This window comes from Citrobacter sp. Cpo030 (assembly GCF_030333005.1).
GTDB lineage: Bacteria > Pseudomonadota > Gammaproteobacteria > Enterobacterales > Enterobacteriaceae > Citrobacter > Citrobacter portucalensis.
The window spans coordinates 111,983-158,853 of the sequence record NZ_JAOWGT010000066.1; the positions used below are offsets into that span (position 1 = coordinate 111,983).

43 protein-coding genes and 4 tRNA genes (1 of these 47 cut by a window edge) are annotated in these 46,871 nt (G+C 52.3%); 22 read left to right on the forward strand and 25 right to left on the reverse strand.

Annotation, left to right across the window (positions count from 1 at the left end; all coding sequences use genetic code 11):
- From hflC to nnr, 9 genes are all read right to left on the reverse strand, one after another.
- A protein-coding gene (gene hflC, locus OGY37_RS12710) for a protease modulator HflC (RefSeq protein ID WP_003830491.1) crosses the window boundary here: on the reverse strand, positions 1-472 show its 5' portion. Its footprint begins 533 nt before the window's first position; 472 of the gene's 1,005 nt are visible here — the first part of the coding sequence; the start codon lies at positions 470-472; its stop codon lies off the left edge, out of view.
- A 2-nt stretch (positions 473-474) separates the two neighbouring features.
- The gene (hflK, locus tag OGY37_RS12715; protein WP_063941660.1) at positions 475-1,728 is read right to left on the reverse strand and encodes an FtsH protease activity modulator HflK; all 1,254 of its coding nucleotides are present in this window, start codon (positions 1,726-1,728) and stop codon (positions 475-477) included.
- A 189-nt stretch (positions 1,729-1,917) separates the two neighbouring features.
- Positions 1,918-3,198 carry a ribosome rescue GTPase HflX gene (gene hflX, locus OGY37_RS12720; protein WP_003830495.1) on the reverse strand — a complete coding sequence of 427 codons (1,281 nt, stop codon included), beginning with the start codon at positions 3,196-3,198 and terminating at the stop codon, positions 1,918-1,920.
- Between the two features lie 74 nt (positions 3,199-3,272).
- On the reverse strand, positions 3,273-3,581 hold the full coding sequence (hfq, locus tag OGY37_RS12725; protein WP_003025584.1) for an RNA chaperone Hfq: 309 nt from the start codon (positions 3,579-3,581) through the stop codon (positions 3,273-3,275).
- A gap of 84 nt (positions 3,582-3,665) precedes the next feature.
- Positions 3,666-4,616 carry a tRNA (adenosine(37)-N6)-dimethylallyltransferase MiaA gene (miaA, locus tag OGY37_RS12730; protein ID WP_003830497.1) on the reverse strand — a complete coding sequence of 317 codons (951 nt, stop codon included), beginning with the start codon at positions 4,614-4,616 and terminating at the stop codon, positions 3,666-3,668.
- Positions 4,609-6,495, reverse strand: a complete 1,887-nt coding sequence (gene mutL / locus OGY37_RS12735) for a DNA mismatch repair endonuclease MutL (protein WP_126319455.1) — start codon at positions 6,493-6,495, stop codon at positions 4,609-4,611. Before mutL ends, miaA begins: the two co-directional genes overlap by 8 nt.
- Positions 6,496-6,504: 9 nt before the next feature.
- Complete coding sequence (gene amiB, locus OGY37_RS12740) at positions 6,505-7,836, reverse strand: N-acetylmuramoyl-L-alanine amidase AmiB (protein ID WP_286620962.1); 1,332 nt, start codon at positions 7,834-7,836, stop codon at positions 6,505-6,507.
- 16 nt (positions 7,837-7,852) lie between these two features.
- Positions 7,853-8,314, reverse strand: coding sequence for a tRNA (adenosine(37)-N6)-threonylcarbamoyltransferase complex ATPase subunit type 1 TsaE (gene tsaE / locus OGY37_RS12745; protein WP_003830502.1), 462 nt, complete (start codon positions 8,312-8,314; stop codon positions 7,853-7,855).
- The gene (gene nnr, locus OGY37_RS12750) at positions 8,286-9,833 is read right to left on the reverse strand and encodes a bifunctional ADP-dependent NAD(P)H-hydrate dehydratase/NAD(P)H-hydrate epimerase (RefSeq protein WP_286620963.1); all 1,548 of its coding nucleotides are present in this window, start codon (positions 9,831-9,833) and stop codon (positions 8,286-8,288) included. Before nnr ends, tsaE begins: the two co-directional genes overlap by 29 nt.
- Here nnr and queG point away from each other — a divergent pair.
- On the forward strand, positions 9,832-10,971 hold the full coding sequence (gene queG, locus OGY37_RS12755) for a tRNA epoxyqueuosine(34) reductase QueG (protein WP_126319459.1): 1,140 nt from the start codon (positions 9,832-9,834) through the stop codon (positions 10,969-10,971). The two genes, nnr and queG, sit on opposite strands and share 2 nt — an antisense overlap.
- Positions 10,972-11,240: 269 nt before the next feature.
- Here the strand turns inward: queG and OGY37_RS12760 are convergent.
- The 4 genes from OGY37_RS12760 to orn form a co-directional block, all read right to left on the reverse strand.
- Positions 11,241-11,316: transfer RNA gene (locus OGY37_RS12760), tRNA-Gly, on the reverse strand.
- A 37-nt stretch (positions 11,317-11,353) separates the two neighbouring features.
- Positions 11,354-11,429, reverse strand: a tRNA-Gly gene (locus tag OGY37_RS12765).
- 156 nt (positions 11,430-11,585) lie between these two features.
- Positions 11,586-11,661, reverse strand: a tRNA-Gly gene (locus OGY37_RS12770).
- A gap of 196 nt (positions 11,662-11,857) precedes the next feature.
- Positions 11,858-12,403 (reverse strand): oligoribonuclease, encoded by a 546-nt coding sequence (gene orn, locus OGY37_RS12775; RefSeq protein WP_003830507.1) that lies wholly within the window; start codon positions 12,401-12,403, stop codon positions 11,858-11,860.
- A gap of 105 nt (positions 12,404-12,508) precedes the next feature.
- Between orn and rsgA the strand changes: the two genes are divergently transcribed.
- The 3 genes from rsgA to mscM all read left to right on the forward strand — a co-directional run bounded on the left by rsgA (position 12,509) and on the right by mscM (position 17,954).
- Positions 12,509-13,561 (forward strand): small ribosomal subunit biogenesis GTPase RsgA, encoded by a 1,053-nt coding sequence (gene rsgA / locus OGY37_RS12780; protein WP_170974257.1) that lies wholly within the window; start codon positions 12,509-12,511, stop codon positions 13,559-13,561.
- 92 nt (positions 13,562-13,653) lie between these two features.
- A complete protein-coding gene (asd, locus tag OGY37_RS12785; RefSeq protein ID WP_003830511.1) occupies positions 13,654-14,622 on the forward strand; it encodes an archaetidylserine decarboxylase in 969 nt (322 codons plus the stop codon).
- Between the two features lie 17 nt (positions 14,623-14,639).
- Positions 14,640-17,954 (forward strand): miniconductance mechanosensitive channel MscM, encoded by a 3,315-nt coding sequence (gene mscM, locus OGY37_RS12790; RefSeq protein WP_286620964.1) that lies wholly within the window; start codon positions 14,640-14,642, stop codon positions 17,952-17,954.
- A gap of 94 nt (positions 17,955-18,048) precedes the next feature.
- On the opposite strand, the gene yjeM is transcribed toward mscM, so the two are convergent.
- Positions 18,049-19,551: a glutamate/gamma-aminobutyrate family transporter YjeM gene (yjeM, locus tag OGY37_RS12795; protein ID WP_286554296.1), complete on the reverse strand. Its 1,503-nt coding sequence runs from the start codon at positions 19,549-19,551 to the stop codon at positions 18,049-18,051.
- 214 nt (positions 19,552-19,765) lie between these two features.
- On the reverse strand, positions 19,766-20,743 hold the full coding sequence (epmA, locus tag OGY37_RS12800; RefSeq protein WP_079939036.1) for an elongation factor P--(R)-beta-lysine ligase: 978 nt from the start codon (positions 20,741-20,743) through the stop codon (positions 19,766-19,768).
- A gap of 323 nt (positions 20,744-21,066) precedes the next feature.
- On the opposite strand from epmA, the gene frdA reads away from it, so the two are divergent.
- The 4 genes from frdA to frdD are packed head-to-tail and all read left to right on the forward strand — an operon-like array spanning position 21,067 to position 24,357.
- Positions 21,067-22,857 (forward strand): fumarate reductase (quinol) flavoprotein subunit, encoded by a 1,791-nt coding sequence (gene frdA, locus OGY37_RS12805; protein ID WP_003830519.1) that lies wholly within the window; start codon positions 21,067-21,069, stop codon positions 22,855-22,857.
- A complete protein-coding gene (gene frdB, locus OGY37_RS12810; protein WP_003025540.1) occupies positions 22,850-23,584 on the forward strand; it encodes a fumarate reductase iron-sulfur protein in 735 nt (244 codons plus the stop codon). The genes frdA and frdB overlap by 8 nt, the downstream gene beginning before the upstream one ends.
- A gap of 10 nt (positions 23,585-23,594) precedes the next feature.
- Positions 23,595-23,990, forward strand: a complete 396-nt coding sequence (frdC, locus tag OGY37_RS12815) for a fumarate reductase subunit FrdC (protein ID WP_003025537.1) — start codon at positions 23,595-23,597, stop codon at positions 23,988-23,990.
- Between the two features lie 10 nt (positions 23,991-24,000).
- The gene (frdD, locus tag OGY37_RS12820) at positions 24,001-24,357 is read left to right on the forward strand and encodes a fumarate reductase subunit FrdD (protein WP_003025535.1); all 357 of its coding nucleotides are present in this window, start codon (positions 24,001-24,003) and stop codon (positions 24,355-24,357) included.
- Between the two features lie 41 nt (positions 24,358-24,398).
- Here the strand turns inward: frdD and ampR are convergent, their stop codons facing one another.
- A complete protein-coding gene (gene ampR, locus OGY37_RS12825; protein WP_126319885.1) occupies positions 24,399-25,274 on the reverse strand; it encodes a LysR family transcriptional regulator AmpR in 876 nt (291 codons plus the stop codon).
- Positions 25,275-25,405: 131 nt separating this feature from the next.
- Between ampR and blaCMY the strand changes: the two genes are divergently transcribed.
- Both blaCMY and OGY37_RS12835 read left to right on the forward strand, forming a co-directional pair.
- Positions 25,406-26,551: a CMY-2 family class C beta-lactamase gene (gene blaCMY / locus OGY37_RS12830; RefSeq protein ID WP_286620965.1), complete on the forward strand. Its 1,146-nt coding sequence runs from the start codon at positions 25,406-25,408 to the stop codon at positions 26,549-26,551.
- Positions 26,552-26,644: 93 nt separating this feature from the next.
- Positions 26,645-27,178 (forward strand): lipocalin family protein, encoded by a 534-nt coding sequence (locus tag OGY37_RS12835; protein WP_001221666.1) that lies wholly within the window; start codon positions 26,645-26,647, stop codon positions 27,176-27,178.
- Here the strand turns inward: OGY37_RS12835 and sugE are convergent.
- The gene (gene sugE / locus OGY37_RS12840) at positions 27,175-27,492 is read right to left on the reverse strand and encodes a quaternary ammonium compound efflux SMR transporter SugE (RefSeq protein ID WP_000118520.1); all 318 of its coding nucleotides are present in this window, start codon (positions 27,490-27,492) and stop codon (positions 27,175-27,177) included. The genes OGY37_RS12835 and sugE overlap by 4 nt on opposite strands.
- Positions 27,493-27,747: 255 nt before the next feature.
- On the opposite strand from sugE, the gene OGY37_RS12845 reads away from it, so the two are divergent.
- The gene (locus OGY37_RS12845; protein WP_003830562.1) at positions 27,748-28,347 is read left to right on the forward strand and encodes a LuxR C-terminal-related transcriptional regulator; all 600 of its coding nucleotides are present in this window, start codon (positions 27,748-27,750) and stop codon (positions 28,345-28,347) included.
- A 30-nt stretch (positions 28,348-28,377) separates the two neighbouring features.
- Here the strand turns inward: OGY37_RS12845 and ecnB are convergent, their stop codons facing one another.
- The 3 genes from ecnB to efp all read right to left on the reverse strand — a co-directional run bounded on the left by ecnB (position 28,378) and on the right by efp (position 29,390).
- Complete coding sequence (gene ecnB / locus OGY37_RS12850; RefSeq protein WP_003025482.1) at positions 28,378-28,524, reverse strand: lipoprotein toxin entericidin B; 147 nt, start codon at positions 28,522-28,524, stop codon at positions 28,378-28,380.
- A 107-nt stretch (positions 28,525-28,631) separates the two neighbouring features.
- Positions 28,632-28,766: a lipoprotein antitoxin entericidin A gene (gene ecnA / locus OGY37_RS12855; RefSeq protein ID WP_003830568.1), complete on the reverse strand. Its 135-nt coding sequence runs from the start codon at positions 28,764-28,766 to the stop codon at positions 28,632-28,634.
- 57 nt (positions 28,767-28,823) lie between these two features.
- Positions 28,824-29,390, reverse strand: coding sequence for an elongation factor P (gene efp / locus OGY37_RS12860; RefSeq protein ID WP_003025478.1), 567 nt, complete (start codon positions 29,388-29,390; stop codon positions 28,824-28,826).
- A 41-nt stretch (positions 29,391-29,431) separates the two neighbouring features.
- Here efp and epmB point away from each other — a divergent pair, with 41 nt between their 5' ends.
- Positions 29,432-30,460, forward strand: a complete 1,029-nt coding sequence (epmB, locus tag OGY37_RS12865; protein WP_063941665.1) for an EF-P beta-lysylation protein EpmB — start codon at positions 29,432-29,434, stop codon at positions 30,458-30,460.
- Between the two features lie 183 nt (positions 30,461-30,643).
- Positions 30,644-31,507 (forward strand): YjeJ family protein, encoded by an 864-nt coding sequence (gene yjeJ / locus OGY37_RS12870; protein ID WP_286620966.1) that lies wholly within the window; start codon positions 30,644-30,646, stop codon positions 31,505-31,507.
- 178 nt (positions 31,508-31,685) lie between these two features.
- Here yjeJ and OGY37_RS12875 read toward each other — a convergent pair whose 3' ends face one another.
- The 3 genes from OGY37_RS12875 to OGY37_RS12885 all read right to left on the reverse strand — a co-directional run bounded on the left by OGY37_RS12875 (position 31,686) and on the right by OGY37_RS12885 (position 34,272).
- Entirely contained in the window at positions 31,686-32,039 is a 354-nt protein-coding gene (locus OGY37_RS12875) for a DUF4156 domain-containing protein (protein WP_003025468.1), read from the reverse strand.
- A gap of 252 nt (positions 32,040-32,291) precedes the next feature.
- Positions 32,292-33,935, reverse strand: a complete 1,644-nt coding sequence (groL, locus tag OGY37_RS12880; RefSeq protein WP_003830576.1) for a chaperonin GroEL — start codon at positions 33,933-33,935, stop codon at positions 32,292-32,294.
- A 43-nt stretch (positions 33,936-33,978) separates the two neighbouring features.
- Entirely contained in the window at positions 33,979-34,272 is a 294-nt protein-coding gene (locus OGY37_RS12885) for a co-chaperone GroES (protein ID WP_000027827.1), read from the reverse strand.
- 275 nt (positions 34,273-34,547) lie between these two features.
- Between OGY37_RS12885 and yjeH the strand changes: the two genes are divergently transcribed.
- Complete coding sequence (gene yjeH, locus OGY37_RS12890; RefSeq protein ID WP_286620967.1) at positions 34,548-35,813, forward strand: L-methionine/branched-chain amino acid transporter; 1,266 nt, start codon at positions 34,548-34,550, stop codon at positions 35,811-35,813.
- A gap of 49 nt (positions 35,814-35,862) precedes the next feature.
- Here yjeH and OGY37_RS12895 read toward each other — a convergent pair whose 3' ends face one another.
- Positions 35,863-36,339: an FxsA family protein gene (locus tag OGY37_RS12895; protein ID WP_003025457.1), complete on the reverse strand. Its 477-nt coding sequence runs from the start codon at positions 36,337-36,339 to the stop codon at positions 35,863-35,865.
- Positions 36,340-36,677: 338 nt separating this feature from the next.
- On the opposite strand from OGY37_RS12895, the gene aspA reads away from it, so the two are divergent.
- The 8 genes from aspA (at position 36,678) to OGY37_RS12935 (ending at position 44,645) form a co-directional block, all read left to right on the forward strand.
- Positions 36,678-38,114 (forward strand): aspartate ammonia-lyase, encoded by a 1,437-nt coding sequence (aspA, locus tag OGY37_RS12900; RefSeq protein WP_003830668.1) that lies wholly within the window; start codon positions 36,678-36,680, stop codon positions 38,112-38,114.
- 115 nt (positions 38,115-38,229) lie between these two features.
- Positions 38,230-39,531: an anaerobic C4-dicarboxylate transporter DcuA gene (dcuA, locus tag OGY37_RS12905; RefSeq protein WP_003830670.1), complete on the forward strand. Its 1,302-nt coding sequence runs from the start codon at positions 38,230-38,232 to the stop codon at positions 39,529-39,531.
- 128 nt (positions 39,532-39,659) lie between these two features.
- Positions 39,660-40,007, forward strand: a complete 348-nt coding sequence (gene cutA / locus OGY37_RS12910; RefSeq protein WP_003025447.1) for a divalent cation tolerance protein CutA — start codon at positions 39,660-39,662, stop codon at positions 40,005-40,007.
- Positions 39,983-41,692, forward strand: coding sequence for a protein-disulfide reductase DsbD (locus OGY37_RS12915; protein ID WP_286620968.1), 1,710 nt, complete (start codon positions 39,983-39,985; stop codon positions 41,690-41,692). Before cutA ends, OGY37_RS12915 begins: the two co-directional genes overlap by 25 nt.
- 36 nt (positions 41,693-41,728) lie before the next feature.
- On the forward strand, positions 41,729-42,304 hold the full coding sequence (locus tag OGY37_RS12920) for a transcriptional regulator (protein ID WP_008785982.1): 576 nt from the start codon (positions 41,729-41,731) through the stop codon (positions 42,302-42,304).
- Positions 42,305-42,456: 152 nt separating this feature from the next.
- Positions 42,457-42,532, forward strand: a tRNA-Phe gene (locus OGY37_RS12925).
- A gap of 219 nt (positions 42,533-42,751) precedes the next feature.
- Complete coding sequence (locus OGY37_RS12930) at positions 42,752-42,901, forward strand: hypothetical protein (protein ID WP_166465262.1); 150 nt, start codon at positions 42,752-42,754, stop codon at positions 42,899-42,901.
- A gap of 82 nt (positions 42,902-42,983) precedes the next feature.
- Positions 42,984-44,645, forward strand: a complete 1,662-nt coding sequence (locus OGY37_RS12935; protein ID WP_286620969.1) for a fatty acid--CoA ligase — start codon at positions 42,984-42,986, stop codon at positions 44,643-44,645.
- A 200-nt stretch (positions 44,646-44,845) separates the two neighbouring features.
- On the opposite strand, the gene OGY37_RS12940 is transcribed toward OGY37_RS12935, so the two are convergent.
- Complete coding sequence (locus OGY37_RS12940; RefSeq protein WP_286620970.1) at positions 44,846-46,567, reverse strand: SulP family inorganic anion transporter; 1,722 nt, start codon at positions 46,565-46,567, stop codon at positions 44,846-44,848.
- Between the last annotated feature and the right edge of the window lie 304 nt (positions 46,568-46,871).

Here is a 46,871-nt window from a genome sequence, read left to right on the forward strand (position 1 = left end):
CGGAGTTCAGCGCGTCACGCACTTCCAGGGTCAGACGACCGCGGGAATCGGTAACGATGTCCTTCACGTCCAGACGACCAATTTCAGAACGCAGACGGTCAGAGAACTTACGTTTCAGCAGGACTTCCGCCTGAGAAACATCGCCACCGCCCGTTGCCAGGTAGTAACGGCTAAAGTCACTGATGCGCCACTTGATGTAGGAGTCAACGATCAGGTCTTTCTTCTCTTTGGTAACAAAGCGATCGGCCTGGTTGTCCATGGTCTGAATACGCGCATCCAGCATCTTCACAGATTCAATAAACGGAATCTTGAAGTGCAGGCCTGGTGCAACAACCAGCGGCTTGTTTTCATCGTCACGCAGAACTTTACCAAAGCGCAGAGTAATACCGCGCTCGCCTTCTTTGACCACAAAGACAGACATGAACAGAACTACCAGAACGATGATGATAATCGCAATAACTGACTTACGCATCGTTATTCCCCCTGACGCTGGTAGTCGTTACGCTGCGCATTCGCGCGGCGTTGGTCCATAATATCGCCCTGACTGGTGGACGAAGTGTTGCTTGCTCCAGTGCTGGAAGTCGTTGCTGGCGGAAGACGCAGCAGGTTTGAACTGCTGTCAGTCTTTGTTGCTGGCGCACTACCACCTTTCAGCATTTGATCCAGCGGCAGAACCATAAGATTGCTACCTTTATCGTTAACCAGGACTTTGCGGGTATTGCTCAGCACTTTTTCCATGGTTTCGATATACAGACGCTCGCGGGTAATTTGCGGTGCGGCTTTATATTCCGGCAGAATTTTTGCGAAGCGAGCCACTTCACCCTGTGCTTCCAGGATGGTCTGAGTCTTATACGCACGTGCTTCTTCCAGAATACGCTGCGCCTGACCGTTTGCACGCGGCTGAACTTCGTTGGTGTACGCTTCCGCTTCACGGATGTACTGCTGTTCGTTTTCACGTGCTGCGATAGCATCGTCAAACGCGGCTTTTACTTCTTCCGGCGGACGTGCAGCCTGGAAGTTGACGTCCAGCAGGGTGATACCCATGTTGTACGGACGGATCGTTTCTTCCAGTTCACGTTGGGTGTCGCTACGAATAACGGTACGCCCTTCGGTCAGGATACGGTCCATGGTGTATTTACCGATAACCCCACGCAGGGCGCTGTCAGTAGCCTGACGCAGACTGTCATCCGCGCTGGTTACGCTAAACAGGTAACGCTGCGGATCGGTCACGCGGTACTGTACGTTCATTTCGACGCGCACGACGTTTTCGTCAGAAGTCAGCATGACGCCGGATGCGGCAAGTTCACGCACGGCTTCAACGTTGACCGGTGTCACTTCGTCGACAAAGGTCGGTTTCCAGTTCAGACCCGGTTCAACCAAATGGCTGAATTTACCGAAGCGTGTCACCACGCCACGTTCCGCTTCTTTAATGGTATAGAAACCGCTAGCCGCCCAGATAATGACGATAGCGGCCGCTGCAATAGTAAAGACTCGACCGCCCAGTTGCGGACGCGGGCCTTGCGATGAACTACCGCCGCCAGAGCCTGTACCTTTACCGCCACCCAGACCACCGAGCTTTTTACTCAGTTTGCGGAAGATATCGTCCAGATCGGGAGGTCCCTGCTCGCGACCACCTTTGTTTCCATTTCCCTCAGGGTTGCCGCCAGGTTTGCTGCTTCCCCAGGGGTCGCGGTCTTGTCCGTTATTACCGGGCTGATTCCACGCCATTTTTGTGCTCCATATTTGTTATGCGATGCTATACCTGCGTCTTTTGCGCTGCCGTTGCGTTGGCTGCGTCCCTCAACGCCAGTCACATAGTTGACTATGCTCCTGGAGATTTCAGGACTTGCCGCCTTCCTGCCGCACAAAATCCACAAGGTATAGAGGCGAAAAAATCTTCAGGCCATATCCGTCAGATCAGACAACATAGTCTTCCAGTGCCGGTTCTTGTTTACAGAGGCGACGCCAGTCTACGATCGGCATACGAACCTGCAGACCTACGCTGCCGTCCTCCTCCATCCACTCTTTTTCTATTGCCTGAAGTTGATAAAACCGGCTTCTCAAACGCCCTTCCTGCGGCGGCAAACGCAACGTATGCTGCGCCACCTCACCGGAAAGTCGCTCAGTCAAAGCCTGAAAAAGTTGTGGTATACCAATCCCCGTTTGCGCTGATACCCAAACGCGAATGGGTTTATTCTCTTCATCTCTGTCGATACGCGGCTCAAAGTCATCCAACATATCGATTTTATTCATCACCAGCAGAGTCGGGATCTCATGCGCATCGATCTCTTCGAGCACCGTATCGACGGCCTCAATGTTTTCCTGCACACGAAAGTCTGCTGCATCAATAACGTGCAGCAGCAATGTCGCCTGACGTGTTTCCTGCAAGGTGGCCTTAAACGCCGCCACCAGGTCGTGCGGCAAATGACGGATAAACCCAACGGTATCCGCCAGCACTGTCTCACCCACGTCCGCAACGTCTATTCTGCGTAGCGTCGGGTCCAGGGTCGCAAACAGCTGATCCGCTGCGTAGACCTGGGCTTCGGTGATCTGGTTGAACAGGGTGGATTTTCCGGCGTTGGTATATCCCACCAGTGATACGGTTGGGACATCCGCTTTCTTGCGCGACTGTCGCCCCTGCTCACGTTGCTTTTCAACTTTTTCCAGGCGCGACTGTATCTGCAAAATGCGATTACGCAGCAAACGACGGTCGGTTTCGAGCTGGGTTTCACCCGGACCGCGCAAACCAATCCCGCCCTTTTGCCGTTCAAGGTGAGTCCAGCCACGGACCAGACGCGTAGCCATATGGCGCAACTGCGCCAGCTCAACCTGCAACTTACCCTCATGGGTTCGCGCACGCTGGGCAAAAATATCTAAAATGAGACCAGTCCTGTCGATAACAAGACACTGGCACAACTGTTCCAGGTTACGTTCCTGGGCAGGGCTTAGAGCATGATCAAAAATCACCACCGCAGCGCCAGTCGCTTTTACGGCTTCGGCAATTTCGATTGCCTTACCTTCACCAACAAAATACTTCGGGTGCGGTGCTTTACGGCTCCCGGTAATCACCTGCATTGCTTCGACACCGGCGGAAGAAACCAGAGATTCAAACTCCTGGAGGTCTTCCATATCTTTGTCTTGCGAAAAATAGATGTGTACCAGTACCGCCTGCTCACCGGCATCATAACGGTCAAACAAGCGTCAACCCCTTAATATAAATCAACGGGGAACGCAGGATCGCTGGCTCCCCGTATGTAAAACAGCTAATAACCTTATTCGGTTTCTTCGCTGTCCTGTTGCGCAGATGAACCTTGCGCGTTGCTACCGTGATGGTAGTTGCTGCCTGTGCCGCCGGTGGCATTATTGCTGTGATGAGAAACCGGACGAGACGGGACAACAGTAGAAATCGCGTGCTTATAAACCATCTGGCTGACCGTGTTTTTCAACAGGATCACGAACTGATCAAAAGACTCGATTTGACCTTGCAGCTTAATACCATTCACCAAATAAATAGAAACTGGAACACGTTCCCGACGCAGTGCGTTCAGGAACGGATCTTGTAAAGATTGCCCCTTAGCCATTCTCTCTTTTCCTTATATGCTTATTTGTACTTTGAACCTTTCGATTCTGAAAAATTGCGCACGATACGTTTCAATTGTACACATTCAGTTCGCGATAGCACCAACAACCTGTAATACTTCGTTTCGCGCCTGGTCAGGCTTTTCACTGTCAAGCCAGTGCACCCCTTCCCAACCACGCAACCAGGTTACCTGTCGCTTCGCCAACTGCCTCGTGGCGCAAACACCTCTATAAACCATTTCATCGTATGAAATTTCACCTTCAATGTATGACCACATCTGGCGATACCCTACACAACGAATGGAAGGCAAATCCGTATGCAAATCTCCACGGGCAAAAAGCGCCCGGACTTCTGCTTCAAAACCTGAAGCTAACATCTGATGAAAACGCTGCTCAATTCGCTGATGGAGCAGTTCACGGCTCGCCGGGGCGATTGCAAACTGATGCACCTGATACGGCAAAGCATCTCCTGACGTTTGCGTCAGCTCCGTTAAAGTTTTACCCGAAATGAAAAAAACTTCCAGTGCCCGGGAAAGTCTTTGCGGATCATTTGGATGAATACGCGCCGCAGCCACGGGATCGATGTCCTGAAGCTGTCGGTGTAACGCGTCCCAACCCTGCTCTGCCGCCTGCTGCTCAATTCTGGCCCTGACTTCCGGGTCCGCCGACGGTAACGGCGACAGTCCTTCAAGCAAGGCTTTGAAATATAACATTGTGCCGCCCACCAGCAACGGGATACGCCCCGCGGCGGTGATGTCGGCCATCTCGACTAACGCATCGCGACGAAAATCCGCAGCGGAGTACGCTTGCGACGGATCGCGGATATCCAACAATCGGTGCGGCGCGGCCTGTAATTCAGCTGCATCAGGCTTGGCTGTACCGATATCCATCCCCTTGTAAATAAGGGCGGAATCAACGCTTATCAACTCTATAGGCAAAACTTTACGCAATTCAATTGCTAATGCCGTTTTACCGGAGGCCGTTGGCCCCATCAAAAAAATCGCCTTTGGCAGGCTCGCCTTACGGGTATCACTCATGTTTCAGGGCATTCATTACCGAATGTAAATCAACAGGTTGTAACAGACCACCCGGCGGTGCCTTCACGAGTTGTGGGCAGAGCCGCTCAACATCCGCTAACAGCGTAATCGCCTGTGCCATGCTCCACTGTGGATGCTCGCTCATCAGGTTACGTGCGATCCACTGTGCAATATTGCCCGGCTCGAATACGGATTGCTGCGCCAGGTAGCCTATCAGTTCAGGAATCAAGATTTGTAAATTTTGTTGGCGTAAGGGTAAAGGCACAGCCCGGATGGTCACATGCTGCGCATCCAGCTGAAATTCAATGCCCAACTCAGCCAGTTGGCTCTGTCCTTTTTGCAGTGCCGCTTTTTCATCGGCGGTCACTTTTAGACGTAATGGGATCAGTAACGGTTGAGCACAAACCGTTCCCTGACCCGGCGTTAACTGCGCCTGACGCAGCCAACGCTCAGCCACCGGCAATGCCAACAACTGAATATGGCCATCGCACTCGAGTAACGCGCAGTCTGCACCAACAATCGTTAGCACCCGGCCAAAGCCCTGACTACTGCCAGTCAGAGGCGTCGATGACGTTTCAGAGACCGGCGTTTTCCGCGTTGGAGCCGGCGTCTGCATCAGTTGCTGATAGATTTCGCCCTGCTGCTTTTGGTATCCGGGTTGAGCATGAGGCCAACTGGCTCCCGCCTGACGGCCACCGCCACTACTACTGCCACCGCTACTGCCACTTCCAGCACCAGCGGATGCTGAGTACCGCGGTGTCGCAGGTTCACGCGCGGGAGCAGGCTCGGCAAAATGGTTGCGTCCAGCAGCTACGCGGTTTTCCGGGATGTGCCTTGGGGCGGGTTCGTCGTTATCAGCCAACGGCAGCGGCGTTTCAAGCTGCTGTTGCAGGACGCTCAACACGCCCTGGTAAATAAAATCGTGCACCAGGCGGGATTGATGGAAACGGACCTCATGTTTAGCTGGGTGTACGTTGACATCCACTTGATGCGGATCGATTTCCAGATACAGCACAAATGCGGGCTGTTGATCGGCTCCCAGCTTATCTTCACAAGCCTGGCGGATAGCATGGTTGATCAGCCGGTCACGCATCATCCGACCATTCACATAGCAGTACTGGATTTCTGCCAGTGCTGCCGTTGTGTGGTTAGGATCGGCCACCCAGCCACGCAATGTTAAATCGCCATGCTGCCATTCGATCGCCAGCGCATGCTCCAGAAATGGCGTGCCGCAAATCGCACCCAGCCGGCGCTCTTTCTGCCCATCCGCGGCCACTGCCCGGTACTGTCGCACCACTTTGCCGTTGTGCGATAAATTTATCGTCACATCAAAACGTGCCAGCGCAATGCGGCGAATAATCTCGTCGATATGATTAAATTCGGTTTTCTCGGTGCGCATAAATTTGCGCCGCGCCGGGGTGTTGTAGAACAGATCTAGCACCTCCAGCGTGGTTCCCACCGGATGCGCAGCGGGTTTAACTGTGACATCCATGTCACGCCCTTCGGCATACGCCTGCCAGGCTTCGGGTTGTTCTTGCGTACGCGACGTCAGGGTTAAGCGAGACACGGAGCTGATACTGGCCAGCGCTTCGCCGCGAAATCCGAGGCTCACGATGGCTTCAAGATCGTCAAGCGAGGCTATTTTACTGGTGGCATGACGCGCCAACGCCAACGCCAGCTCGTCTTTTTTAATCCCACAGCCGTTGTCACGAATACGGATAAGCTTCGCGCCGCCGCGTTCAATATCGATATCAATGCGCGTCGCACCGGCATCAATGCTGTTTTCCACCAGCTCTTTCACCACTGACGCAGGCCGCTCTACCACCTCGCCTGCGGCAATCTGGTTCGCCAGCTGTGGCGGTAGAACCTGAATCGGCATGGCTAATCCTTAATTTGTTAACGTGTTACCCGGCGATATGGCGCTGGCGGTTTGCGCCGGTGCGCCCTGCGGCCCGGTTTGCATCGGGTGCGCCTGGAAATAGTTACGCAATCCTTTGTAAATCGCCTCAGCCAGCTGCTGCTGGTAATCATCGCTCGCCAGCAGACGTTCTTCGCTGTTGTTACTGATAAAGCCGGTTTCAACCAGCACTGACGGGATATCAGGCGAACGCAGTACGCCGAGGCTAGCGTGTTCCGGGCGACGCTTATGCATCGAACCAATACGTTCTAACTGGCCGATCATGCTGGTCGCCACATCATACCCGACGCGTTGCGAATGACCGAACTGCAGATCCAGTACAGCCTGGCTGAGATAAGGATCGGACTGGCTGTTTGCCAGCACATCGCCCGCGCCGCCCAACAGCTCCGATTGCTTCTCGTGCTGTTCCAGCCAGCCGGCCATCTCACTGTTCGCCCGACGGTTTGACAGCACCCAAACGGAAGCACCTGTGGCATCACGGTTTGGTGCGGCATCCGCGTGAATAGAAACCAGGAAATTGGCGTTTTGTTTACGCGCGACGTCTGAACGCCCCATCACCGAGATAAAGTAATCACCATCACGAGTGAGGACGCCTTTAAACATCGGGTCATCATTGAGCAAACTGCGCAGCTTGCGCGCCACGGCAATCGTGACGTTTTTCTCACGCGTGCCGCCAGGACCAATAGCACCAGGATCCTGTCCACCGTGTCCGGCATCAATGGCAATCACCACTTTATCGCCGTTGCTGGAACTGGCGCGCGCCGCAGGGCGCGTAGAGGTATTGCTGTTAGTCACAGCCGTAGTGCGATCGTTTTCTGCTTTAAACGGATTGCGCGCTGGCTCGACAGGACGTGGGGCAACAATCGGCGCTTCAACACGCTTTGCAACCACGGGAGGTGGAGGCGGCGGCGGTGGCGCATCAGCGTTGATGGTAAACACGACGGTATAATTGCCGCCGTTCTGGCGTTTTACTGCTTCGGCTTTACCGTTCTCGGTTAAATCCACCACCAGTCGCAGAGACTGCGCATCTTTTGGCATGCCGGAACGGATAGATTTCACCAGATTATTGCCGCTAAACAGCAGCGGTAATCCCTGAATCACTCCGGTTTGTTTAATATCCAGCGCGACGGTTCGTTTCCCGTCCTGCGAAACGGCATATTCAGGATCGCCAATAAAGCTCAGCGTAATCCGCGCCTGTTGATCGCCATTGGACACCTGAAGATCGGAGAGGCTGGCGGCCCCTGCCTGCGCGCACAGCAGGACCAGGGTTGCCATCAACCAGTTTCTGATGCGATAAATCATCCCGCCACCCTTAAGGTTAATCGGCTAAACGCGCCAGCAATAAATCACCTGATGAGGAGACTGCGCTTACACGCGCCTCTCGACCTTGCGCCTGGTATTCAATGTGTATTTCGACGTCCGGGTCTGGCAGTACACCTTTACCTTGTTGCGGCCATTCCACCAGGCAGATGGCATCATTGGCAAAATAATCGCGGATCCCCATAAATTCCAGCTCCTCTGGGTCCGCAAGTCGGTATAAATCGAAGTGATATACCATCATGTTATCGAGTGAATAGGGTTCAACCAGCGTGTAGGTGGGGCTTTTTACATTACCTTTATGACCTAATGCCTGCAGAAATCCCCGGCTGAAGGTGGTTTTACCCGCTCCCAGGTCGCCGTACAAATATATAACCGTCGCGCCGTCACAGGCTTTGGCTACCCGCAGTCCCAGGTCTAAAGTCGCCTGCTCATCAGGTAGTGGAATTACTCGATTCATCATGATAAACGTCAATCACATCAGGGTTAACAATACGCTGTAGCGTGGTAAAGAGATCTGTCGCCAGCATGCCGCGCGTACCATAACGCGCCGCCAGCACATCCGCCGCCGCTCCGTGCGCAACACATCCCGCACATGCTGCATCATACGGGGTAAGCTTCTGTCCGAGCAATGCGCCAATAATACCGGAAAGTACATCCCCCATTCCGCCGCTGGCCATCCCGGCATTGCCGGTATCAATAATACCCAACTCCGCCTGTTCAGCAGCAACAACCGTACCCGCGCCTTTCAGCACTACCACGCCTCCGTACCGTTTTACCAGACGTTGTGCACAAAGTAAGCGATCGTCTTCAATTTCTGCAATGGAACAGCCCAGCAGTCGCGCGGCTTCACCTGGATGCGGCGTGATCACGCGATTGTGACGTTTATCGGGGTTGATTGCCAGCAGGTTCAGCGCATCCGCATCCCAGAGCATCGGTTTGCGAAAATTCTCCACTTTTTGCAGCGCTTTTTTGCCCCACTCCTGCTGACCAAGCCCGGGGCCTATCACCACTACATCCGCCCACGCCAGGCTCTCTTCCAGCGTCTGCGGCGTCAGCGCATCGACCATCAGTTCCGGTCTGGCTGTCAAAATAGGCGCAATGTTTTCACTGCGCGTCAGCACTTTGACCAGCCCGGCGCCTGCACGCAGCGCGGCTTCCCCGGCCATGCGTATTGCGCCTGCCGTTCCGTGGTCACCGCCGATAATCACCAGCCGACCGTGGGAGCCCTTGTGCGAGGTGGGTCGACGCGGCGTTAGCCAGTGCGCAAGCTGTTGAGCATCAAAACGTTGAATTGGCACATTCTGCCCCGCCAGCCAGTCGTCCAGCCCAAGTGCGTTAACATGCAGACGCCCGGTGACATCGCGCGCTTTACCGGTGAGCAGGCCCGGCTTGAGTGCAATAAAGGTAATGGTATGCGCTGCGTTGATGACCGCGCCCGGCGTCGCTCCCGTCTGCGCCAGCAGGCCGGAGGGAATATCTATCGCCACGGTGGGGGCTGGGTGAGAATTGGCACGTTCAATCAATACTGACAGAGACTCACGCGGTGCGTGTTTTAAGCCAGTGCCTGTCAGCGCGTCGATTATCACGTCCACGTTATCTGGCCAATTGATATCAACCGCGTGAATGACGCCACCCGCGTTAAGCCAGGCATCACGCGCCTGCTGCGCCTCCTCGGGGAGCGGTTTGTCACTCTCCTGTGCCAGCAACGTGACTTCAAGACCCAACGCTTTGGCAAGTCTTGCTACTACGTAACCATCGCCGCCGTTGTTGCCATGACCACATAGCACCAGCCAGTGCCGGGCGTTCGGATAAGCCTCACGAGTGATCTGAAACGCCGCCTCTCCCGCCCGTTGCATCAGTTCGTACAACGTCAGCCCTAAACTGTCTGCCGCCTCTCGCTCCATCCGCCTGATGTCATCGGCGTGCCAGATGGAGTGTGGTATACTTGCGGGGTTTTTCTTCATTGTATGGTCCGTCATGTCAGAGCCCCTCGATCTCAATCAGTTAGCGCAAAATATTAAGCAGTGGGGGCTGGAGCTTGGCTTTCAGCAGGTCGGTATTGCCGATACCGACCTCAGCGAAGCGGAGCCCAAACTGCAGGCCTGGCTGGATAAACAATACCACGGCGAGATGGACTGGATGGCCCGTCACGGCATGATGCGCGCCCGACCTCACGAATTATTGCCCGGTACGCTACGTGTCATCAGCGTACGTATGAACTATCTTCCTGCCAATGCGGCCTTCGCCAGCACGTTGAAGAACCCTTCGCTGGGTTACGTCAGCCGTTACGCGCTTGGCCGCGACTACCATAAGCTGCTACGTAACCGCTTAAAAAAGCTGGGGGAGATGATTCAACAGCACTGCGTTTCGCTGAATTTTAGACCTTTTGTCGATTCTGCGCCCATTCTTGAGCGTCCGTTAGCGGAAAAAGCCGGGCTTGGCTGGACAGGTAAGCACTCACTTATCCTCAATCGCGAAGCCGGTTCATTTTTCTTCCTCGGGGAATTACTGATCGATTTACCCTTACCGGTAGACCAACCAGCAGAAGAAGGATGCGGGAAATGCGTCGCCTGCATGACCATCTGTCCCACCGGGGCCATCGTTGAACCCTACACGGTGGATGCGCGCCGCTGTATCTCTTATCTCACTATCGAACTGGAAGGCGCGATCCCGGAAGAATTTCGTCCCTTGATGGGGAATCGAATTTACGGCTGCGATGATTGCCAGCTTATTTGCCCGTGGAACCGCTATTCACAGTTGACGACAGAGGATGACTTCAACCCGCGCAAGCAGCTTCATGCTCCGGAGTTAATAGAGCTGTTTAGCTGGAGCGAAGCGTGGTTTTTAAAAGTCACGGAGGGGTCTGCCATTCGTCGTATTGGCCACCTGCGCTGGCTGCGAAATATCGCCGTTGCGTTGGGTAATGCTCCCTGGAATGAAGCCATTCTTCGCGCACTGGAAAGTCGCAGAGGTGAGCACCCACTTCTCGACGAACACATAGAGTGGGCGGTTGCTCAGCAAATTGAGAAGCGAAATACCTGCGTAGTTGAGGTGCAGCTACCGCAGAAACAACGTTTGGTCAGGGTCATTGAGAAGGGTCTGCCGCGCGACGCTTAAGTCATCCACAGCTTGTGTATAAAAATAAAAACACATTGATATTCAAGAGGGAAAAAATCGTCAAGTGATCGCATTAACAATTTGAAATGATAATTAAACCAGTAATTTCAAATGGTTAAAATGATACTATTCACCCGGCGAAGTTTTTTGCATTCCAGGAATAATACCCGAACCTGTGGATAAGTCTGTTTACAAGAGTATGTCAATGACGAAACAAAACGTCCCCAACGCAATTATTCGTTGTGGATATTTTTATTGGGGTAAGAATTTGGAGCGGGAAACGAGACTCGAACTCGCGACCCCGACCTTGGCAAGGTCGTGCTCTACCAACTGAGCTATTCCCGCTTGGGTGTGTCTGTGCTTAACAAGCACTTTCAAATTTTGGAGCGGGAAACGAGACTCGAACTCGCGACCCCGACCTTGGCAAGGTCGTGCTCTACCAACTGAGCTATTCCCGCATAATCTTCGTCTTTCGAACCGCTACTGCGTTGGCTGCCTTCATTCGCCTGAGTCACTTACTTTAGTAAGCTCCTGAGGACTCATTCAGTTGCCGCCTTGTCGCAATTCGAAATCCTGCGATTGGTGGTCTGTGCTTTACAAGCATTTTCAAATTTTGGAGCGGGAAACGAGACTCGAACTCGCGACCCCGACCTTGGCAAGGTCGTGCTCTACCAACTGAGCTATTCCCGCAAATCTGTACTGTTTTTGTTGCTGTCGTAATTCGCATTTCTGCGTCGTTACGGGAGGCGCATTATACGAGAAATCCGTTTAGCTGCAACCCCCCTGAAAGCGTTTTTTTCGAAAATTCGTTCAAGTGATTAATTTACAATCAAGCTGAACAATTTAGCGTCAAAAACCCGGTGGTGCAAGCCACCGGAGAACAAAATCAAAGATTAATAAAATGTTCGCGATAGTAAGCAAGCTCAGCAACAGATTCACGAATGTCGTCCATCGCCTGATGTGTTCCCTGCTTGGTGAAGCCCGCAAGGATTTCCGGCTTCCAACGACGCGCCAGTTCTTTGAGCGTGCTGACGTCCAGATAGCGATAATGGAAATACGCCTCCAGCTCCGGCATGTATTTAAACAGGAAACGACGATCCTGACCGATGCTGTTGCCACAGATAGGTGATTTCCCTTGCGGAACCCACTCTTTCAAAAAAGCCAGCGTGGCCAGTTCTGCTTCACGATCGCCCATGGTACTCGCCTTCACGCGCTCCACCAGCCCGCTACCGGTATGCGTACGTACGTTCCAGTCATCCATTAATGCCAGCTGTTCGTCGGACTGGTGCACCGCAATTGTCGGTCCTTCAGCCAGAATATTCAGGTTGGCATCCGTCACCAGCGTGGCGATCTCAATAATGCGATCGCGCTCGGGATCCAGACCTGTCATCTCCAGATCGATCCAAATCAGGTTGTTTTCATTGGCACTCATGCTATTTTCCACCCTTCAGCGTCACATTCAGTGTGACTACATTGATCTAAAATTGTGTGTATCATAAATGTTTTGCCCATCATGGGCGACCAGGAGCCAGTCCGATTGAGTAAGAATAAACTCTCCAAAGGCCAACAGCGCCGTGTGAACGCCAATCACCAGCGTCGTCTTAAAACGTCCACGGAGAAGCCCGACTACGACGACAACCTGTTTGGCGAAACCGCCGAAGGCATCGTTATCAGCCGTTTTGGCATGCATGCCGACGTAGAGTCTGCTGACGGTGAAATTCACCGTTGCAACATCCGCCGTACAATTCGCTCGCTGGTGACCGGCGATCGCGTAGTCTGGCGCCCGGGTAAAGCGGCAGCTGAAGGCGTGAATGTCAAAGGTATCGTTGAAGCGGTACACGATCGTACCTCGGTACTGACACGACCCGACTTTTACGACGGGGTAAAGCCTATTGCCGCCAACATCGACCAGATCGTTATTGTCTCAGCCATCTTACCCGAGCTGTCACTCAATATTATCGACCGGTATCTGGTAGCCTGCGAAACGCTACACGTTGAACCGATTATCGTGCTGAATAAGATCGATCTGCTGGATGATGAAGGCATGGCCTTCGTTAACGAACAGATGGATATCTATCGCAACATTGGCTATCGGGTGTTGATGGTATCCAGCCGCACTAAAGACGGCCTGAAACCGCTTGAAGAAGCATTAACCGATCGCATCAGCATCTTTGCCGGTCAGTCGGGCGTAGGTAAATCCAGCCTGCTCAATAATCTTCTCGGCCTGCAGGAAGAAATCCTGACCAATGATGTCTCCGACAACTCCGGCCTTGGACAGCACACCACCACGGCCTCTCGCCTGTATCATTTCCCGCACGGCGGCGACGTTATTGACTCCCCTGGCGTGCGTGAGTTTGGACTGTGGCATCTGGAGCCGGAACAAATCACGCATGGCTTTGTCGAATTTCATGACTATCTGGGCCATTGCAAATACCGCGACTGCAAGCATGATACCGATCCAGGCTGCGCTATCCGTGAGGCTGTAGAAAAAGGGGCCATAGCCGAAACCCGGTTTGAAAATTATCACCGCATCCTGGAAAGCATGGCGCAGGTAAAAACGCGTAAAAACTTTTCTGATACAGACAACTGACAACTAAGCTAAGCATCGCTAGAATCGTCCCCCTTTTTTCAGGATCCGGCCTGTATGCCGGATCGGGAACAAATTATGGCCTGGAGGCTACCTTGTTAAACTCATTTAAGCTTTCGCTACAATACATTCTGCCGAAACTATGGCTCACTCGCCTGGCGGGTTGGGGTGCGAGCAAACGAGCGGGATGGCTGACCAAACTGGTTATCGATCTGTTCGTGAAATATTACAAGGTCGATATGAAAGAGGCGCAAAAGCCGGACACCGCCAGCTATCGCACCTTTAACGACTTCTTTGTTCGCCCGCTGCGCGACGATGCACGCCCGATTAACACCGATCCAAACGTACTGGTCATGCCCGCTGACGGCGTGATCAACCAGTTAGGTAACATCGAAGAAGACAAACTGCTGCAGGCTAAAGGGCACAGCTATACCCTTGAAGCGCTGCTGGCTGGCAACTACCAGATGGCGGATAAATTCCGCAACGGTACGTTTGTAACCACTTACTTGTCTCCACGCGATTACCACCGTGTACACATGCCGTGTAACGGTATCCTGCGTGAAATGATGTACGTGCCGGGCGATCTCTTCTCTGTAAACATCCTGACTGCGCAAAACGTACCGAACCTGTTTGCCCGCAACGAACGTGTAATCTGTCTGTTTGATACCGAATTTGGCCCGATGGTGCAGATTCTGGTCGGCGCGACCATCGTCGGCAGCATTGAAACCACATGGGCTGGCACCATTACCCCACCACGAGAAGGCGTCATCAAGCGCTGGACCTGGCCGGAAGGCGAAAGCGAAGGGTCGGTGGCGCTGTTGAAAGGTCAGGAAATGGGCCGCTTTAAGCTCGGTTCCACCGTCATCAACCTGTTCGCACCTGGCAAAGTTAACCTGGTTGAGCAATTGCAGGATCTTTCCGTGACTAAAATCGGCCAGCCAATGGCCATCTCGACCGAGACTTTCGTGACGCCAGAGGCAGAACCGGCCCCGCTGGCGAAAGAAGAGATCGAAGCAGAACACGATGCCAGCCCGCTGGTTGACGACAAAAAAGACGAAAGTTAAACATAGGAATCGCTGCTGTGCGCCTGATTATCACTTTTCTGATGGCCTGGTGCCTCAGCCTGGGGGCGTACGCTGCGACGGCCCCCGATGCCAAACAACTCACCCAGGAACTGGAGCAAGCAAAGGCGGCAAAACCCGCTCAGCCAGAAACCGTTGAGGCGCTCCAGTCCGCGCTGAATGCCCTTGAGGAGCGTAAAGGCTCTCTCGAGCGCGCCCAGCAATACCAGCAAGTTATTGATAACTTCCCCAAGCTGTCCGCAACGTTACGCGCGCAGCTTAGCAACCTGCGTGATGAACCGCGCAATGTGCCAACCGGACTCACTACCGATGCGTTAAACCAGGAGATCCTCCAGGTTAGCAGCCAACTGCTGGAAAAGAGTCGTCAGGCCCAGCAGGAGCAGGATCGCGCCCGGGAAATCGCCGACTCGTTAAGCCAGCTTCCTCAACAGCAAACCGATGCCCGCCGCCAGCTCAATGAGCTTGAGCGACGCATTGGTACCGCCAACGGCAATTCCGCACAGAATCAGGCGATGCAGGCTGAATCCGCCAAACTTAAAGCCCAGGTCGATGAACTGGAGCTGGCGCAGCTTTCTGCCAATAACCGTCAGGAACTGGCGCGTATGCGCTCCGAACTGGCGGAAAAACAGAGTCAACAACTCGACACTTACCTGCAGGCTTTGCGCAATCAACTCAACAGTCAACGTCAGCGTGAAGCTGAGCGAGCGCTGGAAAGCACCGAACTGCTGGCGGAAAACAGCGCGGGACTGCCGGAAGGCATTGTCGACCAGTTCAAGGTGAACCGCGAGCTGTCTCAGGCCTTAAACCAGCAAGCACAGCGTATGGACCTGGTCGCTTCGCAGCAGCGTCAGGCCGCCAGCCAAACGCTGCAGGTGCGTCAGGCATTGAATACGCTGCGAGAGCAGTCTCAGTGGCTTGGGGTTTCAAATATGCTGGGAGAAGCGCTGCGAGCGCAGGTATCCCGTCTGCCGGAAATGCCTAAACCTCAGCAGTTGGATACCGAAATGGCGCAGCTTCGCGTACACCGCATGCGCTATGAGGATCTCCTCAACAAACAGCCGCAGCTGCGTCAGATTCATCAGGCCGATGGACAACCGCTGACCGCTGAACAGAGCAGCATCCTCAACGCCCAGCTACGGACCCAGCGTGAGCTGCTGAACTCATTGTTACAGGGTGGCGATACGCTGATCCTTGAGCTGACCAAGCTCAAAGTTTCCAACAGCCAACTGGAAGATGCGCTAAAAGAGGTCAACGAAGCGACGCACCGCTACCTGTTCTGGACGTCAGACGTTAGCCCTATCTCCCTCTCCTGGCCTGTCGACATCGTTCAGGATCTGCGGCGTCTGATTTCATTAGATACGTTTAATCAGTTGGGCCAGGCCAGCATCATGATGCTGACCAGCAAAGAAACGCTGCTACCGCTGTTCGCGGCGTTGGTGCTGGTTGGCTTTAGCCTCTCTTCGCGCAAGCACTTCACCCGTTTCCTTGAACGCTCGTCCGCGCGGGTCGGGAAAGTTACCCAGGACCACTTCTGGCTGACAATACGCACGGTATTCTGGTCAATACTCGTCGCTTCGCCGTTGCCAGTACTGTGGGCAACGCTCGGTTACGGATTGCAGGAAGCCTGGCCTTATCCGTTGGCTGTCGCGATCGGCGATGGCGTTACCGCCACGGTGCCCATGCTGTGGGCGGTAATGATCTGCGCTACCTTTGCGCGTCCCAACGGTCTGTTTATTGCCCACTTTGGCTGGCCGCGGAACCGCGTCGCGAAAGCCATGCACTATTACCTGATGAGCATCGGGCTGATTGTCCCGTTGATCATGGCGGTGATTATGTTTGATAACCTCAATGACCGGGAATTCTCCGCCTCACTGGGGCGTCTGTGCTTTATTCTGATTTGCGGTGCGCTGGCTGTCGTAACCCTGAGCCTGAAACGCGCCGGGATACCGCTGTACCTCGATAAAGAGGGCAACACCGATAACATGGTCAACAGCATGCTGTGGAATTTGCTGATGGGTGCGCCGCTGATTGCTATTCTCGCCGCAGCGGTGGGCTATCTCGCTACGTCACAAGCCTTGCTGGCGCGTCTGGAAACGTCCGTAGCGATTTGGTTCTTATTACTGGTGGTGTATCACGTTATCCGCCGTTGGATGCTAATTCAGCGCCGCCGCCTGGCGTTTGACCGCGCCAAGCATCGACGCGCTGAAATGCTGGCGCAGCGCGCGCGAGGCGAAGAAGAACCACCGCATTCCACCAGCCTTGAAGGCGCGATTGACGTTGATGAAAGCGAAGTGGATTTGGATGCTATCAGCGCACAATCGCTGCGCCTGGTGCGTTCTATCCTGATGCTTATCGCCCTGCTCTCGGTCATTGTACTGTGGTCAGAAATTCATTCCGCTTTCGGCTTCCTGGAAAACATCTCGTTGTGGGATGTCACCTCCACGGTTCAGGGCGTGGAAAGCTTAGAACCGATAACGCTGGGCGCAGTGCTTATCGCGATTCTGGTGTTTATCATCACCACCCAGTTAGTACGCAACCTGCCCGCGTTGCTGGAGCTGGCACTACTGCAACATCTTGATTTAACCCCCGGTACCGGTTATGCCATCACCACCATCACCAAGTATCTGCTGATGCTGATTGGCGGTCTGGTTGGCTTCTCGATGATCGGTATTGAATGGTCCAAACTGCAATGGCTGGTGGCGGCTCTCGGTGTCGGTCTGGGCTTTGGTTTGCAGGAGATCTTCGCCAACTTTATTTCCGGCCTGATTATCCTGTTTGAAAAACCAATCCGCATTGGCGACACGGTGACGATTCGCGATCTTACCGGTAGCGTGACGAAGATTAATACCCGTGCCACCACTATCAGCGACTGGGACCGCAAAGAGATCATCGTGCCCAATAAAGCCTTTATCACCGAACAGTTTATCAACTGGTCGTTATCCGATTCCGTTACCCGTGTGGTGTTAACCATCCCGGCACCGTCGGAGGCGAACAGCGAGGAGGTTACGCAGATCCTGCTGACTGCCGCGCAGCGCTGTTCTCTGGTTATCGATAATCCGGCACCTGAAGTCTTTCTGGTTGACCTGCAGCAGGGGATTCAAATCTTCGAACTGCGTATTTATGCCGCAGAGATGGGGCATCGCATGCCGCTGCGCCATGAAATCCACCAACTGATTCTGGCAGGCTTCCGCGAGCACGGTATTGATATGCCGTTCCCTCCGTTCCAGATGCGTCTGGAGAGCCTCGGCGGTAAGCAAACAGGGAGAACATTAAGTTCTGCAGGAAGAGGTAGTCGCCCGGCAGGGAGTTTGTAACGCACAATGCAGGCAAGAAATGCCGGATGGCGACCCGTTGGGTCTAATCCGGCCTACGAAGATGCTACTTTGTAGGCCGGATTAGGCAGGTCGTTTATTCCACCGCCCACTCAGGTTCATTGGTCGTGCGGCGGCTGTAGTTCTGATAAATCGCCATCGCCAGCAGTGAGAAGAAGATCGGGCCGCCGGTCATCCACAGTGCGCTGTTCCAGTCCCCGGCTTCAATCACCGGCTGGATGATGGTGAACACGTTGGCAAACGTCACCACCAGCACGACCACACCCGTTGCCAGCAGCGTCGCTGCCCGGGTTTTAAAGACCACAAATGGTCTTTCCAGACCCGGACGGGCTTTAAAGAACGGAAACGCCAGCGCGAGGAACAGATACGGCAGCGTCATCGAGACGTTCGCCATCAGCGTCAGTTTGTTATAGAACGCTGAAGCCGTATCGCCACCAAACGAAACCAGCAGGATAAACAGGCTCACCAGCAGGCACTGCAACCACATTGCCGTCGTCGGCATCCCTACGGCATTCAGTTTGGTCATCGGCGCGGGCCACAACGCCTTCGGCGTGCCTTGAATAATCGCTTTCAGCGGTGAGTAGCTGAGGGTGAAAAAAGCACCGGTATAGGCAAGGAACATGGAAAGCCCGGTAATACGTGCAAACCATACGCCCATCACCATTGCGGCATCAGGGGAAAGATGTAGCGCATTACCCAACGTCATTCCGAGGCTTTTCATCAGGATATAGGTAATATTCCCGAGGTTAACTGAGCTATTACTTAATACCTGCTGCCAGTTGGTGCTAACGCCCCATAAAAAGATGGCCAGTGAATAACCAACAGAAATGACAATAGCGGCAAAGACAATGCCTTTTGCAAAGTTCTTTTCTGGTTTTTCTGTTTTATCAACCAGTCCCCCCACAGCTTCAATTCCGCCGTAAGCAAAAATGGCAAACACAACAAATGACAACATTGCCAGTCCGGACTGATATCCGGGATTAGGCGAAGTGATGAAATTAATATCCTGTGCAAAGTGGCCACCAGTTAATAACAAAATAGCGACACTCACTAACAACAGAACTAAATTAAGACACATTACGGCAATTCCACCTACAGCCGTAATACGCGCAATCTTATTAATACCCCGGGATGCCACGCAGGTCACCAGGATCATCCAACCGACGGCGAGCAACCCGACAACCTGCGTAGGCTCAAGCCCTGCAATACGCCAGTGCTGCGTCATGTCTGCGCCAAACAAGAAGGTTGAAAAAGGTACCCAGACTTTCGCCGCGGTGCTTACCATCCATATCACATAAGAAGAAAACCACATAAACGTGCCGATAAACGCATAACGCGGTCCAACGCTATTATTCATCCACGAATAGATTCCCCCCTCTTCTTTCCGATAGGCAGAACCCATTTCCGCCATCATTAAAGCAAATGGAATAAAGAATAATAATGCAGAAAATATATACCACGGTATTGCACTATACCCCATTAAATAGAACGCGGAGGGGCTATTAGCAAAACCGAAAACTGACGTAAATATCATGAGAATGAGACCTATCAGGCTCATCTTTTTTATTGTTTGGGTCATTAAACCATCCCTTACTCTGGCAAGCGTTTAACAAACGCCGCTCACCGGTTGGCACTGCTCTCTTTGCAGAGTTCAGCGATAAAAAAATCAACACAGAATTGATACCTAAACGATATCAAATATCCAGGTTTAAATTGTGGCTATTAGAGGGGAAATGAAAAAATATGCTACAAAGTGGCGATTAAGCCGCCACTTTGTATTGCAGAAGAGTAAGTTATGCGCGATCGACTGTAAATGCGATTACCTCGGCCAGGCTCTCTGCGCCCAGCGCGAGCATCACCAGACGGTCAACACCCAGCGCCACGCCTGAGCAATCCGGCATGCCCACTTTCAGCGCTTCCAGCAGGTTGGTATCGATAGGTTGCTGCGGCAGGCCACGTGCGGCGCGTTTGCGGTTATCCTGTTCAAATCGCTGCTGCTGTTCGCGCGCGTCGGTCAATTCATGGAAACCATTCGCCAGCTCAATACCTTTGTAATAAACCTCGAAACGTTCAGCCACGCGGTGATCTTCGGTACTGATTTGCGCCAGTGATGCCTGGCTGGCCGGGAAATGATACACAAACGTCGGTTTGTCTTTACCAATATGCGGTTCAACGCCCATCGTAAACAGCAGTTGCAGTAAGGTATCCCGGTCTTCTTCGGTATCAGCGATATTGCTGAGATCCAATTTCGCCGCCGCTTCCCGCAGTTGGGTTTTATCCGCAGACAGCGGGTCAATCTCCAGATGGCGCTGAAAGGCCTGCTGGTAAGAAAGGCTTTCCGCAGGCGAACAGTCCAACACCTGCTGGAGCAAATCATCCACTTCATTCATCAGGCGATACATATCGTAATGCGGACGATACCACTCAAGCATGGTGAATTCAGGGTTGTGATGACGCCCCATCTCTTCATTACGGAAGCTGCGGCATAATTGATACACCGGGCCGCACCCTGCCACCAGCAGGCGCTTCATATGGTATTCAGGGCTGGTCATTAAATAGAGATTCATTCCCTGGGAGTGCCCAGGGCCGACGAAACGCGTTTCGAACGGGAACAGATGGATGTCCGTCACCGTTGCCTGACTCATACAAGGGGTCTCAACCTCAAGCACGCCACGATCGGCAAAAAAGCGGCGAATCTCCGCTATAATTGCTGCACGTTTCAACAGATTGGGGATGGACGCGCTCGGCTGCCAGGTTGCCGTTTCGCTCATGGTTGTTTCTCCGATTTAAGACAAGGGCACGAAGTCTACTCGTATCGCGCTAACGAGACAAATTTCGCGCACCAGTAATCAGCACTGGCAATTGGATAAAAAAAGCGACACAGGGTGGTTTAGTAATTAAATTAATCAAATTCAATGATAATTCCCCCCTCTGATACGCTAAAAAAATCGAACACGTCAAATTTCCCGCACATCCCTAAGACTATACTATTGTACCTATAAAGGAGCAGTGGAAACGCGTTCATAACCTGTTTGAAGCCGATGAAGCATCTGATTCAGGCAGGGATGAAATAACAACAATCTGGAGGAATGTCGTGCAAACCTTTCAAGCCGATCTTGCCATTATAGGCGCCGGTGGCGCGGGATTACGTGCTGCAATTGCTGCCGCACAAGCAAATCCCAACGCTAAAATCGCACTGATCTCAAAAGTGTACCCAATGCGCAGCCATACCGTTGCTGCCGAAGGCGGCTCTGCTGCTGTCGCGCAGGATCATGACAGCTTTGACTACCATTTTCACGATACGGTAGCAGGCGGAGACTGGCTGTGTGAGCAGGATGTCGTGGATTACTTTGTCCACCACTGCCCAACTGAAATGACGCAACTGGAACAATGGGGCTGCCCATGGAGCCGTCGTGAAGACGGCAGCGTCAACGTACGTCGCTTCGGCGGCATGAAAATCGAGCGTACCTGGTTTGCCGCGGATAAGACCGGCTTCCACATGCTGCATACGCTGTTCCAAACATCTTTGCAGTTCCCGCAGATTCAGCGCTTTGACGAACACTTCGTTCTGGATATCCTGGTTGACGATGGCCATGCTCGTGGTCTGGTTGCCATGAACATGATGGAAGGCACGCTGGTGCAAATCCGTGCTAACGCTGTCGTGATGGCAACGGGCGGCGCAGGTCGTGTTTACCGTTACAACACCAACGGCGGCATCGTAACCGGCGACGGTATGGGCATGGCGCTGAGCCACGGCGTTCCGCTGCGTGATATGGAATTCGTTCAGTATCACCCAACAGGTCTGCCAGGCTCCGGTATCCTGATGACTGAAGGCTGCCGTGGTGAAGGCGGTATTCTGGTTAACAAAAACGGCTACCGTTATCTGCAAGACTACGGCATGGGTCCGGAAACCCCGCTGGGCGAGCCAAAAAACAAATACATGGAACTCGGTCCGCGCGACAAAGTTTCTCAGGCGTTCTGGCACGAATGGCGCAAAGGCAATACCATTTCCACTCCGCGTGGCGATGTGGTTCACCTCGACCTGCGTCACCTCGGCGAGAAAAAACTGCTCGAACGTTTACCGTTCATCTGCGAACTGGCGAAAGCTTACGTGGGTGTCGATCCGGTTAAAGAGCCGATCCCGGTACGTCCGACCGCGCACTACACCATGGGCGGTATCGAAACCGATCAGCACTGTGAAACCCGCATTAAAGGTCTGTTCGCTGTCGGCGAATGTTCCTCTGTTGGTCTGCATGGCGCTAACCGTCTGGGCTCTAACTCCCTGGCTGAACTGGTGGTCTTCGGTCGTATGGCCGGTGAGCAGGCTGCAGAACGCGCTGCAACGGCTGGCGCTGCAAACAGTGCCGCTCTTGATGCACAGGTTGCTGGCGTTGAAAAACGTCTGAAAGATCTGGTTAACCAGGAAGGTAACGAAAACTGGTCTAAGATCCGTGACGAAATGGGCCTGTCCATGGAAGAAGGTTGCGGTATCTACCGTACGCCGGAACTCATGCAGAAAACCGTTGATAAGCTGGCGGAACTGCAGGAACGCTTCAAGCGCGTACGTATCACTGATACCTCCAGCGTCTTCAACACCGACCTGCTGTATACCATCGAACTGGGTCACGGTCTGAACGTTGCTGAATGTATGGCGCACTCCGCTCTGGCACGTAAAGAATCCCGCGGCGCGCATCAGCGTCTGGATGAAGGCTGCACCGAGCGTGACGATGTGAACTTCCTCAAACACACCCTCGCCTTCCGCGATGCTGACGGCACGACTCGCCTGGAATACAGCGACGTGAAAATCACCACTCTGCCACCGGCTAAACGTGTTTACGGTGGCGAAGCGGAAGCAGCCGATAAGAAGGAGAAGGCGAATGGCTGAGATGAAAAACCTGAAAGTTGAGGTGGTGCGCTATAACCCGGAAACCGATACCGCGCCGCACAGTGCTTTCTACGAAGTTCCTTATGATGAAACCACGTCACTGCTGGATGCGCTGGGCTACATCAAGGATAACCTAGCACCGGACCTGAGCTACCGCTGGTCCTGCCGTATGGCGATCTGCGGCTCCTGCGGCATGATGGTCAACAATGTACCGAAACTGGCGTGCAAAACCTTCCTGCGTGATTACACCAACGGCATGAAGGTTGAAGCGCTGGGCAACTTCCCGATTGAGCGCGATCTGGTCGTCGACATGACGCACTTTATCGAAAGCCTGGAAGCGATCAAACCGTACATTATCGGTAACCCGCGTACACCGGATCAGGGTCCAAACACCCAGACTCCGGCGCAGATGGCGAAGTATCATCAGTTCTCCGGTTGCATCAACTGTGGTCTGTGCTATGCCGCGTGTCCGCAGTTCGGCCTGAACCCTGAGTTCATTGGACCGGCTGCGATTACGCTGGCGCATCGTTACAACGAAGATAGCCGCGACCACGGTAAGAAGGAGCGTATGGCTCAGTTGAACAGCCCGAACGGCGTCTGGACCTGTACTTTCGTGGGCTACTGCTCCGAAGTCTGCCCGAAACACGTCGATCCGGCTGCGGCCATTCAGCAGGGTAAAGTTGAAAGTTCAAAAGACTTTCTTATCGCTACCCTGAAACCACGCTAAGGAGTGCACGATGACGACTAAACGTAAAGCCTATGTGCGGCCAATGACGTCCACCTGGTGGAAAAAGCTGCCATTTTATCGTTTTTACATGCTGCGTGAAGGCACGGCGGTTCCGGCAGTCTGGTTCAGCATTGAACTGATTATCGGCCTGTTTGCACTCAAGCATGGTGCAGAGTCCTGGATGGGCTTTGTCGCCTTTTTGCAAAACCCGGTGGTGGTAATCCTTAACATTATCGCCCTGGCAGCAGCGCTGCTGCATACCAAAACCTGGTTTGAGCTGGCGCCAAAAGCTGCCAACATCATCGTAAAAGACGAAAAAATGGGGCCAGAGCCGATCATCAAAGGTCTCTGGGCAGTTACTGTGGTTGCGACAGTAGTCATACTGTTTGTTGCCCTGTTCTGGTAAGGAGTCCGGAATGATTAATCCAAATCCAAAACGCTCTGACGAACCCGTATTCTGGGGCCTGTTTGGTGCAGGCGGTATGTGGAGCGCAATCATTGCGCCGGTAATGATCCTGCTGGTAGGCATTATGCTGCCGCTGGGCTTTGTTCCTGATGCTTTCAGCTATGAACGCGTACTGGCATTCGCTCAGAGCTTCATCGGACGTGCGTTTCTGTTCCTGATGATCGTTCTGCCGCTGTGGTGTGGTTTACACCGTATGCACCACGCGATGCATGACCTGAAAATCCACGTGCCTGCTGGCAAATGGGTATTCTACGGACTGGCAGCAATCCTGACCGTTGTAACGGCTATTGGTATTCTGACCATCTAAGTACATGCGTTAATAATCAGGCCCGCCATTGGCGGGCCTTTTTATTTGTGCAGCACTCCTGTCAACCAACGGGAAAATTCACGCATCGCGGGTGTCTCCGGACGCGATTGCAAACGCGTTATCCAGTAACTTCCCAAATCAATCTGCGTTAAAAACGGTTGAACGATTCGTTCCCTACTGAGTAAATGCGTGAACATTCTGACTGGCGCAATTGCCACACCGATCCCCGCCTGCGCGGCTTCCAGCATGGTGACGGACGAATCAAACACCACCACGTTGTGCGTCGGTGACGGAGGCGCCTCTCCGGCGGCCTGCATCCAAAGCGTCCATTCATCCCGCCGATACGATCGTAATAACGGAAATTTCAGGATGTCCGCAGGCGTTTGAATCTGCGAAGCCAATGTTGGCGAACACAGTGGAGACATCAGCGCGCTACATAAATATTGCGCGTCGGTATCGTGCCAAGCTCCCCCTCCGTAGCGAATGGTATAATCCAGCCCTTCGGCAGCGGGATCCACGCGGTTATTATGGGTAGAAATATGCAAATCAACATGCGGGTAACTGCGCTTAAAATCGCCCAGTAGAGGAAACAGACACCCAACCGCAAAGGTCCCCACCACGCCAATTTTAAGTTTTTCCTGGGTCTGTTTGGTAGCAAAACGATCCAGCATCCCCGCCATACGATCGAAAGAGTCATTAAGTACAGGTAACAGACTTTCCCCTTCAGTCGTCAACATTAATCCACGAGAACCGCGCACAAAAAGCTGACAATTTAGCTGCTGCTCCAGCGCTTTTACATGCTGACTGATGGCAGAATGCGTCACGTTGAGCTCAATCGCGGCGCGGGTAAAGCTGAGGTGTCTGGCCGCGGCTTCAAAAGCCCGCAGCGAGTTAAGAGGGATATAGCTACGCGTCATCATCCGGCCTGTTAGAAAAACTTATATCTGCTGCTAAATTTAACCGTTTGTCAACACAGTGCAAATCAAACACACTGATTGCGTCTGACGGGCCCGGACACCCTTTTGCTTTTAATTACGGAACTGATTTCATGATGAAAAAATCGATATGCTGCGCGCTGCTGCTGACAGCCTCTTTCTCCACGTTTGCCGCCGCAAAAACAGAACAACAGATTGCCGATATCGTTAACCGCACCATCACACCGCTGATGCAGGAGCAGGCTATTCCGGGTATGGCCGTTGCGGTTATCTACCAGGGAAAACCCTATTATTTTACCTGGGGTAAAGCCGATATCGCCAATAACCACCCAGTCACGCAGCAAACGCTGTTTGAGCTAGGGTCGGTCAGTAAGACGTTTAACGGCGTGTTGGGCGGCGACGCTATCGCCCGCGGCGAAATTAAGCTCAGCGATCCGGTCACGAAATACTGGCCAGAACTGACAGGCAAACAGTGGCAGGGTATCAGTCTGCTGCACTTAGCCACCTATACGGCAGGCGGCCTACCGCTGCAGATCCCCGATGACGTTACGGATAAAGCCGCATTACTGCGCTTTTATCAAAACTGGCAACCACAATGGACTCCGGGCGCTAAGCGTCTTTACGCTAACTCCAGCATTGGTCTGTTTGGCACGCTGGCGGTGAAACCCTCCGGTATGAGCTACGAAGAGGCGATGACCAGACGCGTTCTGCAGCCATTAAAGCTGGCGCATACCTGGATTACGGTTCCACAGAGCGAACAAAAAGATTATGCCTGGGGCTATCGCGAAGGGAAACCTGTACACGTTTCTCCGGGACAACTTGACGCCGAAGCCTATGGCGTGAAATCCAGCGTTATCGATATGGCCCACTGGGTACAGGCCAACATGGACGCCAGCCACGTTCAGGAGAAAACGCTCCAACAGGGCATTGAGCTTGCGCAGTCTCGCTACTGGCGTATTGGCGATATGTACCAGGGATTAGGCTGGGAGATGCTGAACTGGCCGCTGAAAGCCGATTCGATCATCAACGGCAGCGACAGCAAAGTAGCATTGGCAGCGCTTCCCGCCGTTGAGGTAAACCCGCCCGCCCCCGCAGTGAAAGCCTCATGGGTGCATAAAACGGGCTCCACTGGTGGATTTGGCAGCTACGTAGCCTTCGTTCCAGAAAAAAACCTTGGCATCGTGATGCTGGCAAACAAAAGCTATCCTAACCCTGTCCGTGTCGAGGCGGCCTGGCGCATTCTTGAAAAGCTGCAATAACTGACGATGAGGCCCAGGATATTGGGCCTCCTTTCTTTCTCTTTTTTTCCTGTTGTCATCTACACTTAACAAAAATACAGCAAGGAAAATCCCATGCGCATTTTGCCCGTCGTTGCTGCAGTTACGGCTGCATTCCTGGTTGTCGCGTGCAGCTCCCCGACACCGCCGAAAGGCGTTACCGTGGTAAATAACTTTGATGCCAAACGCTATCTGGGAACCTGGTATGAAATTGCGCGCTTCGACCATCGTTTCGAGCGCGGGTTGGATAAAGTGACCGCAACGTACAGCTTGCGCGACGACGGCGGCATCAACGTTATTAATAAGGGCTATAACCCTGACAGGGAGATGTGGCAGAAAACGGAAGGGAAAGCCTATTTCACCGGCGACCCAAGCAGAGCCGCGCTTAAGGTTTCGTTCTTCGGCCCCTTCTATGGCGGGTATAACGTAATTGCACTCGACAGGGAATATCGTCACGCGCTGGTTTGTGGTCCGGATCGCGACTACCTGTGGATCCTTTCACGGACCCCTACTATTTCAGATGAAATGAAACAGCAAATGTTAGCCATCGCGACCCGGGAAGGGTTTGAGGTGAATAAACTGATTTGGGTGAAACAGCCCGGCGCTTAGTGAGTGCTCAGCTTCAGACCAATAATGCCAGCAACGATCAGCCCAAGGCTCAGCAAACGTGCCGGGCTGGCAGACTCACCCAGCAGCAAAATTCCTGTAATGGCCGCCCCAACAGCGCCAATACCGGTCCAGACCGCATAAGCGGTTCCTACAGGCAACGTGCGCATTGCCCAGGAGAGCATGGCGATACTGACGATCATCGCCGCAATAGTGATAATGCTTGGCGTAAGACGCGTAAAACCGTGGGTGTATTTCAGGCCAATCGCCCAGACGACTTCGAGCAAACCTGCAATTAATAAAACGATCCAGGACATATCAGGCTCCAGAACAATGGGGCCGTCCCCGGTGAAAGAAGCGTTTGCAGGTCGTCCTGCAAAGCTGATGTGTGAAATGGCATTTTTGCCCGGAAGAAAATGAATTTCAACCTTTTTATTCACTGCCTGCAAAAGCAAGAATTAAGCATAATTAGCGGCGTAGTTCCCGCATTTGGCACTCATCGGAGTTCTCTATGATGAAGGGCTTTCTGAAACCAGAAAGTCGATTGCCCCTCTTCTGAATGCGAAACGTTTATGCTTAAAATTTTAGTGATTGACCGGTGCCACTTTACCCGCACAGGGATAGAGGCCTTGCTTAATCATTCTGGCAGGTTCAGCTCCTCATTTCTGGTATCAGGAATCAATAATCTCCTGTTAGCAAAAGAGCATATTTTGCAATGGAAACCGCATCTGGTGATCGCGGATTTATACAGTTTTATTAGCGAGACGCACTCCAGTCCGCCAATTAAACCTTTTTTTATGAGTTGTGGCGTCATCCCACTAATTTTACTGCAATCAGCAGACAGACAGCATGCCCCCATCGTGCCCTCTCAATCCGTAGCCCATTCGGTCTTGACCAAGCACACCACGCTGAACACACTCTCCCACACAATTCAGGAAGCGCTTCAGGTTCGCCCCGCATTAGAAATAGCCAAAAATGCCACGCCTTTGCTTACGCCGCAGGAGGAGAAAGTATTATCAATGTGGATGGATGGTGTGAGTAACAATGCCATTGCCGCCGCGCTCAGCATTCATGGCAAAACGGTCTACACCTATAAGCGGAATATCCGTATGAAACTGCACCTGGGGAACCGCTTCTCGCCGTTCCTTTCACTCCCAGGGAAGGGTGATTAACGGTACGACACGACGTCGTACCGTTCTTCATTATTGCTGAGCTTTTGTCGCTGCACCAGAAATGGCGCTACCGCCTTCAGAAATATCCTGTCCTACGCCTCGTGTGGTATTACACGCGGTTAAAACGGAAGAAAGTACCAACACAGAAAAGATCGCAGCAATTGTCTTCTTAACCATAACGTCTTCCTTTTCTAGCCAATATTGTTTGTGTATAGCTACTTAATAATAGACAAGATCCGGGAGTGTGATGGATAAACAACCGTTTTTAAGACTATATGAAAGGATTAGCTGGCGGCGTGAGAGATTGAATTGCCAAGATGTTTGATGTCTTCACCGAAGCCGCGCGCGGTATTGCAACCCGTCAGGAGAGTGCTGGTGAAAAGGAGTAGCATTACAAGACCGAGAAGACGTTTCATCATTCCTGCCCTGGAAAAAGTATGGCGCAGCAACCTGCGCCATAAGATCAAATAGAAGGCTTATTTTACGCGAGAAACGTATTCGCCGGAGCGGGTATCCACTTTGATCACTTCGCCGATCTGTACGAACAGCGGAACTTTAACGACTGCGCCGGTAGACAGGGTAGCCGGTTTGCCGCCAGTACCAGCGGTATCACCTTTCAGACCTGGGTCGGTTTCAACAACTTCCAGCTCAACGAAGTTCGGCGGAGTTACGGAGATCGGCTGACCGTTCCACAGGGTCACGATGCATTCAGCCTGGTCCAGCAGCCATTTGGCGTTATCGCCTACCGCTTTCTCGTCTGCAGCCAACTGTTCGAAAGTGGTGTTATTCATAAAGTGCCAGAACTCACCGTCGCTATACAGGAAGGTCAGGTTCATGTCGGCTACGTCTGCGCCTTCAGCGGAGTCAGTAGACTTGAAGGTTTTCTCTACGCGAGTACCGGTCAGCAGGCGACGCAGCTTAACGCGCGCAAACGCCTGGCCTTTACCTGGTTTAACGAATTCGCTGGCTTCAACCGCATAAGGTTCGCCGTCCAACATGATTTTAAGACCAGCACGAAAATCGTTGCTATAGTACGTTGCCATAAGGCCCTCTGAAAATTGTTAACTGGTAGCTAAGCCACAAAATGGCGCATATTGTAACCCTAAATACCCCATCCAGAGAAGATTGGTTATCGCAACTTGCCGATGTTGTGACCGATCCCGATGAACTTCTGCATCTTTTGAACATAGATGCAGATGAAAAACTGTTGGCCGGACGCGACGCGAGACGGCTTTTCGCCCTGCGCGTGCCGCGTGCGTTTATTGCCCGCATGGAGAAAGGCAACCCGGACGATCCGCTTTTACGTCAGGTGCTGACTGCCCAGGAAGAGTTTGTGGCCGCGCCAGGCTACTCAACCGACCCACTGGAAGAACAGCACAGCGTGGTTCCCGGTCTGCTGCATAAATATCGCAATCGGGCACTGCTGCTGGTTAAAGGCGGTTGCGCGGTAAATTGTCGCTATTGCTTCCGCCGACACTTCCCATACGCCGAAAACCAAGGCAATAAGCGCAACTGGCAGGTCGCCCTCGACTACATTAACGCGCACCCTGAGCTGGATGAAATCATCTTCTCTGGTGGCGATCCGTTAATGGCCAAGGACCACGAACTGGACTGGTTGCTCACGCAACTGGAAGCTATCCCGCACATTAAGCGTCTGCGTATTCACAGCCGTTTGCCAATAGTGATCCCGGCGCGCATTACAGAAGGACTGGTCGAGCGTTTTGCGCACTCCTCCTTGCAGATTCTGCTGGTCAATCACATTAACCATGCCAATGAAATTGATGAGACGTTTCGCCAGGCGATGAGCAGTCTGCGCGCCGCGGGCGTTACGTTACTCAACCAAAGCGTATTGCTGCGTGACGTAAACGATAACGCACAAACCCTGGCTAACCTTAGCAACGCACTGTTTGATGCCAGTGTGATGCCCTATTACCTGCACGTGCTGGATAAAGTGCAGGGTGCCGCACACTTTATGGTCAGCGACGATGAAGCGCGTCGCATTATGCGTGAGCTTCTGACGCTAGTTTCCGGCTATATGGTCCCCAAACTGGCGCGTGAAATTGGTGGAGAGCCAAGTAAAACACCGCTGGATCTGCAGTTACGCCAACAATAGCCATTACTGAGTGTCCGATTCCGGACACTCACCACGATTAATTATTATTTAAATCTCCACAAGTGGAGCCTCGCTTTTAATCTGTGCTATTTTAATTAGCGCAGTTCAATCATTCATTCGTAAACATTATCAATAGTTTCAAATACAGAATATTAATAAATATATGGTTAAGGAGAACCTTTTATGGCTATAAGTATTAAGGGCATTAATACTGGCATTATTCGCCAAAAGAATGAATTTGTTGCCATGGCATTAAAAATAAAAGAACCAAGAAACAAAGAATCTCTCTTTTTTCTCTCTCCACTTGGACTTAGAGACCTGCTTATCGCGCTGGAGAGCCGGCTGTTCGCCATTTCTCAGCTAAACAAAGACGAGCGTATGCAATATGAAAAGACATGCGATAAAGCCAGCAAAAAAATGCACGAGAATATTCCGTCAATTCAGGAAGATGAACTAAAAAATGCGGATATTAACCGTCGCATAAATTCGCTGATGTTAGTGGATGACAAAGGCGAGAATTTAACATTTTCTCTGACGTTACATGACGGACAAACATGCGAATTACTGGTTAATGAATTACAGATTCAGGTGTTTGCGCATGCAATTATTCACGCAATAAATAATGCTGGCATGAGAGAACTCGCGCTACGAATAACATCGCTGCTGGATTTCCTGCCGCTGTACGATGTTGATTGTCAGCAAAACGACAATCTGGAATACGACTCTTATACACAACCCGAATGGAAACATAACCTGTTTAATCATTATCTGGCGATTATTTACCGCTATAAAGATGATAAAGGAAAAGCCCAGTTCTGTGGTTCGGTAGTGAAAACTCGCGCCCTTTCCGGTAGCAAAGAAGCCGAAGCCATTACTCGCCGCCTTCTCGACTTCAGCCCGCGGCTGAAAAAACTTGCCGGTGTACCGTGCCAGGTGTTTGTCAGAACGTTGACGGGTGATAAGGCGCAAAAGCTCAATCAGGATCAGTGCCTGCGCGCACTGCATCATTTACGCGTTCAGTCTGCGCATAAAACTCAGAATGCCTGATGGCGCTGCGCTTATCAGGCCTACGATTGCATGAGCCTGTCCAGGCCACTTTATTACACAAAATCATTCAATCTGCATCGCGGCGGCAAGCGAAGAAATCCCCAGGAGCATAGATAACTATGTGACTGGGGTTTCATAGCGCAGTCAACAAAGAGGCAGCTTGAAGGATGAAGTGTAATCAGTTAGGGCACTTATAAACCTGACCAATCATCTCACTGGCGGTAGGAACAAAGCTGGACAGCATTCCCTGCGATGGGCTGCTGACGCCATAAATCACGTTACCGCCCATTGCCGCAGCCTGGTTACGCAGATCGTTTGCTGCGCCACGCATTGAGCCGCCCTCTTCGCCGTGCTGGCCTGAAAGCCAGTTGCTTTGCTTACCGGTTGCGGTGCCTATCAATTGGCACTCTGCACCAGGCTTGTCTTCAACAAAACGTACGCTTTGCCCGGCAGAACTCAGTTCGTTGCTGGAGCTACAACCCGCCATCAGTAGCGCGGCACCAACGATCCCTGCTAAATATTTCACGTGCATGTCATTCCCCATAATCAATTAGTTGGACGTTTTGTCCGTAGCTGAATCATATACTAAAAAGATGACCAAAAGAAAAACCCCCGGACATTTCTGCCCGAGGGTTTCTCAATTCTGGGAGATGAGCACCCAAATCATTCTGGTTGCAGGAAGGCGGCCAGTTTGTTAATCCCCAGGAGCTTACTCAAGTAAGTGACTGGGGTTAGCAAACGCAGCCAACGCATCTGCGGCCTGAAGGATGCAGGGTGTGGGCAATTACATCATGCCGCCCATACCACCCATGCCACCCATACCGGCAGCGCCTAAGTCAGGCGCATCGCCTTTCGGCAGGTCGGTAACCATGCACTCGGTGGTGATCATCAGACCCGCAACAGAAGCCGCGTACTGCAGAGCAGAACGAGTTACTTTGGTTGGATCCAGGATACCCATGTCGATCATGTTGCCGTATTCTTCAGTTGCAGCGTTGTAACCGTAGTTACCGTCACCAGCTTTCACGGTGTTAGCCACTACAGACGGCTCTTCGCCGCAGTTCAGTACGATTTGACGCAGTGGGGATTCCATTGCGCGCAGCGCAACTTTGATACCTACATTCTGGTCTTCGTTCTGACCTTTCAGGCCGGCAATTTTAGACGCTACGCGAATCAGCGCAACACCACCACCAGCAACCACGCCTTCTTCTACCGCAGCACGGGTAGCGTGCAGGGCATCTTCAACGCGGGCTTTCTTCTCTTTCATTTCAACTTCAGTCGCAGCACCAACTTTGATAACCGCAACGCCGCCTGCCAGTTTCGCTACGCGCTCCTGCAGTTTTTCACGGTCATAGTCGGAAGTTGCTTCTTCGATCTGCTGACGAATCTGAGTCACGCGACCCTGGATTGCAGCTTCGTCGCCCACGCCATCAATGATGGTGGTGGTATCTTTGTTGATAACAACGCGTTTCGCCTGACCCAGATCTTCCAGAGTTGCTTTTTCCAGCTCCATACCGATCTCTTCAGAGATAACGGTACCACCGGTCAGGGTAGCGATATCCTGCAGCATTGCTTTACGACGATCGCCGAAGCCAGGTGCTTTAACCGCAGCGACTTTCACGATACCGCGCATGGTGTTAACAACCAGAGTTGCCAGCGCTTCGCCTTCAACATCTTCAGCGATGATCAGCAGCGGTTTGCCTGCTTTCGCTACAGCTTCCAGAACCGGCAGCATTTCGCGGATGTTGGAGATTTTCTTGTCAGCCAGCAGGATGAACGGGCTTTCCAGCTCTACTGCGCCAGTTTCCGGCTTGTTGATGAAGTAAGGAGACAGGTAGCCACGGTCGAACTGCATACCTTCAACCACGTCCAGTTCGTCCTGCAGACCAGTACCGTCTTCAACGGTGATCACGCCTTCTTTACCGACTTTGTCCATCGCTTCAGCGATCAGTTTACCTACGGTTTCGTCGGAGTTAGCGGAGATGGTACCAACCTGAGCAATAGCTTTAGAGTCGGAGCACGGTACGGACAATGCTTTCAGTTCTTCAACAGCAGCAGCGACAGCTTTGTCGATACCACGTTTCAGATCCATCGGGTTCATGCCCGCAGCAACGGCTTTCAGACCTTCAGTGATGATGGACTGAGCCAGTACGGTTGCGGTGGTGGTACCGTCACCTGCAGCGTCGTTCGCTTTAGAGGCAACTTCTTTCACCATCTGCGCACCCATGTTTTCGAACTTGTCTTCCAGTTCGATTTCACGTGCTACGGAAACACCATCTTTAGTGATGGTCGGTGCACCGAAAGATTTATCCAGAACTACGTTACGGCCTTTTGGACCGAGGGTAACTTTCACTGCATCTGCCAGTACGTTTACGCCGCGCAGCATTTTCACACGAGCGTCGTTACCGAATTTTACGTCTTTAGCTGCCATTTTCTCTTTCCCTTAAATTCGTATGTTCAGTGTCGTTCGCGGATTAGGCTTCAACAATCGCCAGGATGTCGCTTTCAGACATGATCAACACTTCTTCATTGTCGATCTTCTCAGATTTAACACCGTAGCCATCGTTGAAAATAACGATATCGCCGACTTTCACGTCCAGCGGCTGTACGGTACCGTTGTCCAGGATGCGACCCTTACCGACAGCGATGATTTCGCCACGAGTTGATTTACCTGCTGCAGAACCAGTCAGTACGATGCCGCCAGCAGATTTGGATTCAACTTCTTTACGTTTGACGATCACACGATCATGTAACGGACGAATACTCATTGATAGCTCTCCTTTGAGAAAGTCTTTATCAGTTATGGGTGACGCCGGCCCGTAAACGGTTTCCCGGCTAGTGACCAGAGAGATGGGGATGGGGTTTTGTGCCTTCAAGGGGGCAAGCGAAAAAAATTTTTTATCAGCAGAAAATCCCGTCAAAACGCCGACGCACCTCACATTTCATAACGATTTCAGTCACGTCGTCATAAGCAAATCTGATTGTGATACCATCAAAAATCTGCGCTGTAGCCCGGTCAATGGGCATAACCGGATAACAACTTATGAGCGGACTGAAACAAGAGCTGGGACTGGCTCAGGGCGTTGGCCTGTTGTCGACATCATTGTTGGGTACAGGCGTTTTTGCCGTCCCCGTGCTGGCCGCACTGGTTGCGGGCAACAACAGCCTGTGGGCATGGCCGGCGCTGATTGTTTTGGTCTTTCCCGTAGCGATTGTCTTCGCCGTACTGGGTCGTCATTTTCCCAGCGCAGGCGGTGTGGCGCATTTTGTCGGCATGGCCTTTGGTTCGCGCCTGGAGCGCGTCACCGGATGGTTATTTTTGTCGGTCATTCCTGTCGGCTTGCCTGCGGCATTGCATATCGCCGCCGGATTCGGTCAGGCGATGTTTGGCTGGCATGACGAGCAGCTTCTGCTGGCTGAGCTCGGTACGCTGGCATTGGTTTGGTACATCGGCTCCCGCGGCGCAAGCTCAAGCGCTAATCTGCAAACGGTCATTGCCGGACTGATTGTTGCCCTCATTGTTGCTATCTGGTGGGCGGGCGATCTGAAACCAGGCGAAATCCCCTTCCCTGCAATTACCGACATCGAGCTTCCTGGCCTGTTCGCCGCGCTGTCGGTGATGTTCTGGTGTTTTGTCGGCCTTGAAGCGTTTGCCCACCTGGCGTCCGAATTCAAAAATCCGGAGCGAGACTTCCCACGCGCACTGATGATCGGCCTGCTGTTGGCGGGGTCTGTTTATTGGGCATGCACCGTTGTCGTTCTCCATTTTGGTGCCTACGGCGAGCAAATGGCGGCCGCAGCGTCGCTGCCAGAGATCGTCGTGCAACTGTTTGGCGTACAAGCTCTGTGGGTCGCCTGCATCATTGGTTATCTGGCCTGTTTTGCCAGCCTCAACATTTATATACAAAGCTTCGCCCGGCTGGTCTGGTCGCAAGCGCAGTATAAGCCGGAGAGTTATCTGGCTCGTCTGTCCCCCCGCCACCTTCCGCGCAATGCGCTTAACGCCGTATTGGGCTGCTGCGTAGTCAGTACTCTGTGCATCTATATGCTGCAAATCAATCTCGATGCGTTAATCGTCTACGCCAACGGCATCTTTATTATGATTTATTTGTTGTGCATGTTGGCGGGTTGTCGATTACTAAAAGGGCATTATCGCGCGCTGGCGGTCATTGGCGGTCTGCTGTGTCTGTTGCTGCTGGCGATGGTCGGCTGGAAGAGTCTGTACGCGTTGATTATGCTGGCAGGGCTGTGGCTGTTTTTACCCCGCAGGCCGGAAAAGGCAACGTTGACGCCATCATCCGGCCGATAAACACTTTTGCCGGATGGCGCTAACGCTTATCCGGCCTACATACTGATGCTTAATCCCGACGATCGTCTTTATGTTCGATGCTGTCGCGCTTGTCATCTTTACGCTGAAATTCACCATCAAAAGTCTCACCGCCGCCGGTTCCGGCGCTAAAACCACCGCCAGGCATACGCGAAAAACGCAAATGTGGCAGCAGTTTCATCGTCAGATGTTTTTGCACCGGGGGTAATAAAAGAAGAAGACCGAGGAAATCGGTGAAAAAACCAGGCAGCACCAACAACAGGCCAGCGATAATCAATGATACGCTTTTGATCATTTCTGCAGCCGGACTTTCACCAGCCGCCATTTTTTGTTGCATCAGTAAAAAGTTCTTAAATCCCTGATTACGAACCAGAGACATACCGATAACCGACGTAAAAATAACCAAAATCAGCGTCATCAGGACGCCCATCACATGGGCAACCTGAATAAAAATAGATATCTCTATGTAAACATAGAGAAAAATGGCAAGCAATGGTATCCAGCGCAAAGGGATCTCCTGTTAATAACAGCCGTTTTGTTCAACTTCTGTTCGAAAAATTATGTTAATCGCATCGATTTGATATTGTGGTGGTTAGCAAAATTTCAAGTGCCTTGTACACTAATATTTGGGGTTAATCACAAAGGGGTGATCCATTTCACAGAATAATAAATAAGGGGTAAATTCCACGCTTTAAGTGATCCAGATTACGGTAGAAATCCTTAACCAGCATATGATCTCGGGTATCAGACCGATGCAGGGGATAATCGTCGGTCGAGAAACAATCGAAATCACATATATCCTGTGTGTTTAGTCAAATCATTGGCAGCTTGAAAAAGAAGGTTCACATGTTAAACAACATTCGTATCGAAGAAGACTTGTTGGGTACCAGGGAAGTTCCAGCGGACGCCTACTACGGTGTCCACACTCTGAGAGCGATTGAAAACTTCTACATTAGCAACAACAAAATCAGCGATATTCCTGAATTTGTTCGCGGTATGGTAATGGTTAAAAAGGCAGCGGCTATGGCCAACAAAGAGCTGCAAACCATTCCTAAGAGTGTGGCAAATGCCATCATCGCGGCGTGTGATGAAGTCCTGAATAACGGAAAATGCATGGATCAGTTCCCGGTAGACGTTTACCAGGGTGGTGCGGGTACCTCCGTCAACATGAACACCAACGAAGTTCTGGCCAATATCGGTCTGGAACTGATGGGTCACCAGAAAGGTGAATATCAGTACCTGAACCCGAACGACCACGTTAACAAATGTCAGTCTACCAACGACGCATACCCAACTGGCTTCCGTATCGCTGTATACGCATCCATCATCAAACTGGTTGATGCACTGAACCAGCTGCGTGAAGGCTTCGAGAAAAAAGCTGTTGAATTCCAGGACATCCTGAAAATGGGTCGTACCCAGCTGCAGGATGCTGTACCGATGACCCTCGGTCAGGAATTCCATGCTTTTAGCGTACTGTTGAAAGAAGAAGTGAAAAACATTAGCCGTACCGCTGAGCTGCTGCTGGAAGTTAACCTCGGCGCAACAGCAATCGGTACTGGTCTGAACACACCGAAAGAGTACTCTCCGCTGGCAGTACAGAAACTGGCTGAAGTCACCGGCTTCGCCTGTGTTCCGGCAGAAGACCTGATTGAAGCAACTTCTGACTGTGGCGCATACGTTATGGTGCACGGCGCACTGAAACGTCTGGCTGTGAAGATGTCCAAAATCTGTAACGACCTGCGTTTGCTCTCCTCTGGTCCGCGTGCAGGTCTGAACGAGATCAACCTGCCGGAACTGCAGGCTGGTTCTTCTATCATGCCAGCTAAAGTGAACCCGGTTGTTCCGGAAGTCGTAAACCAGGTGTGCTTCAAAGTCATCGGTAACGACATCACTGTAACCATGGCATCTGAAGCTGGTCAGCTGCAGCTGAACGTAATGGAGCCGGTCATTGGTCAGGCAATGTTTGAATCCATTCACATTCTGAGCAACGCTTGCTACAACCTGCTGGAAAAATGCGTTAGTGGTATCACTGCTAACAAAGAAGTCTGTGAAGCGTTTGTATTCAACTCCATCGGCATCGTTACTTACCTCAACCCGTTCATTGGTCACCACAACGGCGACATCGTCGGTAAAATTTGTGCCGAAACCGGTAAGAGCGTACGTGAAGTTGTCCTGGAGCGCGGTCTGTTGACCGAGTCTGAACTGGACGATATCTTCTCTGCACAGAACCTGATGCACCCTGCTTATAAAGCAAAACGTTATACTGATGAAAGCGAACAGTAATCGTGTAGGGTAGTACCGGAGAAGGCACGTCATGATGACGTGCCTTTTTTCTTACTCGAAGTTACTTAAAAACAACAATTTAATATCAACTTGTTAAACAACAAGGAAGGCTAATATGATAGTTTTAGAACTTATCATCGTTTTGCTGGCAATCTTTTTAGGTGCCAGACTTGGGGGTATCGGTATTGGATTTGCAGGTGGGCTGGGTGTTCTGGTTCTCGCCGCTATCGGCGTAAAACCCGGTAATATCCCGTTCGATGTTATTTCCATCATCATGGCGGTTATCGCTGCCATTTCAGCTATGCAGATTGCAGGTGGTCTGGACTATCTGGTTCATCAAACTGAAAAACTGCTGCGTAAAAACCCGAAATACATCACGATCCTTGCACCTATCGTGACCTATTTCCTGACCATCTTCGCAGGTACCGGCAACATCTCTCTGGCAACGCTGCCAGTTATCGCCGAAGTTGCGAAAGAACAAGGGATCAAACCTTGCCGCCCGCTCTCTACTGCAGTGGTTTCTGCACAGATTGCGATTACGGCGTCTCCAATCTCCGCAGCCGTGGTTTACATGTCCTCTGTAATGGAAGGTCATGGCATCAGCTACATTCACCTGCTGTCCGTGGTCATTCCGTCCACCCTGCTGGCTGTTCTGGTCATGTCCTTCCTGGTAACTGCACTGTTCAACTCCAAACTGTCTGACGACCCGATTTATCGTAAGCGTCTGGAAGAAGGCCTGGTTGAACTGCGTGGTGAAAGACAAGTTGAAATCAAAGCTGGCGCAAAAACTTCTGTTTGGTTGTTCCTGCTGGGCGTGGTTTGTGTCGTCGTATATGCGATCGTCAACAGCCCAAGCCTCGGTCTGGTCGCTAAACCGCTGATGAACACCACCAACGCAATCCTGATCATCATGCTGAGCATCGCGACGCTGACCACGATCATCTGCCGCGTTGAAACTGACTCCATCCTGAACTCCAGTACTTTCAAAGCCGGTATGAGCGCCTGTATTTGTATCCTGGGTGTTGCATGGCTGGGTGATACCTTCGTATCTCACAACATTGACTGGATCAAAGATACTGCAGGTAGCGTAATTCAGGGTCATCCGTGGCTGCTGGCTGTCATCTTCTTCTTTGCTTCTGCACTGCTGTACTCTCAGGCTGCAACCGCTAAAGCACTGATGCCGATGGCTCTGGCTCTGAACGTTTCCCCACTGACTGCTGTTGCGTCTTTCGCCGCGGTTTCTGGCCTGTTCATTCTGCCAACCTACCCAACTCTGGTTGCGGCAGTTCAGATGGATGACACCGGTACAACTCGCATCGGTAAATTCGTCTTTAACCATCCGTTCTTCATCCCGGGTACTCTGGGTGTGGTTCTGGCTGTCTGCTTCGGCTTCTTGCTGGGCAGCTTCATGCTGTAAGTTTTTCCTGCAGGGTGCCTGGGCGCCCTGCAGTTCCTCCTCCCCACCCCGCTTTAACTAACATCCTTCCCTCGTCCGTTGTATAGTGACCATTCTTTTGCTGGTTACTCTGTTCTTTCGAGGTGTTTATGCTTGATGTAAAGAGTCAGGATATTTCCATCCCCGATACCGTTGTGGTGCTCTGTACCGCCCCGGATGAAGCAACCGCCCAGGATCTGGCCGCCAAAGTGCTGGCGGAAAAGCTGGCTGCCTGCGTGACCCTGCTACCCGGTGCGACCTCCCTCTACTATTGGGAAGGCAAACTGGAACAGGAATATGAAGTCCAGATGATTTTAAAAACCACCGTCACACACCAGCAAGCCCTTCTCGATTGCCTGAAGTCACATCATCCGTATCAAACGCCTGAACTTCTGGTTTTACCCGTCACTCACGGAGACTTTGATTACCGCTCATGGCTCAACGCATCCTTACGCTGATCCTGCTGCTGTGCAGCACATCTACCTTTGCCGGATTATTTGACGCGCCTGGCCGCTCGCAGTTTGTTCCTGCCGATCGGGCGTTTGTTTTTGATTTTCAGCAAAACCAACACGATCTGAACCTCACATGGCAGGTTAAAGATGGCTACTATCTGTATCGCAAACAGATAAACATTACGCCATCTCAGGCCGATATTGCTGAGGTAAAACTGCCGCCAGGCGTCTGGCATGAAGATGAGTTTTACGGCAAAAGTGAGATTTACCGTAAACAGCTGACTGTCCCGATCACGGTCAATCAGTCTGAGTCTGGCGCAACATTAACGATCACATACCAGGGCTGCGCCGACGCCGGATTTTGCTATCCGCCAGAAACAAAAACGGTGCCATTAAGTGAAGTGTCTGCCGGTTCTGCGGCGGCCCCTGCGCCAGCCCCAGCCACTGCAGATCCGCAAGAGAAACCGCAGCCCACGGCCCAACTCCCCTTCTCCGCGCTGTGGGCATTGCTGATCGGAATTGGTATCGCATTTACGCCTTGCGTACTGCCGATGTATCCGCTGATTTCCGGTATCGTACTGGGTGGCAAGCAACGCTTATCAACCGGACGGGCATTGCTGCTGACGTTTATCTACGTTCAAGGTATGGCGCTCACCTATACCGCGCTGGGTTTGGTTGTTGCAGCCGCCGGTTTGCAGTTCCAGGCTGCGCTTCAGCATCCCTACGTCCTGATTGGCCTTGCCGTCATCTTTACGCTGCTGGCTCTGTCGATGTTTGGCCTGTTCACGCTGCAACTGCCCTCATCGCTTCAAACGCGCCTCACGCTAATGAGTAACCGCCAGCAAGGCGGATCTCCCGGCAGCGTCTTTGCGATGGGGGCGATTGCTGGCCTCATCTGTTCTCCTTGCACAACGGCCCCGCTAAGCGCGATTTTGCTGTATATCGCTCAGAGCGGGAACATGTGGCTGGGAGGCGGCACACTGTATCTGTATGCGTTGGGGATGGGATTCCCCCTGATGCTGATTACCGTATTTGGCAACCGCCTGCTGCCTAAAAGTGGCCCATGGATGGAACATGTCAAAACCGCTTTTGGCTTTGTCATTCTGGCGCTTCCCGTCTTCTTACTCGAACGTATCGTTGGCGACGAGTGGGGCGTTCGCTTATGGTCACTGCTAGCCGTCGCGTTCTTTGGCTGGGCGTTCATCACCAGCCTACAGGCAAAGCGCGCCTGGATGCGTATCGTGCAGATTGTCCTGTTAGCCGCAGCACTGGTAAGCGTGCGTCCATTGCAAGACTGGGCGTTCGGCGCACCACATGCTCAAACCCAGGCACATCTTAACTTCACGCCGGTGGCATCGGTAGATGCGTTAAATCAAGCACTGGCGCAAGCTAAAGGCAGGCCAGTCATGCTGGATCTGTATGCCGACTGGTGTGTAGCCTGTAAGGAATTTGAAAAGTACACGTTCAGTAATCCGCAGGTTCAGCAAGCGCTAGGCAACACGGTGCTATTGCAGGCAGATGTGACAGCAAACAATGCCCAGGATGTCGCTCTCCTGAAACATCTACAGGTTTTAGGTTTGCCGACTATCTTGTTCTTTGATGCCGATGGGAAAGAGCACCCGGAAGCTCGGGTTACGGGCTTTATGGATGCCGCGACCTTCAGCGCACATTTGCGCGATCGCCAACCGTGAGCGACACTTGCAACAGGAAATACGGAGGAGAATACCGTGCAACGTGAAGATGTCCTGGGAGAAGCCCTGAAATTACTTGAGGTGCAAGGGATAGCCAATACCACGCTGGAAATGGTGGCCGAACGCATCGATTATCCTCTGGATGAACTGCAGCGCTTTTGGCCCGATAAAGAGGCCATTCTGTACGATGCGCTACGCTACCTCAGCCAGCGGGTGGATATCTGGCGGCGTCAGCTTTTGCTGGATGACACGCTGAGCGCTGAGCAGAAATTACTGGCGCGCTACACTGCGCTGTCCGAATGCGTGAGCAATAATCGCTATCCCGGCTGTCTGTTCATCGCCGCCTGTACGTTTTACCCCGATCCCGGGCATCCGATCCATCAGTTAGCCGATCAGCAAAAAAAGGCGGCACATGACTTCACCCATGAGCTGCTGACTACGCTGGAAGTTGACGACCCGGCAATGGTCGCCAAACAGATGGAACTGGTGCTGGAAGGCTGCCTGAGCCGCATGCTGGTTAATCGTAGCCATGCTGATGTCGAAACGGCACACCGCCTGGCTGAAGATATCCTGCGCTTTGCCCAGTGCCGAATGGGCGGTGCGCTGACCTAAGCGAGCATTACCTGTTTTCGTCGCCTCTGCCGGATAGATTTGTGCAAACTTCAGGCATAACCATGCAGATTGCCGCAATATTAAGCGGTTGAACAATGTTTCCAGAAATTTGATTGACTGACAGACGTGAATACGGTTTAATGCGCCCCGTTGCCCGGATAGCTCAGTCGGTAGAGCAGGGGATTGAAAATCCCCGTGTCCTTGGTTCGATTCCGAGTCCGGGCACCACTATTTAGAAGAACCCGCCTATGGCGGGTTTTTTGCTTTCTGGGCTCCGCGAGATTTCTTATCTTTCTGACCACAGCAACTCCTACCCCACCTCATCACGACACTTAAACCTTCACTGGAACCACCATAGTACGGCAAAAAATATAGCGGTATCAGACACACCTCTTTTTCTGGCGTGCTTAACCGTAGGCCAGATTTGAGTAATTTATCTGAACAACCATGGACACAATACTGTTGCGGGAGCGCCAGGTCGCGCCGCATTTCATTGATAAGCTCGCTGAAGGTCGCACCACCCTCTTCCAGATGGCGTTGCAGGGTACGCACATTCATCCCCAGGGGCTGGAGTTGGTGCGCCGCCTCGACATCTGAAGCAAACGCCAGGGAGTAAATACCAACCTTCATCTACAATTGCCATCATACCGAGCAAATAATGAGTCAACGAGGAACCTGGATGGTGAAAACAAGAGTCATACAGTCAGCGCAGGGAGCCCATACCTATCCGCTGCTGATCAAGAGCTTGCTGCTGTCGGGTGGGCGTTCTCATCCCGAGCGAGAAATCGTCTACGCCGACAAGTTGCGTTACGACTATCGCACCCTCAAACAGCGTATCCATCGCCTGGCAAACATGCTGACAGCGGCCGGTGTCATGCCTGGAGACACCGTCGCCCTCTTAGATTGGGACAGCCATCGCGCCCTCGAGTGCTTCTTTGCGGTGCCTATGATTGGTGCCGTGCTACACACGGTGAACGTCCGCTTCTCGGCGGACCAAATCGCTTACACCATGAATCATGCCGAGGACAACCTGGTACTGGTGCACGACGACTTCTTGCCGGTTGTCGAGTCACTGGCAGAAACGCTAACCACTGTCCGGGGATACATCCAGCTTAGCGACGAAGAATCGAAGGCAACCAGCCTGCCGGTGCTGGGGGAGTATGAGACCCTTCAGGCCGCAGCGGGAGATCGCTTTGACTTCCCCGACTTCGATGAAAACTCGATAGCGACCTTGTTCTACACCACTGGAACCACGGGCAATCCCAAAGGGGTCTACTTCAGCCATCGTCAGCTGGTCCTGCACACGCTCAATGAACTGGGCCTCCTGGCAGCCCACGAGGGACAGTCGCTGCTACGATCGAACGATGTCTACATGCCGATCACTCCTATGTTTCACGTGCACGCCTGGGGCGCTCCCTATGTCGCAACAATGCTGGGTGTGAAGCAGGTATACCCCGGTCGTTACGAACCCAACAAGCTGGTGCGGTTCTATCGCGATGAGGGTGTAACCTTCTCGCACTGTGTGCCAACCATTTTGCAGATGATCCTTGAGTGCGACGAAGCCACACAGACCGACCTGTCGGGATGGAAGATGTTGCTGGGTGGCAGTTCACTGTCCCTTGGACTGGCAACACAGGCCCACCATAAGGGCATACGCATTCACGCCGGCTATGGCATGTCTGAGACCTGTCCCCTGCTCTGTATGACCCACTTAAGCGATGCCGAGCTGGCCCTTCCCATGGATGAGCAGCTACCCCTGCGGATTCGGACCGGCCTGCCTGTTCCGTTGGTGGATCTGCGTATCGTCGATGGCGAAGGTCGGGAGGTAGTGCACGACGGCGAAACCCTGGGTGAAATAGTGGTGCGAGCCCCTTGGCTGACTCAGGGCTACCTGAAGGAACCCGAGAAAGGAGCTGAGCTATGGAATGGCAGTTGGCTGCATACCGGCGACATTGCCTCTATCGATCCCCGTGGGATAGTGGAAATAAAGGATCGCATCAAAGACGTAATCAAGACGGGCGGTGAGTGGATAAGCACGCTGGAGCTGGAGAGCCTCATCAGCTCACACGCGGCTGTCAGGTCGGTAGCCGTCGTCGGGATACCTGATGAACAGTGGGGCGAACGCCCCCTGGCTCTGGTGGTTTGCAAGGAAGGGGAAGACCTGGAGCCGCAGGCCATAGCGGCACATCTACAAGGATTCGTCGACCGCGGCCACATCACTAAATGGGCGATCCCACGACAGATAAGGATAGTCCCAGAAATTCCCAAAACCAGCGTCGGCAAGATCAACAAGCGCTTGATTCGGGAGCTCGAAGCCAGCAATGGGAAGGATAGCATTTAAGCGATCTGTCGCATTTACACAGTAAGGTTAACAACAGTCACACTATTTATATTTCAGGTAGCTTGCCGATATCAATGCTCTGCCGGGGAACTCACCGTCCCCGCGCGGATGCTGGTCCCCCTTTTAGCAACATGATTGCCTGGGCATGCTCATCGCCACAGGCACCTTCCATCCAGCCTGATCATTTACCTAAATCTGCTTTATTCAACAACGCCAGATTCATCCTCACTCATGCTTTCTTTGCTTTGAATAAACCGGAGCGCCAAATAAAGGTCTGGTGCAAGAATCATGTCGTCGTCTTTCATTGTCGGTCGACTCTCCTTAAACCAGCGTGTTAACTCCGTTTTCCGGCCCGCAAGAATTAACTTAATCTGCCGCCCCTTCAGATCCCGTTTTAACTCATTAATGGTTGCCAGGACGCTGATATCTGAATAGGTAAAGCAAGAAACGGCGTCAATGACCACCCATTTCGGTTGTAGCGCAGCACCATCGACTAAATTCAAAACACGGCGCTTAAAATAGGCCACATTAAAATAGGTCAGCGGTGAGTTAAATCGGTACATCAACACGCCAGGGATCATTTTCACATCAGTTGAATTACCTAATGAGTGAATCATCCCATTTTCGTCAATTCCCAATAAGTGTTCAGTAGGACGGAAAACTGTGCGCAGGAACTGCAACAGACCTAGCAATACCGCAAGGCCAATTCCCTGAATAACACCAATAATCAGAACACAGCCAAAGGTGAAAAACGCCAGGCGAAATGCGGGTTTATTTCTTCGCCTCAGGTTCCAGAGTCCGCGTAAATCAATTAATGACCACGATGCATAAATTAGAACAATGCCTAATGCAGATACCGGAATAAATTGTAATGGCTGCGTGAAAAATACCACGACGATTCCGATGATTAAGGCAGCAACAACGGAAACAAGCTGGCTTTTCCCTCCAGAGGAATCATTTACCGCAGTCCGGGAATCGGCTCCGCTAATCGCAAACCCCTGAGATAAACCAGACATTAGATTCGCGACACCCAAAGCCCTGAACTCAGCATCAGCATTTATTTCGTATCCGTTTTTCGCGGCAAAACTGCGAGCGGTGAGCATCAGACTAACAAAACTGACTAACGCCAGGTTCAGCGCAGGGATCAATAAATCACGCGCCAGACCAGGCTGAAACGAGCCCCAGTGAACGACGGGCAAACCAGACTGAAAGCCCGATCCCCCAATAGTGGCAATCCCATACTGCTGCGCAGATGTAATCCATACCAGCGCCGTTGTTATCACAATAGCAATCAACGGTGCTGGCCATTGGCTACGAAACGTTTTGATAGCGATTAAAATCGCTAACGTTAGGATGGAGATCCCTAAGGTTAATAAATGAATTTCTGAGAGCCGGCCAGGCAGGGCAATGATCTTCTCAATCACTTGCTCTTCATCAAGCGTAATCCCCAACACCTTACCGAGTTGCCCGACAATAATCGTCACGGCAACGCCGTTAAGTAGGCCCGTTAGAATGGGATGAGAAAGCAGGTCAGCAAGCGCACCCAGGCGAAATTTACTGGCAAGTAGACACCATCCTCCCATCATCAAGGTCATGACGATTGTTAACTGCCAGTGAAGTTCTGGGTTTCCGGCAGAAAGAGGAACTACAACGGCTGCAATTACCGCGCAGGTCGTGGCATCAGGGCCAACAATCAATTGGCGGGAAGAACCAAACAGCGCATAAGCTAGCATTGGCAAAACGCAGGAATATAACCCGACGATAGCCCCGACTCCCGCCAACTCAGCGTAAGCAATCGCAACCGGTAGTGCTACGGCAGCAACGGATAACCCGGCTTTAACATCATATTTTAGCCAGCTTTTATCGTACGCTAATAAATTTTTTAGCCCCGGCATGTAGTTTAATACCATTTTTCCGAACACTTTATTCTCCGGATAGACCCTTACTAATAGATAAAGGTACACGTAACTGTCGCAGGCGATCCTGATATTTTCGGGAGGTAATACAGAAAATTCAGATTGGGGGGTTTACCGCATATGCCGCAGGAAGGCTTGTGTTATGGAGGTTTTGGATATTGCTTTGCACCCGATGGTGCTGCGATGTGCCTGATGCGCTGCGCTTATCAGGCCTACAAAATACGTTCAGTCCAGCCCCTGCAGGCCGGATAAGGCGGCACGCCGCATCCGGCGGTTTTCATCCCGCACAGACGCAAAAAAGCCCATCCGG

Excerpts from the sequence above, each read along its gene's own strand:
- OGY37_RS12875 (WP_003025468.1), bottom strand. The coding sequence starts at position 32,039 with ATGCACGTGAAATATTTAGCAGGGATCGTTGGTGCCGCGCTACTGATG.
- aspA (WP_003830668.1), top strand. The coding sequence starts at position 36,678 with ATGTTAAACAACATTCGTATCGAAGAAGACTTGTTGGGTACCAGGGAA.
- miaA (WP_003830497.1), bottom strand. The coding sequence starts at position 4,616 with ATGAGTGATACCCGTAAGGCGAGCCTGCCAAAGGCGATTTTTTTGATG.
- OGY37_RS12915 (WP_286620968.1), top strand. The coding sequence starts at position 39,983 with ATGGCTCAACGCATCCTTACGCTGATCCTGCTGCTGTGCAGCACATCT.
- OGY37_RS12930 (WP_166465262.1), top strand. The coding sequence starts at position 42,752 with ATGGACACAATACTGTTGCGGGAGCGCCAGGTCGCGCCGCATTTCATT.
- dcuA (WP_003830670.1), top strand. The coding sequence starts at position 38,230 with ATGATAGTTTTAGAACTTATCATCGTTTTGCTGGCAATCTTTTTAGGT.
- epmA (WP_079939036.1), bottom strand. The coding sequence starts at position 20,743 with ATGAGCGAAACGGCAACCTGGCAGCCGAGCGCGTCCATCCCCAATCTG.
- frdB (WP_003025540.1), top strand. The coding sequence starts at position 22,850 with ATGGCTGAGATGAAAAACCTGAAAGTTGAGGTGGTGCGCTATAACCCG.
- ampR (WP_126319885.1), bottom strand. The coding sequence starts at position 25,274 with ATGACGCGTAGCTATATCCCTCTTAACTCGCTGCGGGCTTTTGAAGCC.
- amiB (WP_286620962.1), bottom strand. The coding sequence starts at position 7,836 with ATGATTTATCGCATCAGAAACTGGTTGATGGCAACCCTGGTCCTGCTG.
- ecnB (WP_003025482.1), bottom strand. The coding sequence starts at position 28,524 with ATGGTTAAGAAGACAATTGCTGCGATCTTTTCTGTGTTGGTACTTTCT.
- orn (WP_003830507.1), bottom strand. The coding sequence starts at position 12,403 with ATGAGTGCCAATGAAAACAACCTGATTTGGATCGATCTGGAGATGACA.
- epmB (WP_063941665.1), top strand. The coding sequence starts at position 29,432 with ATGGCGCATATTGTAACCCTAAATACCCCATCCAGAGAAGATTGGTTA.
- tsaE (WP_003830502.1), bottom strand. The coding sequence starts at position 8,314 with ATGATGAATCGAGTAATTCCACTACCTGATGAGCAGGCGACTTTAGAC.
- blaCMY (WP_286620965.1), top strand. The coding sequence starts at position 25,406 with ATGATGAAAAAATCGATATGCTGCGCGCTGCTGCTGACAGCCTCTTTC.
- ecnA (WP_003830568.1), bottom strand. The coding sequence starts at position 28,766 with ATGATGAAACGTCTTCTCGGTCTTGTAATGCTACTCCTTTTCACCAGC.
- efp (WP_003025478.1), bottom strand. The coding sequence starts at position 29,390 with ATGGCAACGTACTATAGCAACGATTTTCGTGCTGGTCTTAAAATCATG.
- OGY37_RS12835 (WP_001221666.1), top strand. The coding sequence starts at position 26,645 with ATGCGCATTTTGCCCGTCGTTGCTGCAGTTACGGCTGCATTCCTGGTT.
- queG (WP_126319459.1), top strand. The coding sequence starts at position 9,832 with ATGTCAGAGCCCCTCGATCTCAATCAGTTAGCGCAAAATATTAAGCAG.
- yjeJ (WP_286620966.1), top strand. The coding sequence starts at position 30,644 with ATGGCTATAAGTATTAAGGGCATTAATACTGGCATTATTCGCCAAAAG.
- mutL (WP_126319455.1), bottom strand. The coding sequence starts at position 6,495 with ATGCCGATTCAGGTTCTACCGCCACAGCTGGCGAACCAGATTGCCGCA.
- OGY37_RS12935 (WP_286620969.1), top strand. The coding sequence starts at position 42,984 with ATGGTGAAAACAAGAGTCATACAGTCAGCGCAGGGAGCCCATACCTAT.
- sugE (WP_000118520.1), bottom strand. The coding sequence starts at position 27,492 with ATGTCCTGGATCGTTTTATTAATTGCAGGTTTGCTCGAAGTCGTCTGG.
- OGY37_RS12845 (WP_003830562.1), top strand. The coding sequence starts at position 27,748 with ATGCTTAAAATTTTAGTGATTGACCGGTGCCACTTTACCCGCACAGGG.
- nnr (WP_286620963.1), bottom strand. The coding sequence starts at position 9,833 with ATGACGGACCATACAATGAAGAAAAACCCCGCAAGTATACCACACTCC.
- frdC (WP_003025537.1), top strand. The coding sequence starts at position 23,595 with ATGACGACTAAACGTAAAGCCTATGTGCGGCCAATGACGTCCACCTGG.
- yjeH (WP_286620967.1), top strand. The coding sequence starts at position 34,548 with ATGAGCGGACTGAAACAAGAGCTGGGACTGGCTCAGGGCGTTGGCCTG.
- frdD (WP_003025535.1), top strand. The coding sequence starts at position 24,001 with ATGATTAATCCAAATCCAAAACGCTCTGACGAACCCGTATTCTGGGGC.
- groL (WP_003830576.1), bottom strand. The coding sequence starts at position 33,935 with ATGGCAGCTAAAGACGTAAAATTCGGTAACGACGCTCGTGTGAAAATG.
- hflK (WP_063941660.1), bottom strand. The coding sequence starts at position 1,728 with ATGGCGTGGAATCAGCCCGGTAATAACGGACAAGACCGCGACCCCTGG.
- cutA (WP_003025447.1), top strand. The coding sequence starts at position 39,660 with ATGCTTGATGTAAAGAGTCAGGATATTTCCATCCCCGATACCGTTGTG.
- yjeM (WP_286554296.1), bottom strand. The coding sequence starts at position 19,551 with ATGACCCAAACAATAAAAAAGATGAGCCTGATAGGTCTCATTCTCATG.
- hfq (WP_003025584.1), bottom strand. The coding sequence starts at position 3,581 with ATGGCTAAGGGGCAATCTTTACAAGATCCGTTCCTGAACGCACTGCGT.
- OGY37_RS12885 (WP_000027827.1), bottom strand. The coding sequence starts at position 34,272 with ATGAGTATTCGTCCGTTACATGATCGTGTGATCGTCAAACGTAAAGAA.